Below are 45,860 nucleotides of genomic sequence, written 5' to 3'. Positions count from 1 at the left end.
GAACCCGTGTTACCGCCGTGAAAAGGCGGTGTCTTAACCCCTTGACCAACGGACCAGAGTTGTTATTTTCAACTCTTACTATTATACAGCCTTTTTGTTTTTTGTCAACTACTTTTTTAAACTTTTTCTGTTTTTTTGTATGAGCTAACTTCTCAAAGTAACTTCCACTTGATTAGCCGAAGTGGAAATTAGTCTAAAACGGATTTTTATGGTGAAGAGTTTGCCAGGGTTGATAACATAGAAATGAATGTGCGAGGAGAGAGTAAACTCTTCTTTTGTGACCCTAATCGCTCTGACCAGAAAGGCATAATTGAGAAAAATCACACACTGATTCTCGACATTCTACCTAAAGGAACTTCTTTTGACAACTTAACTCAATAGGATATTAATCTCGTCTGTTCGCATGTCAACAGTGTCAAACGCGCTGCTTTAAATGGAAAGTCAGCCTATGAACTCTTTGCATTTACCTATGGAGAAGAGATTCCTAAGCTTCTCGGCATTTCTAAAATACCTGCAGAAGACGTCTGCCAGTCTTCTAAATTACTTCAACATAAGTTCTAAAAACTAACTTTTAACCGCATTCAAACGTCTCACACTAACTTCCACCATAGCGGAACTTAATCTGAATCTCTTTCAAATTAGGGAATTTTGTGCGCTCTTTTTTCTATTCATTTTGCCTACAAAAGCAATGAAATCAAGCATTAGTAAAACCAGTGAAACTTACCCTGACACGGAATTCCACTGGTTTTTATGATTTTTATCAGACTAACTTCCACTTGGATTAGCGGTGGAACTTAGTTTGGGAATTTACCACTTTTTTAAATTTGATTATTTCAGCCCAATATTAAACTCTTTAAACACAACACGTAAATTCCTTAATACTCTTTGACGTCCTCGAAAACGTTCATTTCTTAAAATGCGTTCTAACTCTTCTTGTTGCTCTTTATTTTGTTTACTTCTATAATCTCTTAGTGTTTCATAAAAGAGATAGTAATCATCCAGCCAGAGACCTCCCTCACTTATACGATGGCTAATCTCACCTACTTCTTCATATGGTTCTTTATCATATCTTCTTTTTTGACTTTCTTGCTTACGGATATAGTCTAGAATTCGATTCCGAAACTTAGTCTTAAAATATTTCCTTAAACGAGGAATATCTTCTACTATTCCTTCTTCTTTACTAATCAATTCATGCAAGCAAATCATACCCTCTTGGTCCCAATCCGATAGCTCCCATAAATGCAAGTAATATTCATTTCTACACTTATACACAATCCCTTGGACTTCTTCATATAATTCTTTAATCATAATATTCCCCTTTCTGTTTACAGTCTAACAGATTCAGAAACACTTTTAGCAAATTTCATCCATTCTGCTCCCTACACCATCTAAACTGCACAAAAAAGAGAGGCCTTGCCTCTCTTAGGGTTATAATTCTGCAATTTGGTTTAGATTTACTTCTGCTACTGTGTCATTACCAAACATAGAGATAATCATCTTCACTTTATTGTTATCAATCTCTGTAATCTTACCAGTATAGTCTGCAAAAGCACCATCAATAATACGTACGGTTTGACCAACCTCAACATCGAAATCAAATTCTTGAACAGTTTGTCCCATAGATACCAAAATGTCACGAATTTCTTGTTCCAATAATGGAGTTGGTTTCGATCTGTTCCCGTGTGATCCGACAAATCCTGTAACGTTCGGAGTGTTTCGAACAACAAACCAAGCTTCATCTGTCATGACCATTTCTACAAGAACATAACCTGGAAAGCGATTTTCTTCTACTTCTTTTCTCTTTCCATTTTTTTCAACTTGCACTGTTTGTGTTGGAATTTCAACGCGTAGAATATTATCCAACATATTGTAGGTTTGTGCACGTTGTAATAGATTTTCTTTTACCTTATTTTCATAACCAGAATAAGTTTGTAAAACAAACCACCCTTTGTCAAAACTATCCATGATATTTCCTTTCATAAATAGAAGATTTTTAGTGTACTTTCACTACTCTTCTAAAAAATGTTAATAAATCGAATCAAACCTGAAACAATCAACTGGTCAAAAATGTAAATAATCACAACAAAGAAAGCAGTGTATTCCATGATAGAACGAAAATCTCTCCAGCTTTCCTTGCGAGTTGGCCATGTTGTGTCTTTAAGAAGTCTAAAAATATCTCCAATAAAACGCATCGCTCTCTCCTATCTCGTTTCTCTGTGTGTAGTGTACTTGCCACAATGCTTACAAAATTTATTTACTTCTAGTCGTGTAGGCTTGGGGTTTCCACTGATCTTGATTGAATAGTTTCTCGAACCACAAACCGCACAAGCTAGGCTTGCTTTTTTTAGTGCCATAACGCCTCCATCTTATCTATTATAACAAGAAAGCTAGGCTTTGACAAGCATCTTAGCGAAATAGATTGACTACCGAATCCCATATTGTTTGAGCCTTTTCCTTAATCTTCGCATCTGAGATAGCCCGACTAGCCTCATCTACTAGACTTTGCGCACGTCCTCGAATATCAGACAAATTATCATCTGTCTGGCTATTATCATTAGTTTGTACTTGTCTTTTTTTGTTAGCTGGTGCAATTCCATTTTGCTTATAGGCATTTTCAACTGTAAAGGTACTTCCTGGCGTATAAGGTAAAATGGTATTTGCAATGTTTCTAAAGACATGGGCTGCACCATTTGAAGTAGAACCTGCTAGATAGTGATTTTCATCAGTGGTCGGGAAACCAAGCCAGTGACTAATCACCACATCCGGAGTATAACCAATTACCCACTGGTCACTTGTGTACTCCGGATTGAAAACTGCTTCAGTTGTTCCAGTTTTCCCTGCCATGACATAGTCTGCAGGAGATGAACTAATACCGGTTCCGTTAGTGAATGTACCCAACATCATACTAGTCATCTTGTCAGCTACAGCTTTATCAATCACCCGTTTTTGTGAATTTTTATGGCTGGCAATAACCTGACCACTAGCATTTTCAATTCTACTAATAAAATGAGCTTCAGGCATTAATCCTTCATTTGCAAAGGCAGCATATGCTTGAGCCATTTGCAGAGGATTGGTTTCAACACCGCTTCCCAAGGCGACACCAAGAACACGGTCTACCTTTTCCATGTTGAGTCCGAATTTTTCGCCCGCCTCAAAAGCCTTATCAACGCCCAAATCATTAACAGTGGCAACAGCGGGCAGATTAAGCGATTCTGCCAAGGCTTGATACATGGGAACTTCTCGACTCATTTTGATTCCTGCATAGTTATCAACCTTATAGCTGTCATACTGCATGGTATGGTTATCCAACTTCTTATTCAAAGCCCAGCCTGCTTCAACTGCTGGCGTATAAACAACTAAAGGCTTAATTGTAGAACCAGGGCTACGTTTTGATTGAGTTGCATAATTGAAATTCCGGAATCCAGTCTTATCATTGTCAGCAATCCGACCGACAACCCCACGAACTCCCCCTGTTTTCGGTTCAAGAGCTACACTTCCTGATTGAGCAAATGTTCCATCCTCTGCCCTCGGAAATAGCGATGTATTTTCATAGACAACCTGCATATTTGCTTGATAATTTTGGTCCAGCTCTGTATAAATGCGGTAGCCATTATTGACAATTTCTTCCTCTGTTAGATTATACTTGGAAACGGCTTCGTTAACCACCGCATCAAAGTAAGAAGGATAGCGGTAATCTGAGATTTTTCCTTCATACTTATCGTGCAATTGCGAAGTCATATCAACTTCTGCTGCTTCGGTTTCTTGATTTTTATCAATATATCCTGCTGCAACCATATTCTGCAAAACAGTATCGCGCCGATTGGTAGAATCTTCTACGGAATTTAAGGGATTATACAGTTCCGGCCCCTTGAGCATCCCTGCCAGAGTCGCAGCTTGATCCAAACTCACTTCTGATGCAGAAACTCCAAAGTATTTCTTACTCGCATCTTCTACACCCCACACACCATTTCCAAAATAAGCATTGTTAAGGTACATGGTTAGAATTTGATCCTTACTATATTTTTTTGTTAATTCTAAGGCAAGGAAGAATTCTTTCGCTTTTCTCTCAACGGTTTGATCCTGTGACAAATAGGCATTTTTAGCTAGCTGCTGGGTAATAGTAGATCCACCACCTGAACGTCCAGCAGTGACAATAGCCAAGAAGAAACGACCATAGTTAATCCCATCATTTTTATAGAAAGAACGGTCTTCTGTCGCAATAACAGCATTCTGCAAATTTTTACTGATATCAGTCAATTCAACGTAGGTTCCCTTTTGACCAGACAAGGCACCAGCCTCTTTTTCTTCACGGTCAAAAATGATAGTCCGAGTTTTCAAGGCGTTTTGCAAATCGTTAACATTGGTTGACTTGGCTACAGCAAACAAATAGGTTCCAACTAGCAAGCCTGCACTCAAACCTAGTATAAGGACAATCTTTGTTAGATGATAGCGACGCCAGAGTTTTCGAATCGGACCCACTTGGGCTAATTTTTTTCTATCACTGCGAGAACGACGTAAGCCAGTAGAATCAGAATTCTCTGATTCACTTGTTTCTTTTTTAAAAAGAGAAAGAAATTTCTCGAATAATTTATCTAATTTCATGCGTTTATTTTATCATCTTCATCATAGGAAGACAAGAATTTAGCTATTTCCTATCCAAATAGGGCTTTTTTTGTTACAATATCTGTATGAAATTCACATTTACATTACCAGACTCTCTACCTCAAATGACGGTAAAGCAATTACTTGAAGAACAACTCCTCATCCCTAGAAAAATCCGTCATTTTTTGAGAATCAAGAAACATATTTTGATAAATCAAGAAGAAGTCCACTGGAACGAAATCGTAAATCCTGGAGATGTTTGCCAGTTAACTTTTGACGAGGAAGATTATCCCGAAAAAGAAATCCCTTGGGGCAACCCAAACCTCATCCAGGAAATTTATCAAGACCAACACTTGATTATTGTCCACAAACCAGAGGGTATGAAAACCCACGGTAACCAACCAAACGAAATCGCCCTTCTTAACCATGTCAGTGCCTATGTTGGCCAAACCTGCTATGTCGTTCATCGTCTGGACATGGAAACCAGCGGTTTAGTCCTTTTTGCTAAAAATCCTTTTATCCTACCTATTCTCAATCGCTTATTGGAGAAAAAAGAGATTTCTAGGGAATACTGGGCACAGGTCGACGGACATATCAACAGCAAAGAACTTGTTTTCAGGGACAAAATCGGACGTGATCGCCATGACCGCAGAAAGCGAATAGTTGATACAAAAAATGGGCAATATGCTGAAACACATATAAGCAGATTAAAGCAATTCTCAAACAAGACTTCCTTGGTTCGTTGCAAGCTAAAGACAGGGCGAACCCATCAGATTCGTGTGCACCTTTCTCATCATAACTTCCCCATCTTGGGTGACCCTCTCTATAATAGTAAATCAAAGACAAGTCGGCTTATGCTTCATGCCTTTCGACTTTCCTTTACCCATCCGCTTACTTTAGAGAAATTAAGCTTCACTACTCTTTCAGATACTTTTGAAAAAGAATTAAAAAAGAATGGATGATCGTGTCATCCATTTTTCCATATAAGAAAAGCAAGACCAAGAGGCCTTGCTTTTTATCGACTCATGAATTATTTAGCAATTTTTGCGAAGTATTCAAGAGTACGAACAAGTTGTGCAGTGTATGACATTTCGTTGTCGTACCATGATACAACTTTAACCAATTGTTTACCGTCAACGTCAAGAACTTTAGTTTGAGTTGCGTCAAACAATGAACCGTAAGCCATACCTACGATATCTGAAGATACGATTGGGTCTTCAGTGTATCCGTATGATTCGTTTGAAGCTGCTTTCATAGCTGCGTTTACTTCATCAACAGTAACGTTCTTTTCAAGAACTGCTACCAATTCAGTAACTGATCCTGTTGGAGTTGGAACACGTTGTGCAGATCCGTCAAGTTTACCGTTCAATTCTGGAATTACAAGACCGATAGCTTTAGCGGCACCAGTTGAGTTAGGAACGATGTTTGCAGCACCAGCGCGAGCACGGCGAAGGTCACCACCACGGTGTGGTCCGTCAAGGATCATTTGGTCACCAGTGTAAGCGTGGATAGTAGTCATCAATCCTTCAACAACACCAAAGTTGTCTTGAAGAGCTTTAGCCATAGGAGCCAAGCAGTTTGTAGTACATGAAGCACCTGAGATAACTGTTTCAGTACCGTCAAGAACGTCATGGTTAGTGTTAAATACAACTGTTTTAACGTCGTTTCCACCAGGAGCAGTGATAACAACTTTTTTAGCTCCACCTTTAAGGTGTTTTTCAGCTGCATCTTTCTTAGCAAAGAAACCAGTAGCTTCAAGAACGATTTCTACACCGTCAGTAGCCCAGTCGATTTGCTCTGGATCACGCTCAGCAGAAACTTTAACGAATTTACCGTTAACTTCAAATCCACCTTCTTTAACTTCAACAGTACCGTCGAAACGACCTTGAGTTGTGTCGTATTTCAACAAGTGTGCAAGCATAACTGGATCTGTAAGGTCGTTGATGCGTGTAACTTCAACACCTTCTACGTTTTGGATACGACGGAAAGCAAGACGACCGATACGTCCGAAACCGTTAATACCAACTTTAACTACCATTAGTGATTTCCTCCTTATGAAAATCATGAAATTTTTATTGTGAAAAGAGTAACTTGAATCACTACAAATCACCTTTCAACAAACCTATTATATAACTATTTGAGTTGAATTGCAAGTACGGGCGTTGTTTTTTGTCTATACCTAGCTTATTTTTCTTTCTTCTTTGAAAGCCTATACTGTTGTCTTTTTTTGTCTACATAGCCATTTCCCGCTTTCATTTTTAGATAGAAAGTGAAAATAGAAAAGCTAAAAATTATTTTCAACACTCCACCTCTACAAGAAAAGAGACAGGGATTCCCTGCCTCTAGGCTGATAAACGATTATTTACGACGTCCTGGACGTTCTGCATAACCATAGTAAGCATCTTCCATGATTTCTTCCATGTCAGCTACCATTGGTAAGCGTGGATTTGCAGGAGAACATTGGTCTTCATAAGCAAGCAAGGCAATTTCATGCAAGCTGTCTTTCCAAGCTTTTTCATCAATTCCTTGGTCTTTGAAGTTCATCTTGATACCTACTGCAACACCCAGCTCATAAACAGCTTTAGCGTATGCTTCAACTGCTTCTTCTGGAGTTGAGTGAGGTAAACCAAGCATTCTAGCAATATCTTGGAATTTCTCATCAGCTTTCCAGTAGTTGTATTTAGGCCAAGTAGTAGTCTTAGATGGACGAGTTCCATTGTAACGGATAACGTATGGAAGCAAGATTGCGTTTGTACGTCCGTGAACAGTATGGTGAACCGCACCGATCTTGTGGGCCATTGAGTGGCTCATACCAAGGAAGGCATTGGCGAAGGCCATACCTGCCATTGTAGAAGCATTATGCATTTTTTCACGTGCTTCTGAATCAGCAGTCTTAACAGATTTTTCCAACCATTCAAAGACAAGTTTGATTGATTGAAGGGCGATACCATCTGTGTAGTCGTTAGCGAAGTTTGAAGTGTAGGCTTCAGTCGCATGAGTCAAGACATCCATACCTGTGTCAGCAGTAATGAAATCTGGAACTGATTCAACCAAAGCAGGGTCAACAATCGCAATAGTTGGTGTCAATGAGTAGTCAGCCAATGGATATTTACGGTTGTTTTTCTTATCAGAGATAACGGCAAATGGTGTTACTTCTGAACCTGTACCAGAAGTTGTTGGGATACCGATATACTTCGCTTTCTTACCAAGTGATGGGAAGCGGAAGGCACGTTTACGGATATCCATGAATTTTTGAACCAAGTCACGGAAGTCGACTTCTGGTTGTTCGTAAAAGAGCCACATAACTTTAGCTGCATCCATTGGTGAACCTCCACCAAGAGCAATAATTGTATCTGGTTCAAATGCTCTCATAACCTCAGTACCACGTTCTACAGTTGTGATATCTGGATCTGGTTCAACATCTGAGAAGACTTGGACAGTTACACGGTTGTTACGAGCGTTCAATTGATCGATAACACGTTGAACAAATCCAAGTTTTTCGATTGATTTATCAGTAACGATCATAACGCGTTCAATATCTTCACATGTTTGAAGGTATTGGATAGAATTGCGTTCGAAGTAAATTTTTGAAGGAACTTTAAACCACTGCATATTATTTCTACGTTTCCCTACTTTCTTGATGTTTAGAAGGTTAATAGCGCTCACGTTATCCCCAACAGAGTTGCGTCCGTATGAACCACATCCAAGTGTCAATGATGGGATGAAGGCATTGTAAACGTCACCGATACCACCGAAAGTAGATGGAGAGTTCCAGATAATACGCATAGCTTTGATTTCTGTACCAAAGCGTTTAGCAAGCTCTTCGTCTTTTGTATGGATAGCTGCTGAGTGACCAAGTCCGTTAAACTCAACCATTTGACGAGCTTTTGTAAGACCATCTTCTGTGTCTTCAGCTTTTAGGACAGCAATAACTGGTGACAATTTTTCACGAGTCAATGGTTCTTTTGGTCCTACTTCCTCACATTCTGCAGCCAAGATGTTTGTTCCTTCTGGAACGTTGAATCCCGCTTGTTCTGCAATCCATTTAGCTGGTTTACCAACAATATTTGCATTTAGTTTAGCACCAGCACAGTTTTTGCTGTTTGCTTTCACGCCGAAGCAGAACTCTTCAAGAAGCGCTTTTTCTTTTTTGTTTACAAAGTAAGTATGGTATGATTTGAATTCTGCTACAAATTCATCATACACTTCTTTATCAATGATAACCGCTTGCTCTGATGCACAGACCATACCATTATCAAAGGATTTAGACATCACAATGTCATGGGCAGCTTGACGAAGGTCAGCTGATTTCTCAATATAAGCTGGAACGTTTCCGGCACCTACCCCAAGAGCTGGCTTCCCACATGAGTAAGCAGCCTTAACCATGGCATTACCACCAGTTGCAAGGATAGTTGCAACACCTTCGTGGTTCATAAGCGCTCCAGTTGCTTCCATAGATGGCTCTGTAATCCATTGAACACAGTTTTCAGGAGCTCCAGCTGCGATTGCCGCATCACGAACGATTTGTGCTGCGTGAGCAGAAGATTCTTGAGCTGATGGGTGGAAGGCAAACACGATTGGATTACGTGTTTTCAAAGCAATCAATGATTTGAAAATTGCTGTTGATGTTGGGTTTGTTGTTGGAGTGACACCACAAACAACACCGACAGGTTCTGCAATTTTAGTCAATCCTGTAACGGTATCATCTTCGATAACTCCGACAGTTTTAACTCCGCGCATGTTATTCACAACATGTTCACAGGCAAAAAGGTTTTTTGTCGCCTTGTCTTCAAATACACCACGACCAGTTTCTTCAATTGCGTGTTGTGCTAGGATACCGTGCGCATCAAGAGCTGCAACTGAAGCTTTCGCTACGATGTAGTCAACTTGTTCTTGGTTCAACTTGCGCATTTCATCAAGCGCAACCAAAGCTTTTTGTACTAGTCCGTCTACATGCTTTTCAGCAGCGAGTTGTTTTTGCTCAGGTGTTACAGTTTTTTTATCAGCCATATTTTCCTCCATAGCCTTAAAGGATTTTATCCTTTGTTAATTTTTTCACAAGTTTATTATAACGCATTATTTCAACTTTGTAAACAGTTTCATAAACATTTCACAAAGAATTTTTAGTTATTTGTGAAAATTTTCCCATTCTCTTTACTCATCAAGTTTTTTCTTTAGAGTTTGTGAAATTTATTTCAAATATTTTTTATTTCACAAACTTGATTGGAAGAGAGACTTGGAAAGAAAAGGTTTTGTAAGTAAGCGCTTACTTTGAAGTTGTAATAATACCTCCTTTGATAAGGAGGTATTATTTTTGTTGAAAAACGCCTTGTTTAAAAGTTCCTTCATAAATGACTTCTTGTTCTGTTGTTAGTTTCCCTTTTCCTTCAGCCTGACCATTTACAAAATCCCCTTCGTAGGTCCAACCTTCTTTAGATTGAAAGGTACCTTGGCCATTAAAGGCTCCATTGTTGAAACCACCTGTATACTGGTCTCCATTTTGGAAGGTAATGGTGCCTTGCCCATTCATTTTACCACGGACAAGACTACCATCGTAAACAATATTTCCATTATCGAGTTTTAAGACACCTTTTCCGGGAATATTTAGAAAAAAGACTAGTACCGCACAAAAAACAATCGTTACTGCGGCTAAAATCTCTAAATGAGAACGACTCAGATAGACATGATATTTCCCATAGAAATTCTTAAAATTCTCCATACTCACTCTCCTCTAAACGTTCTAACCACACTTGACAGCCCTCTTGAACACGCCGATAAGTCTCTTCAAAATCTCCTGTATACCAAGGATCTGGAACACTTTCAGATGCAAATGAGTAAATCTTATCTTGACAGTCTACTGGACACATCTGACGTAAGTCAGAAACATTTGAAGCATCCATTCCGATAATATAATCAAAGTCTTCAAAATCTTCCTTACTAATCTGAAGCGATGTCTTATTCTTGTCATAAGGAATCTCATACTCTTGAAAAATCCCTTGAGTGCCCTTATGAATCGGATTACCATGTTCCCAAGAGGAAGTCGCTCGACTTTGGATTTCGTAGTTATCTGTCATTAATTTCATAACAAACTCAGCCATAGGGCTACGGCAAATATTTCCCAGACAGACAAAGACTAATTTTTTCATCCCATTTCCTTTCTTCTATAGAAAAACGGGAGTTAGTAATCCCGTCTTATTTTTCAATTGCGCCTTCGAGTGAAGCTGTTTCTTTCAGCGGTAATACTGTCTTGATAGCAGCTAGTTCAAAAGTCAAGTAAACTCCATCTACATCAAGAACAATCGTTCTCTTCTCCGTATCTACTTCATCGACTGTTCCGTAAAGTCCACCGATTGTAATAACTTCATAGCCTTTTTGCAGTTTGTTTAAACTTTCCATACGTTTTTGCGCTTGTTTCTTTTGAGAACGTTGCGTAAAGAACATCAAGCCAACCATAGCCACAAGAACGATTAAAAATGTATATTGTGATTCCATTATATTCTCCTTTGTCTTTTACATAGGACTACTATATCAAATTTCAGCTACTTTTACAAGATTGTACCTTGCTTTTCTAGTAAGAAAAATCAGAGCCTGCGCCCTGATTTTTAGGATTATTTCAAGTTTTGAACGACTTTTACAAGATTTTCGACAGTAAAGCCATATTCTGCCAATACTTTTGGTGCTGGGGCAGAGGCTCCGAAGATATCAATACCGAGAACGGCGCCATCAAGACCAACGTATTTGTACCAGTTTTGAGTTGCACCCATTTCAACTGCAACACGACGGCGGACTGCATTTGGAAGAATTTCTTCCTTGTAAGCTTCATCTTGTGCGTCGAAGACATCTGTAGATGGCATGCTAACTACGCGGACTTTTGCGCCTTGACTAGCCAATTCTTTAGCAGCTGAGACAGCAAGATTGACCTCTGAACCTGTTGCAATCAAGATGGTATCAAAGTCTGCTGCATTTTCATAGACAACATAGGCACCTTTTGCAACCTTGTCAAAGTCTGTTCCCTCTTCGACAGTCAAATTTTGGCGTGTCAAGACAAGGGCAGTTGGTGTTTTCTCACTTGTCACTGCAAGGTACCAAGCTGCTTGCGTTTCACGCGCATCTGCTGGACGGAAAACATTTAGATTTGGCATAGCACGAAGACCTGCTAAGTGCTCAACGGGTTCGTGCGTTGGGCCATCTTCCCCTACCGCAATAGAATCGTGGGTAAAGACATAAGTCACAGGAAGACCTTGCAAGGCTGACAAACGGACAGCTGCTTTCACATAGTCAGAGAAGACAAAGAAAGTACCACCGTAGACACGAAGTCCACCGTGAAGGGCCATCCCGTTCAAGATTGTTCCCATTGCAAATTCACGAACACCAAACTGAATATTACGGTTCAAGCGATTAGCGTCGTCTTGAAGTCCATCCGTTTTGATGTAAGTCATGTTTGAGTGAGCAAGGTCAGCTGATCCACCTAGGAATGTTGGTAACTTAGCAGCTACAACGTTCAAGGCATCTTGACTTGAATTACGAGTTGCTTGAGAGAAGCCATTTTCTAAGGCTGGGAAGTCTGCCGGAGTCACTTCAACTGGATCACGTCCGTCAATGATAGCGTCTACTTCTGCAGCCAATTCTGGATGCGCTTCTTTATAGTCAGCAACTAATTTTGTCCAAGCTTGATAAGCTGATGCGCCACGGTCTGCAACATTTTCTTTGAAATCAGCATATACTTGCTCTGGAATATCAAATGGTTCATAGTCCCAACCAAGCGCTTGGCGAGTTGCTGCAGTTTCATCTGCTCCAAGAGGAGCACCGTGTACGGCATTAGTTCCTTGTTTGTTTGGAGAACCGTATCCAATCACAGTCTTCACTTCAATCAAAGATGGTTTGCCTGAAGCTTTAGCTGTTTCGATAGCAGCATGGATTGCTTCCAAGTCTGTTCCATCTTCAACCAAGGCAGTGTGCCAACCATAGGCATTGTAACGGTCACGAACGCTTTCAGTGAAGGAATCCTTTGTCTCACCATCCAAGTTGATGTCATTTGAATCATAAAGAACAACCAACTTGTCTAGTTTTTGCAAGCCTGCGTATGAAGCCGCCTCACTTGAGACACCTTCCATCAAGTCTCCGTCTCCACAAATAACATAAGTATAGTGGTCAAAGATATTGTAGCCTTCGCGGTTATATTTGGCTGCCAAGAAACGTTCTGCCTGGGCAAAACCAGTGGCAGTTGAAATCCCTTGACCTAAAGGACCTGTCGTAGCATCAATCCCTGCTGTATGCCCAAATTCTGGGTGACCTGGTGTTTTAGAACCCCATTGGCGGAAGCTCTTAATCTCATCCATGCTGACATCTTCAAAACCAGAAAGGTGAAGAAGAGCATAAAGAAGCATTGAACCATGGCCTGCTGACAGAATAAAGCGGTCGCGGTTGATCCAGTTTGGTTGTGCTGGATTGATACGAAGTTGTTTTGTAAAGAGGCTGTAAGCCATCGGAGCTGCTCCCATAACCACACCTGGGTGACCTGAGTTGGCTTTGTTGATGGCGTCAATACCTAGGAAACGGATTGCATTAACAGATAGATTTGACATAGAATTTCCTTTCTATTTGAGGTGATTATTGAATCACACATTCTATTTTACTATTATATGAAAATTATCCGTATCATGCAACATACGGATAACCTCCAAGGAATATTTTTATATTATAGCAAAGCTTTAAATTGAATGTTAGAGTCTTGTTCAAAACAATCATCAAAACCACGTGGATGATGGTATTCTACTAAGTGTTGATCTTGAGGATAAGTGTATTTACCGCCAACTTCCCAGATAAATGGATGGAAATCGTATTGCAGACGATCTTTTCTCATTTTCCATAATTCTAAGATTTCATTTGTAGAAGCCATAAAGTTAGACCAGATATCATAGTGAACTGGGATAATGACTTTAGCACGTAGATTTTCTGCCATACGAAGAAGATCGATAGAGGTCATTTTATCTTGGATACCTACTGGATTTTCACCATAGTTATTCAAAGCAACATCAATTTTAAAGTCTTTACCATGTTTTGCAAAGTAGTTTGAGAAGTGAGAATCTGCACCATGATAGATAGTTCCACCTGGTGTTTCAAAGACATAGTTAACAGCCTTTTGAGCCATTTCTTCATCTGTAACAGCTAGTCCGGCAAGTTCACCGCCTGTCTCATCAGCACCGTTCACTGGTAGAGTTACCAAGCAAGTACGGTCAAATGATTCTACTGCATGAATCTTCATATCTTTTAATTCGATAGTGTCACCTGGTTTAACAACGATGATACGTTCTTTTGGAACACCCCATCCTTCCCAGATTCGTCCACAATGGTAGGGACCGATAAACTTAACATGCTCTAACTTAGGATTGTTGAGAATTGCTGCAGCTGTGTATGGGTCGATATGGTCACTATGGAAGTGTGAAACCAAGTAGTAGTCGAGTTCGTTGATAGCAAATGGATCAATAACCATTGGCTGAACACGCAAGTTTGGTTGCAACTTACGAACACCTGCCATATTTGCCATTTGATGCCCACGAACCATATCTTTCACTTTTTTAGTTGATTTTCCACGATTTGACCAAAGATCCATAACAACGTTAGCACCACCTGGTGTCTTAATCCAAGTACCACAGTTGCCTAGCCACCACATGGCAAAGTTACCTTCAGGTACGACTTCTTCTTCGATTTCTTCGTTCAACCAGGTTCCCCACTCTGGAAAAGTAGCTAAAATCCATGACTCTCTTGTAATTTCTTTGACGTTTGGCATATGTTGCCTCCTTTGGATATAATTGTTATCTTTGAGATTAGTATACCACCCTTCAAAACACTAAAAAAGACCAAGAAAAACACAGGTTTGTGTTCATCATTGGACTGTCCTTCAAATATCTTCCAAAAAAGCTTGAACTACTATTTCTTGATTTATAAGTGTTTGAACCTCTTCTTGGAACTTACTAGCCAACTTGCTGTCTACAATATAAGACGAAATAAGACTAGAAAGATTTTCACTGAAACTTTTGCTCTCATTACGAAATATATTGTGTTTAAGATAGTCTAGCATTTTCAAAATATCTTCTGCTTCAAGGATAGGATTAACCCTTAAAACCGGAAATCTGCTATCCAAATCATCATTAGTAGTAATCACTACATCAACTTGTGCAATATCTTCCACACTCTTAAATTGTTCTGTTGTAAATACAGTGCCAATTTGCTCATTTGGAAAATAAAGTTTGCATTGTTTCAGCAAAAGTCTCGAAACCGCAACACCTTCATCACAAACGAGATAAACTTTTTTCATATTTTGTTGAGACGATGGTGTATACTTTAAAAATCCTCCAATATGAATCGTCAAATAGGCAATATCATCGTCTGTTAGCCGAATAAACCACGCTCCTTCTAAAATTTCCGCAGATTTTCTAGTGACTAAAAATAATTCTCCATACTTGGATCGAATTTGTTTTGTTAGAGGATTTTTAGAAAAAATACCGTAAGTCTTTCTAAATAACAAGGCTTTACAGTGGATCATCAAATTTCTTAACAAATCATCCTTGTTCTCAATCTCCATTCGGATTTGTGATTCAAAATACCAGATAAATTCTTCTAAAGCAAGTTTTAATTGCCGAAAATCATCACTTTCTGCATGAACATCCAAATCTTTACGATAGGAGAGGAGAAGAACAGCTACAAGAGAAACTTCAAGTTCTGACAAAGAAATTTCAAACTTTTGAAACAACCGTTCTCCTAATTTCTTAGACACCTGATACTCTATTCTTTTTCTTATCAAAGAAAATTCTTTCTCTATATCCTGATGTCTTTCTTGATACTGTTCAACATTATGACAGCTTAACAGCAAATAAGGTAAAACCTGCAACATAAAAGTTACTTCATGATGGTTTATTTTCTTCCCTAAATCTTGTTCAACTAAAGGAACCTGTTCCTTAAAAAATTGGTTCATTTCAACAGAAAGCAAACACTCATCATCTAACCTCTCTTTCATCTTATCTTCTAAAATAGATACAAAAGTGGCATTCTCTTCCATAAAAATATGATATAGAAGCGATTGAAGATACTGAATTTTATTAAGAGGGTGGGCATGAAGGTGGTATCCCTGTGACTTGCTCACTTGCAAGGTCACCTGATATTGTTCCAAAGTTAGTTGATAACGAATACTATTCAAATCATTGAGAACAGTATTCCTAGATACCTCTGTTAACTCCATCAATTTTTCAATCGTAATACGTTCTTTAGAAATACCTATCCATAGTAACATTATCATCATACGTTCATGCGCACTCATGATATAATCGTACGAATCTACTTCCGATAATAGTTCACAACAAGCATCTCTCTGCTCTTCCGTTAAGTGAATACCAATTCGTGGAATACTAATGATGTGAAGGGCCTCGTCACCCAAAGCAGCATTGATTTTGTCAATGTGATAATAAATTTTCCTTCTTGACTCTTTCAAATCTTTCGAAATCGCCATAATCGTTTTGGACGTTTCTTGATCCATCAAATATTGAAGCAAATCACAACTTGCCTTATCCAGTACCATATTTCATACTCCTCTATCAATCAACTGCCTTGAAAACAACTTTATAATAGTATCACATTCACTAACGCATTTCAATTATCAACAGTAGTCTCTTAATAACGAATACTTACAATTACAAAAGCGAGGCTTGGATCGAAAGGTCCTAGCCTCTTTTCAATTCATTTTCTTATTTCTTTTGACCGTAATAAGCATTTGGTCCATGTTTACGTTGGTAGTGCTTTTCTAGGATGTACTGGGGAGCAGGTTCAACCCTTGGATTGATTTGCTCTGTGAAGCGATTCATCTTAGATACTTCCTCTAGTACAACAGAGTGATAGACAGCATTCTCTGGGTTTTTGCCCCAGGTGAATGGACCGTGATTGCGTACAACAATTCCTGGTACTTCAACCGGGTTAAGTCCGCGACGTTCAAACTCTTCTACGATAACTAGGCCAGTATCTTTTTCATAGGCTACTTCTACTTCGTCCTTGGTCAAACTACGGGCGCAAGGGATTGAACCGTAGAAATAATCCGCATGAGTTGTCCCGTAGAAAGGAATATCACGGCCTGCCTGAGCCCAACCAACGGCTTCAGTCGAATGGGTATGGACCACACTAGCAATCTCTGGCCAAGCCTTATATAATTGCACATGAGTTGGAAGATCAGAAGATGGTCTTAAATCTCCTTCTAGAACCTTACCATCCAGGTCAGTTACCACCATGTTTTCAGGGGTCAATTCGTCATAATCTACGCCTGATGGTTTGATAACAATGACACCGAGTTCGCGATTGACTTCCGATACATTGCCCCAGGTAAATTTAACAAGTCCATGTTTTGGCAATGATTGATTGGCATCACAGACTCGTTTACGCATAGCATTGATTACTTGATTCATCTTACATCAAACCTGCTTTCTTAATTAGTGGGTAGAGAAAATCTTGGGCCTCTTGAATAGCTGCGCGTGTTTCTTCTACAGTTTCACAATTTTCAGACCACATTTCGATTAGGAAAGGACCATTATAATTGGTTTGCTTTAAAATATCGAAAGCTTCTTCCCATTTGACACAACCTTGCCCAAAAGGTACATCTCGGAACTGGCCCTTTGAACTTTCTGTCACTGCATAAGTATCCTTGAGATGGAGAGCTGCGATGGCATGGTGGCCGAGATAAAATTCACTGTAGACATCATTATGCCAGGCAGATACATTACCAATATCTGGATAGACAAAGAGATAGGGAGAGTCAATTTCTTTCTCTATAGCCAAGTATTTTTCGATACTATTGATGAAAGGATCATCCATAATTTCGATGGCAAGTACCACCTGAGCTTCTTCAGCCCAGTCACAGGCTTTTCTCAAATTTTTGATAAAACGTTGGCGTGTCTGAGGTGACTTTTCCTCATAGTAAACGTCGTAACCAGCTAGTTGAATCGTACGAACTCCCAAATCTTGGGCTAATTCGATACATTTTTTCATGAGTTCTAGAGATTTTTCCTCTAGAACTGGATCATTTGATCCCAATGGGTAGCGACGATGGCCTGAAAAACAGATAGAAGGAATACGAACACCAGTTTCATAGATTGCTTTGACAACTTCCAAGCGTTCTTCCTTACTCCAGTCAAGTCTTGCTAAACGCTCATCACGTTCGTCAATAGACATCTCGACAAAATCAAAGCCTAACTCCTTTGCAAAATTTAAACGTTCTAGCCAAGTAAAGTGTATCGGGGTTGCCTTTTCATAAATTCCAATTGGACGTACCATAGTTTACCCCCAAATTCGTTTGATTTCATCCTTGAAGGCACGCGCTGCTCCTGCTGGATCCACAGCCTCTGTAATTCCACGACCTGCGATAAAGGTAAAGACATCAACACCTTCAAAGAGTTTGAGAGTATCTACATCTAGACCACCTGTTACAGATACACGGAAGCCCATGTCAATGAGTTTTTTAACCTTATTAAGGTCTTTTTCACCCCAAGTTTCACCAGCAAGAAGAGCATCACGAGATTGGTGATAAATAGCTTGTGAGATACCTGCATCTAGCCAAAGCTGAGCTTGTTCAAAAGTCCAATCGCCATAAAGCTCGATCTGGATTTCGCCTCGTTCTCCTCGTTCAGTCTTGATAGCCTTTAGAGCTGCTTCCATAGTAGGGATGGTTGCACAACAGATACAAGTCATCCAGTCTGCTCCACGAACCGCATTATTTTTAGCAACTGTTCCACCAGCATCAGCACATTTTGTGTCTGCCACAATAATCTTATCCGGGAAAAGGCTACGCAAGACTTCAACCAGTTCACTTCCAACTTGAAGCAAGCAAACAGTTCCAGCTTCGATAATATCTACTTCCTGACCAACAGAAACAGCTGCTTTAATCGCTCCTTGCAAGTCTGAATGATCTAATGCAACTTGTAAATTAGGTATTCTTTTTGTCATTTCTTTATTCCTCTTTCTAACTTTCCAAATCCAATCCTTCGAGATAAGGGCTATCCTTAGATTCTTCAATCATAGCCAAGACATCTTCTTTAGTCTGGCAAGCCTGTAAACGTGCAATAGAATCTTCTAATTCAAACAGGGCAATGATTTGTGGAATTGCTACACTTGTGTGAATTTTTGAGCTTGTTGCTGCTAGTGCCAACAAAACAGATACCTCTTTCCCATCTGAAAATACAACAGGATTTTGTAAGGTAATCAATGAAAAGGCATCACTTTGCACACCCGCTTCAGGTCTAGCGTGGGGCATAGCCATACCTGGCATCAAGATATAGTAAGGGCCATACTCTTCAGTCGATTCAATGATAGCATCGTAATACTCTGGCAAAATTGCCCCACTTTCAATCAAGGGATCTACTGCTACCTTGACTGCTTCTTTCCAATCGTGAGCCTCTAAACCTAGTCGGATCGAGTCATTGTCAATTAAAGCTTGTTTTAAATTCATATCTGCCTCCTTTATTTAAAGAGGGAGAAGGACAGAAACGATAACTCTCAGTTTCTGTCCAACCCCCTCCAACCTTTTACTGTAGTGCTTGACTGAGTTTTTCAGTGATTTCTTTATCATCCATCAAGTTGTCAAGCCCAATTAACTTCCCATTAGTTCGCCCTTCCAATTCTTGAATCAAATGAAGAGAAGCGATTACGATGTCATATCCTGCTGCTAAACCTTTAGCTTCACCGACACTGCATGAATTGACTGTAAAATCTGTTTGATTAAGCTTACGGAGAGCATTTTCGACCTTCATCTTGATAACCATTGATGAACCCATTCCATTTCCGCACGCTGCTAATACTTTAACCATTTTATTTCTCCTTTTTCTAGATACTAAGCTTCTTCTTGAACTTCACCGTTGTAATATTTCTCTTTATCTTTTGCTTTGGCAAATTGAAGTTGAGGAATAACAAGCAAGAAGAGACACACAAGTACATAACCAACAATACCAAGGTATTTGAAGATATATCCAAATCCAAGCCATGGGAATTCAAAGTCGATATTTCCATGGTAACCACCATAAGATGCTAAATCAAGAAGAGCTACACAGAGAGCTCCTAAAGCAACTTGGAGAACACCTGAGATGAATGATAGGATAACAGCCGCTTTCCATCCGCCGCGTTTATCAGCGTAGACCGCAATGGCTGCATTGTCAAAGAACACTGGTACAAATCCTGTAATAATAAGAATCGGATTTTTAAAGACGATGAGCAAGACAATTGTGATTAATTGACCAATCAAACCAAAGGCAAATCCTGACAAGACAGCGTTTGGAGAACCAAATCCATAAGAAGCTGCAACGTCCACCGCTGGGAATGAACCTGGCAACAATTTGTTTGAAATACCTTGGAAGGCGTTTGTCAACTCAGATACGAACATGCGGACACCTTGCATCAAAACGAACAAGTAAACTGAGAAGGTAAAGGCTGTTTGGATAATGTACATAAAGAAATCTTGTTTAGCAGGATTGAATAGAGTTCCTGAAGTGATGACTTCTTTATTAGACATAATGTCTGGACCCAAGATTAAAAGAATGGCTCCGAAGAATACGAGCATCAAGGTAGCAGATGCAACAACTGTATCGTGGAAGATTGAGAGGAACTTAGGTAATTTAAGATTGTCTAAACTTTCTTCTTTCTTACCAAAGCGTCCTGCTATTTTATCTACAAACCAGATTGCAAATTGTTGTTGATGACCAATCGCAAACCCACCACCACCAGTCAAGCGTTGAGTTGCTTCAACAGTCATATTTGAACTAACTGCCCAGTAAAGTCCACAGATGATACCGATTGCCGCTGTACCATAAGCATTGCGCAATTGTGGAACTAAGAATAGAACCATAAGAGATACGGTTGCAGCTTGTTGTACCATGATGTGCCCAGTAATAAAGAGGGTTCTTACCTTCGTAATCTTGCGAAGAGCTACAAGCAAGATATTTATTCCGAAACCAATCAATAGAGCTGTAGTTGCAGTTCCAACAAAATCTGGAAACTCTGCTGCAATTTTGTTGTTTGCTGCAGCAAGTCCAAAGTAAGGGTCGATAACCGCTGCACCAATTTGGAATTTGTAGTTAAGGGCTGCTAAGATCGGACGGAAGGTTGTAACCAAACCACCCGCACCCACGTTGAGCAACATATACCCTACTGTTGCTTTAACAAACCCTGAGAAAACGTCATGGGCAGGTTTTTTCAAAAGTGCGTATCCTATCAACACCAATAAACCTACAAAAAATGCGGGATTCTGCAAAATATTGCTAGAAAACCAATTTAGAACACTTGAAATGACTTCCATAATTGTTCTCCTTTTGAATTGTTTTTGTAGGTTTATTATATAATTTGAAAGCGTAAACAAAAAGACCAAGAATTACACAGCGGACTGTTCACTCTTGGACTGTATGATTTATGATATTTTAATGATTAGCTTAGTTTCTAGTAGCTAGATAAAATGGAAGAATTTTATCATAAGATTTCAGTATGGCTTCTACGATTTCTTCTTCAGATGAATTCTCTGTTATAGGGACATCTGCTTTAACTAACACTTTACGGACTTCCTGACTTCTCACCTTCTCGCGTAAACTACGACGATTTTCTTCATTAGCGTCCAGCTTATGACTTTCCCCATCTGAGTAGGCTAGATAATAAATTCCTTCTACCACTGGAACTTCTAATACCTTGGCTTGTTGCTCTAAGGTTTGCTCATCTTTCTTGCGCTCTATGAAACTGACTTCCAAAGAAATTCCAAAGTCAGCAGGTGTTCCATACAAACGAAGAGCCATCATAGGTTCTGTCACTTTCCCCTCACTCTGTAGATAAACCCAAAAGTGTGGTCTCAAACGTTGCGCCTGATTCATCCACTGGCTAGTCTGTTGGAGTTGCCATTCTGGATGACTGGTTTGAAATGCTTTAGCCAATTCTGTAAAAGCCTTTCGAGCCTCTTGGCCTTTATGGCGCAATTCCAGCATTTTCTCTCGCTCTTCTCCCGCCTTATCTGGATTACGGTACTGCAAACTTGCAAAGTCTAGATAGTCTCTTATCTTATTCAACATCCATTTAATCTCCTATAACTAGCAAAAAATCAGGATAGACCTGATTTTACTTATTCTGTATCTACAACGACATAGCGATTTGGCTCATCACCCTCAGAGTAACTCGTAACGCCATCCATACGTGAAATAATACGATGGATAATCTTGCGCTCACTATTCGACATTGGATCTGTTTGATGACTACGTCCTTCTTCTAAAACACGAGTCGCCAATTTTTGAGCATAGGTTTGCAAGACTTCTGCACGGTGTTCAACATAATCATTGACATTAATAGTGATATAGAAGGTTCTTGAATAGCGGTTATAAAGATAATTTTGAGCCAATAGTTGCAAGGCCTTCAAAACTTTACCATGGTAACCGATAATACGCCCTGGTTCGTTGGTGTCAATTTGTAGATTGATGCTACGACGGTTATAATCATTTGAAAGTGTGGCTTCAACATCCATGTCATCAATAATTGTTTGAACATAAGTCGTTACTTCCGTAGCTACTTGTTCAATATCAAAGCTCGGTTCAACTTTCAAGCCCAAGTCTTCTAGTTCTTGGCTTTCAGTTTGCTCAGCTTGGCTTTCAATATTAGGAGTTTCTACTACTTCTTCGAGGTCAATTTCTTCAAGTTGTAATTCATTTAAAATCTCAATGTGCCCAGTTTCTTCTAAGATAGTGCTGGCATGTCTTTCATTTTTCAAAATCTCAGCCTTAACTTCATCAGAAATTTCTTGACCTTCTTCTTCAATCTTTTTAATTGCTTCTACAACATATCCCAAATCAACTGTCGCTTCACTGACCGTTTTAACTGGTTCATTTTGTTCATTAATTTCTTTAGGAACTCCCTTTACAGCTTGTTGGTTGGCTTTTACAACTGTCGTTTCACTAATAGCATCGATATCCACTTGGGCTGGTTTTTTACCAAATAAGCCAAGAAAGCCTTTTTTCTCACGAGAAATGACTTTGATATGAGCCTTCATTCTTGGAATATCTAATTCTTTCAATCCTTTCTGGATTGCTTCTTCAACAGTTGAACCTGTAAATACTACCATTACCAGATTCCTCCTTATTATTTCGTTTTCTGAGCCTTTTTCTTGGCTTTTCTTTTTCTATTTTCCAAATCTTTTTGTGCCTGTACTAGAGCCTCGCGCTCTGCGATAATCTTGAATGGATTGTTCAAGAAATAGGTTTGCAAGACTTGATAAGCATTAGACACTGCCCAGTAGAGAGCGACTCCGCTCGGAGCATAAACCCCAAAGATAAAGATCAAGACTGGAATCCCATACATCATCGCAGTCGTAGCTCCGTTACGCTCAGACAAGGCTTTATTTGATAACCAAGTACTTAAAAAGGTGAATACTGCTGCTAAAATCGGAAGCACGAATGTTGTATCCACATCACCAAGATTAATCCATAAGAAATGACCTGTCTTCAAAAAGTCAACTCTTGATAGGGCTTGGAACAAGGCCAAGATAAGTGGCATCTGAATCAAAATCGGCCAAAGAGAATCCGACTGTCTGACACCCATTTCTTTAAAGACTTTACGCATTTCCTGCTCTAGTTTGGTTCTGCTTTCCATATCTCGACCCGGATATTGTTCTCGAAGTGCCTTAATGCGTGGTTGAGCTTCCTGCATTTTTCTAGAAGCCACCATTTGCACTTGAAAGACTGGCAAGAGTACTGTACGAATCAAGATTGTAAAGAGAATAATCCCTACTCCGATACTAATATCAAATGATAAAAAGCGAATGACCTCTGCAAAGAAGTAAACCAATTTACTCCAAAAATCAGTCGAATCTGCCGTAATATCGCTAGTTGTCCCATTAGTTGCACAGGCTGTCATGATCAATAGGGACAGTCCTAGCAAACTAGTCAACTGTAATTTCTTTTTCACTCCCATTTCCTTCCTGGTAAATCTTTGATAATTTTAATACGTGGAGTAGATTTTTCTCCATCTCTGCGTATCCCAAGGTTTCAACCCCTTTTCGAGCAATGACAACAAAGTCGACATCTTCTACCAGACTCCCTTTTGCATTCTGGATAATATGTCGGATTCGTCGCTTGATTTGATTTCTAGTGACGGCATTCCCCAGCTTTTTGCTAACTGATAGACCTACTCGAAAATGTTTTTTCTGGTTTTCTAATTGGTAGACAACAAATTTGCGATTAGCAAAACTTGTTCCTTCCTTGAAAATCGCCTTAAAATCTTTCTCTCTTTTTACACGAAAGTTTTTCTTCAAAACTCAACTCCATCTATTAAATTACTACTATTATACCATATTTTTCAAAAAAGCCAATCATAGCAAGGTTTTAGACAATTTCATCAGAAAAAGAAGCTGGAAAAATCACTTTTCCAACTCCTTGTACGGAATATTTTTACTAGTTTTACTTATTTTTTCAAACGTTCAACATCACGGGCAATAACTAATTCCTCATCTGTTGGAATAACCAAGACACGGATCTTCGCTGCGTCGGTTGAAATATCTCCCGTCACTCCAAAGACATTCTTTTCAGGATCAACGTCACAACCAAACCAAGAGATACCTGAAATAACATCTTCACGTACATCGGTTGCATTTTCTCCTACACCCGCTGTAAAGATAATAGCATCTGCACCATTTAGGACTGCAAGGTACTGCCCAATATGTTTTTGGATACGGTCAATATAGATTTCATATGCTAAGGTAGCATCATGGTCTCCTTCTTTTTTAGCAGCAATCACATCACGCATATCACTAGACTGTCCTGAAACTCCCAGGAGTCCTGACTCACGATTGAGAATATGGCTAATAGCCTCTGGCGTATTAAAGTCCTCTGTATATTGCATTAGGTAAGGAATAATAGCTGGGTCAATATCTCCTGTACGAGTTCCCATCATCACACCACCAAGTGGAGTGAATCCCATTGAAGTATCCACAGATTGACCACCCTTAACAGCTGTAATAGAAGCACCATTACCGATGTGGCAAGTAATCAATTTCAAGTCTTCTAATGGACGTCCCAAGAGTTTTGCAGCTTCTCCTGCTACAAACTGGTGGCTTGTACCATGGGCACCATATTTACGAACCTTGTTTTCTGTGTAATATTTTGTTGGTAATGGATAGCGATAAGCTTTCTCTGGCATAGTTGTGTGGAATGAAGTATCAAAAACAACTACACTGGTAATGTCTGGCAACAATTCCTTGAAGGCACGAACACCTGCTGCATTGGCTGGGTTGTGGAGAGGAGCCAACAAGCTCAACTCTTCAACTTTTTCTAAAACATCTCCCTCAACAACTGTTGATTCTTTGAAATATTCTCCACCTGCAACAACACGGTGGCCAACACCAGTAATCTCATCATAAGCCTTGATAATGTCGAAACGAATCAAGTCATCCAACAAGATTTTAACGGCTTGTGTATGATCTTCAATATCCAAAATTTGTTGTTCAGAACGGCCGTCAAATTTTACAGTTGAAATTGAATCTTTCAAACCGATACGTTCAATCAAGCCTTTGGCTAGCACTGTTTCCTCGGGCATTAAGTATAATTGCCATTTCAAACTTGAACTTCCTGCATTGATTGCAATTGTTTTTGTCATAACAAGACTCCTCTTTTAAGCGTTTTCATCTATTATAACAAAATCTATTTTATATTTCAGTACCTTGAGTCCATTTTTGAAAATTTTCTTTAAATTTCATTAAAACACTTGCATCTTGCAAACTAGCAAGTGGATAAACAAAGGGTTCTACTGCTATTTCACTTTTCTTCTGTAAGATAAAAATCGTCTTGGATTGTTTGGCATTAGCAAAGAGATTTTCAGGCAAACTAATCATGGCAGTCAAACTTGCCTCCTCTTTCAACCAGCCTTTCAACAAGTCACTTTGAGGACTGGTCAACAAATCACTCGGAGCTAGAAAAATAGCGTATCCATCTGACTTGAGGTACTTAAGCCCTTGTTCCATGAGCAAGTGATGGGCGTAAGTATGTTCTTGGCTAGAAGCAACTTGATGACGCGACGCAACGGCATCATCAGGATAATAGCCAACAGGCAAGTCGCTGATGACCACATCACTTTCTTTGAGCATTTGTGGACGAACGGCATCTCCTTGGACAAAGACAGCCTGCAAACCAATTACATCTGCCATACTAGCTGCCAAATCAATCAGCAAATCATCTACTTCCACTCCCAAGTAATCCACTTTCTTAGCAAGAGAGGTTAAGAAAGTAGCGCCCAGAATCCCCATGCCAGAACCCATTTCGAGGATAGTGATTTCCTCCTCTTTAAACAATTCCTCCACAATAAACACCAAAAGTAAAGCAATAGCATCTGGTGTAAACTGGTGATTGGCCTGCAATGGTTCTGTTTGCCCAGCCTTCATCAAGAGAAACTGGTAGGTCTTGAGCCATTCTTCTTTGCGTAGCGCTAAACGCTTAAGGGCTTGATTGTTCTCCTTGACCTGCTCTAACTCAGTCTCACCATCCAGATAGATGCTGTTTTGCTCCACCAAAGCGTCATAAAAATTGGTTGCCAAATCACTTTGGATGACTTGGACATTCTCTAGTAAATAGGTATAAGCTTGTTCAATTTTTTCAAAATCCATATTCCTATCTTATCAAATTTCCCTTCTTTTTTCCATCCTTATAGAAAAATCACTCCCTGACTAGGCGAGTGATTTTTGGGCTACTGTTAAAAAGAGTTCTGAGTAATTTCCTTGAAACAGGTCTTCAGCGCTATAGAGAATCTGACTATGTACAGATGAAAAACCATGCTCAATTAGCTGTTTTTCCAGTTCAGCTAAATCAAATCCATGATGGTTAGCCTCTGTCTTGGTAAAATCAGCAAGTAAAAGTTGTCCGTTTTCTATCAGATGTTGATGAAACAGTGAGAGAGTCGCATCCAAATCAGGCATATGATGAAGAACCCGACAAACAACAATAAGATCAAACTCTTGTTCCAAGGGTTTTGCCAGTAAATTCTGCTCCAAAAACTGGATATTCTTGATGTCTTGCTGCTCCGCTTTCAAACGAGCTTGTTCCAGCATTTTATCCGAAATATCCACCAATGTTACAGACTTGGTCTGCTCGGCTAGGGGCAAGGATAGTAGACCCGTGCCACCACCGAAATCTAAAATTTCTTTGTCTGATAAAACATCAATCTGTTTCTCAACTGCTTGACATACCAAGTTTGCAAGGAAAATGTTTTTAGGGGAATCAAAAGTTTCTGCTTTGTGGTTAAAATCATGTTTCATGCTTTTAGTTTAGCACAAAGTAGCTTGATTAGCTAGGAATTCTCTTTCTTTTCAAGCTTCTTTTCTGATTTTTTCTTCTCCACTTTTTCGCTTGAATCGATCGCTACCTCTTCCTTTTTATCTCTTTTCTCTTCTTTGATTTTGACTGAAGGAAATAGGAACTCATATTGACTCTTTTGTGTACGAACCCTTGTCACCAAGCTTGTTTTCTTATTTTGATAACTCACCTGACCCAGATTAAAGGTCTGTTCCCCACTTTCCTTATCAACCTTATCTTTGGCTCGTTTGGCCATAGCAAAAGCAATCAGCTTTTCTTTATTTAAAGCATAGTCTCGATGGTGGGCGACTTGTCGGTTCAAGTAAAATTGTAACAAAAGACTAAAGATAGCAGCCACGGTGACTGCATAGAGGAGAACACCTGCCTTAACTTTTTTCTTTTTCCACACGATAGATGAACTCCCTTTCTAAGCCTTTTTGGAATTGAAAACGAAAACGAACCAGTTGATTGTCCTCTGTAATTTGAGCTGATTTGAGACCATAAACCATAGGCTGATAGCCTCGTCCACTGGCATCGGTTTTCCGAAAATCGTCCGATTTAGACTTACCTATAGCGATATCCTTGCCATCCTGCTTAATATAGAGGTGATTGCCTTCTACTTTTTCGAACTGCGAACGGTCTAATTCTGCCTCCAGCTGATCCACAAACAAGAGCCACTCCTTTTGCTCGCTCTGTTGCTGGTAGCGAACTTCTGAAATGAGAAGCTGACTCATGGCTTGAAAGAGGAGTAAACTTCCACTGATGACAATCAAGGCAATCAGGGATTCTAATAAGGTAAAAGCCTTGACCTTATGGCTCTTTGATAGCCAACAACTGTTCTGAACCATGGTAGACCTCCAATCCCTTTTCACTAGAAAACACCTGAATCTCAACTCCGTTGATGTTTACCTGATTTTGACCTGTCTGCAGTGCCATCTTGGCTACCCTCAAGACTTCTTCCTTTTGCAAGATTTTTGCTTCTTCTTGCCTATTTTTCTGAATTTGTCCCAAAAGAAGCGTCGCAATGCTGGCAAAGATAGCTAAAGCAACTACTGCTTCCAGTAAAATCACTGCCCTAATTTTTTGTTTCCTTAATGCGTTTAATTTTTCCATTTCCTAGATATAATTGATAGCGAATCGCTCCTTTACTGGTCTGAAATTCAACCTTAGCCAGAGACGAATTGCCCCCAGTGCGGTCAAATGTAATACTTTGGCCCGATGGTGCTTGAATTCCTTTAGGAACTGTCAACTTTTGACTGCCATTGCTAATGATCTGCCCATCTAAGTTCAGACTAGCCTTTTGCTGACTGGCTACACTGCGTTTTTGTGTTTCCCGATAGAGTTCTTCAAACTCCATAAAAAAAATCTGCTCCTCTACCGCTGCAAAAGTGGACTGGACAGTTCCAGACAAGCCCAAGGCAAGGATACTCACAAGTCCCAAAACCAAGAGACTTTCCAGCATGGTAAAGGCCTTAATCATTGACTGTACGATTTTTTCCTCCATTTTTTGTATAGTATTCTTTATAGGCTTTAGCCTGTTCTTCTGTGATTCGCCCATCTGCTTGTAACTTGCTTAGACTAGCATCTTCATTTTTATCCAAGCTATAAAGCTCTGCCTGGCTTTCCACCACCTTAACAACAGCAGCTTTCCCTTTGTCATTGACTGCTTCTTTTTGCTTTGTCAGATTAGGTACAAAGAGCAAGAGAAGTACGCTGATAATCAGCAAGACCACCAACATCTCCACCAATGTAAAAGCTTTAACCTTAGCTTTTTTCAAGAATGTCATCATTTTTTTCATTTTAAAAATTTACCTCCATATTTTGATACATGGGCATGAGCATTGCCGCATAAAGTAAAACGATAATCAGAGCCACAAAGATAAAAACCAGTGGCTGCACCAGATTCATAGTGCGATTGACTCGGGTAAAAAAGGCTTCCCAAGTTTTTTCAGCATAGATTTCCAACTCACTCCCCAGCTTGGACTTGACTTCCCCATACTCGATGATGAGACTCAACTCCTTTTTAAAGAAAGGATAGGTTGCTATGGTTTGAGAAAATTCGCGGCCATTTTGTAGGGCTTGAGCTAAATCTCGACCGATTTCTTTAAAGAGTTGGGAACCTTGTTCCTGCATGATCTGAAAAATCTGCGTCAGCTCCATCCCCTGTGAAATCATATTGCCCCATTCACGCGCGTAATAAGCTGTCAGATAGGTCTGGACAAAGATTCCAAGAAAAGGAAGGCGTGCTAAGATAGAAAAGACGCGCATCTTTGAACTTCTTTTATAAAAAGTTAGTGATAAAAGGACACCTACTGAAACAAACCCTACCATTCCTAGAAAGATTTGTGGCAGATTGCCAATAATTTGGGTGGCGATATTGCTACTATCCAGTTGTGGTAGTAGGTAATTACGCAGTCCCAGCATAATTAAGAGAAGAAAACCAAGCAAAATCAAGGGATAGGTCGCTACTTCAATTAGTTTTTTCTTGACCTTGGCCAGATTGTCTAGATACTCTTCTATCTTTCCCAAACTCAGGTGGAGATTCCCATGGACTTCAGCTAGGGATAACTGAGTGACAATGGCACTTGAAAAGCCCAAACTTTCCATCATTTCTGAGAATGATTTCCCCTGAGACAAGCCCGTGCGCATCTGGGTCACACACTGCTTATCCAACAAAGCGCTCCTATCTAAAAAGGAGATAGTCTCCACCAGATGAAAACCGCTGGAAAAGAGATTGTTAAACAATGTGATAATATTTTTTTGCTTAGCTGTAGCTAATTTTTTCCCTTTCAGCCTGAAGACTTGTGATATGTCCATCTTTAAGAAGCTGGTCAATCTGTTCATTCCAGCTAGTTGGCTGGTGTTCTTGATAGTCTTTGTTTGCAAAGTCAACGATTCCTCCTCCCCCGATTAATCTTTGATAGCAGATTCCTTGTAGAACGACTGTCAATTCCTCCTCACTCACACCCAACTCCAGCAGACGATCATAAACACCTCGGATACTCTTGGCATGAATGGTTGAAAAGACTGTCGCACCTGTCAAACTAGCTCTAACCACTGCACGCGCCGTCTCGCTGTCCCGAATTTCTCCGATAATCAAGAGATCTGGTCGATGACGTAGGGAAAGCTTAATCAGATTTTCATAGGTCAGTCCGATTGCTTCATTTAGCTGCAACTGGAGCATGTCATCCTGCTTGATTTCGACAGGATCTTCTATGGACATAACTTGCTGTCCTTTAAAGAGAGACTTGGCCAATTCATGCATCAGGGTCGTCTTGCCACTACCGACTGGACCAGCAAAGAGATAGAGACCACGTTGCCTGCACTGCTTGCCCAGTTCTTCAATATCCTGAAACCAAAAATGCAACTCCTGCTCCTCATCGTGCAACAAGCGAATAACTAAACTCTCGTGCCCTCGATAATCACCTACAGTAGATAAACGCAAGGATGCCATCTTCTGGTCATAGACATAATCACAGGAACCAAGTTGACTACGTCGCTTTTCTCCCACATTCATACCCGCTACAAACTTAAAGTGACTGATGACAGCCGCAAACTTTTCAAAATCATAACAACCGATTTTACAGCGCTTGTCTCCTACCCTCATATGAAGCTCATAGGCATCTAACTTAGGAACAAAATAAATATCCTGCGCCCCTTTTTTCCGAGCCGAACGAATAATTTCTTGTGCAATTTCTTGAACCATACTTACCTCCTCACCTATACTATTCGCAAAGATTTGGAAAAAATAAAAAGCAACTTCAAAAAAAGTTACTTTTTCTCTATTTTAATTTCACACGGCAAGAACGGTGCCTTTCCTTACCTGTTTGTTTTTCATAGCCTGGACGTAATTTTTCATCTGGAATAACCTGCTCATCCTGCAAAAGAGCCAAAGAATGGTATTGTTGTAAATACTCATCACATTCATCGCACCAGCGTTGGTCTTCTGGATCCCAAAAAATGGTCATCAAGTCACTTCTGCTTTTATAAAGAGGGGATTCTTGTTCCAATCTAAACCAGCAAGTTTTGTAGTATTTGAGAGCATCATAATACTGGTCAAATTTTCTACTTGCTACAATATCTTCTTCCCAACCTTCTAAGAACCACCAAGGCTCACAATCTCCATACATTTCTATAACACGATACATATTCATTCATTCCTTTGTACCGTATATTATAACTAATTCCATTAAACAAGAAAAGAAATATGCTCATTTCTTAATTTCCAGATAAAAAATCCAGCCATCTGATGGATGACTGAATTTGATCTGCTGCCTTACGGACTAATAGTCACATAATAAAAAAGCAGAAGCTAATCTCTAACTTCTGCTTTCTCTCTTATGCTTGATAACGTTTCACACCATCTAGATACGTAGCTACCAATTCCAAATCTTTGTCTAAAACAATAAAATCTGCATCATAACCTTCACGGATTTGGCCACAGACATCATCAATGTGAACAGATTTTGCTGGGTTAAGGCTGGCCATCATGACTGCTTCATGCGGATTCGCAATACCCCACTCGACTACATTTCTCATACCATCTTTAAGTTTGAGGATAGAACCTGCCAAATTACCAGTAGATTTGAGACGTGCAGTTCCATTTGCTACTACAACAGGGAATTCTCCCAACATATAGTCACCGTCTTCAAGCCCACCAGCTGTCATACAGTCCGTAATAAGAGCGATGTTTTCTGTCCCCTTTTGCTTAAGTAAAATCTCACAAGCTTTTGGATCTACGTGATAACCATCACAAATCAATTCTGCGTAAGTATGTGGGAGCTCATACATAGCTCCTACCATACCTAGTTCGCGGTGTGTTAACCCACGCATCCCATTATAGGCATGTACCCATACACTAGCTCCAGCATCAACTGCCTTCTTAGCTTGTTCAAATGTCGCATCTGAGTGTCCAAGTGCAACTGTCACACCTTCACCTGTAATAGTACGTACAAAATCTTCCACCCCATCACGTTCTGGTGCAATAGCGATTTTATTTAGCATCCCTTTTGCAGCATCCTGCCAAGAATGAAACTCCTCAACACCCGGGTCTCTCATATAAGTTGGATTTTGTGCCCCCTTAAAAGTTTCTGTGAAATATGGACCTTCATAATAAATCCCACGAATCTTAGCACCTGTTGCTTCTTTATAATGGTTTCCAAGATTTTCAGTGACTGCAAGCAATTGCTCATAAGTGGCTGTTAAAGTTGTGGGCAAGAAACTGGTAACACCGGTACTAAGAAGTCCTTCACTCATAGTATGCAATGTACCTTCAATGTTGTTGTCCATCACATCTACACCTGCATATCCATGAATATGAGTATCCACAAGACCTGGTGCAATGCTATAACCAGTATAGTCAAGAACCTCTGCTCCTTCAGGAATTTGATCCACATGTTTCCCAAATTTGCCATCAACAAGTTCTAAGTACCCACCGCGACGAATGCCAAATGGATAGAAAAACTGATCCGCTTTAACGTAATTAGGCATAATAATGACCTCCTTAAAAGATTACTTTTGATATTTATTATGTCAATTACATTATAAACCTTTCTGATTCATTTGTAAATGGTATAGACCTATTTTCTAGAGATATTTTAAAAGAGCTGGATTTTTCCAACTCTTCTCTTTTAAATACACGTTATTTTGATTTGACTGGCTTGTCTTGAGCTGTTTGCAAAGCTGTAGCAATGGTCTCTGCATACAATTTTGCTCCTGCTTCAATTTTGCTAGTGTCACTTCCGAAATGGACTTGGTCTGTTCCTGTCCAGATCTCTGGATGTTCCTTAGCAACTTGATTCCAATCAGCAATGGTGATATAAGGAGTCTTCTCTGCCAATTCTCTCATATAGGCAGCAGCCTTCTCAACGATTGCATAGGTCTCTTTTGTCTTATCTCCTTCATAAGGAGTCACCAAAACCATATGATGTCCCTTAGGAAGATTTTTCACGATACTATCCCAATCTTCCTTGTAACTTTCAGGATTATTTACCCCTGTTGCAATGACCACCATCTTAGGTAAAAATTTATTCTGGCTATTATTTAGCATGATTTCATTGGCGGTCTTGGTTGTTCTGCTGACCTGCGCGTTAATCTGTGCTCCAGGAAGGGTTGTCTGTAGGGCTGTATTTGCCCTTAAAGCCACCGAATCACCAATTAACATAGTGCCATCAGCAATTCCTAAACTATCAGCTTCTGCTCGTTCTGTCATCACCTTGGTTTGGCTAATATTTGTTGCAGCTTGCTTCAAACCATTGACAGTTAAGTCTGTCTCAAACGCTCCCACTTGTGGTGCCAACAAAGTCACTAAGAAGACAATGAAGGCCAAAATTCCAGTACTTGCTGCAAGGATTGCGTGAATATAAGGCAGGGGACGAATAGTTTGTAAAACAGGTGTGTTCTTGCCTGCAATCCACGGCTCCAATACATAAAATGATAGGCTGGCGAATCCATAAGAAAAAATCAAAGTTAATAACACAGCAAGAAGATTTGATGTCAACTGTGAAAAAATGATATAGAAAGGCCAATGGAAAAGATAAACCGCATAGCTAGTATCCGCTAAAAAGCTGATAATCTTTGGCTCCTGCACGTTAGGAGTCTTTTCATGTAAGACACGCGCCGCCAGAATCATAGCAAGGGCTGCAAGGCTGGCAAGTAAGAAGCCAATAAGATAGGCAAAGAGATAGGTAAATTTGACAAAGAAGGTCAAAATGAGTAAGAAGCCAAAACCTCCTCCAAAAACCAACAGGGTCTTTCGTAAATCCCAGATTCTATCCAACTGCTTGACGAGGGAAGTCGTCTGACGAACGCCTACGATAGTTGCTAACACACTTCCCAAAAAGAATGGATAGACATGAGTTAAACTGGAGAAGTAAACAGAGGAATAAGAGGTTACTAGAAAACTACCAATAAACATAGAGAAGAAGCTGATCAAGAAGGCAGTAGCAGACAAGAGAAAGACCATTCCCTTCAACTGACCATTTGATTTAGCCTGTTTGGATAAGAACCAAACTGCCAAGCCCCAGAGGATATAGTAGTGAGCCTCAACAGCCAAGCTCCAATTATGAACAAACAAATGTGGAATGAACTGAGATTCATAACTCCCACCTGTTAGAAGTTCATAGAAGTTGGTCATAAAGCCTAAAACACCCGCAATCTGACCCCCAATTCCAGCCACATAATCTTGGCGAACTAGGAAGGTAAAGGGCATGGTCACCAAGACCATCAAAACCACAGGTGGCACAATACGATAAAAGCGTCTCCTAAAAAATCCAACCAAATCAATTTCATGATTTTTAGAAAATTCTTCGATGAGTAGAGCTGTAATCAGAAAGCCTGAAAATGTGAAAAAGACATCTACCCCGAAAAAACCTCCAGGAAAGATGGTCTGAAAGAAGTGATACAAGAGTACCAAAAGTAAACCTGTAATCCTAATCAAGGAAAACCATTTAATGCGCATACGAGTTTATTCTTCCTTTCATTGTACACTTTATTCTATCAAAAAAAGAAGAAAAATCCCAAGAGAAAACTTAGGATTTTTAGCTTATATCTATTCCGTTTTAGAAATTACGGCCTGACTTATTATAGCCATATTTTTCCACAAAATACTCACGGAATTCCAAGAGATTGTCATCCATAATGGCTTGTCGCACTTGCTTCATCAGATTAAGCAAGAAGTAAAGATTGTGATAGCTAGTCAAGCGGATACCAAAGGTTTCATCAGCCTTGAGCAGGTGACGAAGGTAGGCGCGTGTGTAGTTCTTACATGTGTAGCAATCACACTCAGGATCCAGTGGTGTAAAGTCCTCAGCAAACTGGGCATTTTTGACAACCAAACGACCTTGACTGGTCATACAAGTCCCATTACGAGCGATTCGAGTCGGCAAGACACAGTCAAACATATCCACCCCACGAATCACTCCATCAATCAAGCTATCTGGCGCTCCCACACCCATCAAATAGCGAGGTTTATTTTCAGGAAGCAGTTGAGTTGTGAAGTCCAAGACAGCATTCATCTCTTCATGGGTTTCTCCCACTGCCAAACCACCGATAGAGTAACCTGGAAAGTCCATGCTGACAAGATCATGAGCTGATTGGCGACGAAGGTCTTCAAATCCTGCCCCTTGCACAATTCCAAATAACCCTTGGTCATGCGGACGACGGTGAGCCTTCAAACCACGCTCAGCCCAACGACTGGTACGCTCGATTGATTTCTTAACGTAGTCGTATGGTTGATAAAACTGAGGACATTCGTCAAAGGACATCATGATGTCTGAACCTAGATTGTTCTGAATAGAGATGGCTTTTTCTGGTGATAGGAACATCTTCGAACCATTGAGATGGTTTTTAAAGGTTACCCCTTCTTCTGTGATATTGCGGCTATCTGCTAAGGAATAAACCTGAAAACCACCACTATCTGTCAAAATAGGCTGGTCCCAATTCATGAACTTGTGGAGACCACCTGCACGTGCAATGAGTTCATCTCCAGGGCGAAGCCAGAGATGATAGGTGTTTGATAGGATAATTCCCGAACCCATCTCCTTCAATTCTTCAGGTGACTGAGTTTTGACAGTGGCTTGAGTTCCAACTGGCATAAACATAGGCGTCGGGAAGGTACCGTGGGGAGTGATGATTTCTCCCAGACGAGCTCCCGTGTGTTTTTCTTTCTTAATCAAACGATATTTGATTGGTGAATCTGACATTTTTTACCTCCGAAGCTGGGAAAAACAGTCCCAGTTCATACTTTGTGCCCAAGGGCATACTGTATGATTTTATCAAAAAAAGCCGGAACTGTCACGAACTATGGTATAATGAGAGAATGAAATACCCAAAAATTGATTTAAAAACCGTTCGTCTGCAAGCCAGACAATTTCAGGCTGAAAATCCCCGCCTCTTTCTCGTCTATCTCTTACCTAGCATGCTGGTCATTTTGTCTGGCTTCCTCAATCCCTTAGAGCGCATAAACGAGAGTGTTTTAGAACAACCCTTTTTAAGCGTGTTTGGCCATATATCCCAAGCCTACCTTTTCCCACTATTAGTCTCCTTTATCGGAGCTATTCTTCTAACCAGTTCCGTCTATACAACGCTAAAACTTATAAAGAACCCAGATACAGAACTATCCATCAAAAATAATCTCACTCTCTTTAACGAAGAGCACTTTTCACAAACCTTTTTGACCCTTCTTCTCAAACGTTTCTATCTCTTCTTATGGAGCATTCCTAGTTTACTCGGAATTTACTTTCTTTTTTACAGTAGCTTTCTAGCAAAGAAATTCGTTGTCCTTCACCCTGAATTTCCTAATCTGGATCTCACGTCAATTGAAACCGAGCGCTTCCTCATGACCTTTGGTCTCTACTTTCTAGCAAGCATCCTCTTGATGATTGTCGGAAATAGTCTCTATATCCCACAATACTATGCCTATTCACAGGTAGAATTTCTCCTCTGTGACACCCTAGACTTGGGCCAAGCTAAACCAGGGCAAATCCTTAAAACCAGCCGTTTCCTGATGAAAGGCTACAAATTTCAGCGCTTTATTCTAGACCTACAACTCCTTCCTTGGTACTTCCTCAATTGGATTACCTTTGGAATTGCTAGTTTCTCACTCCTACCCTACATTCAAATCAATAAAATAATTTTCTACCGAGCAGTACTGGCTCGAAAACGTCCAAAAGCTTGAAGGTAACCCCTCAAGCTTTTTTCTATCAATGAGTTTCTCCGCCTACCAACTTGAGGTCCTCATCTCCATGTTCGATAATAGCCCCGATTGCCGCTTCTATCCCTCGCCTAATATCTACTAAACTCATAGCTGGGGTAGTCGGTCGATTCACCACCTGTTCCATCATATAAGGAATATGCATAAAACCTGCCTTAACATGTGGAAATTTCTTTTCTATCAAATAGAGGGCCTGATACATCAAATGATTGCAGACAAAAGTCCCTGCCGTATTAGAAACAGAGGCCGGCAATCCCTCTTTTTTTATAGCTTGAACCATCGCTTTAATCGGCAAACTACTAAAGTAGGCCGGAGCACCATCTGGACGAATAGGAAGGTCAATCGGTTGATTTCCTTCATTATCAGGAATGCGTGCATCGTCTTGATTTATAGCCACTCGTTCAGGCGTCAAACTAGATCTTCCACCAGCTTGACCGATACAAAGGACAAAGTCAGGTTGATAACGACTCATCTCTTCTTCCAATACTTGGGCCGATTTGTGAAAGACTGTTGGTACTTCTAACCAGCTGACCTCAGCGCCATGGATTTCATATGGCAAACCTTTAATGGCCTCCAAAGCTGGATTGACCTTTTCCCCTCCAAAGGGCTCAAAACCTGTCACTAATACTTTCATTTCTAACTCCTCAAAACTAATTCAATGAGACTTTTTTCTTAAAAACAAGTATAACATATTTCTCTTCTTCTGGAGTGAAAAGGACTAGCGAGACTAGGATTGACCTTCAAGTTTATTTTAAGAGTAAAATACTAATCAAGGCTAAAATAGCTGGTCCACCTTGCTTCAAAATAATTTTCTTATCTGCTGTTAGAGAGCCGTAAGCCGCCGCCCCAATCACAAATAAAACAAAAATAGTCACAATTTCTAAATTCTGTGAAAAATAAATGCCATACAGAAGAAAGAATCCTAGCAGAGCATTATAAATTCCTTGATTTTTAAACAATGATCTTACTGACGGATGAGCCAGTTCTTCCTTGTCCATGTTAAAGACACGACTAGTCGCATCTGATTGCGTTGCAATACTTTCCAAATAAAAAATGAAAAAATGCTCCAAAGCAACAATCGTTGCTGAAATGGTTGTCATAATTGACATCTATTTCTCCTTAAATTTCTATATTTCCAATACCCAAAACCAATTTATTTACTAAACGGCTGAGTTCTGTTCTTTCAGACTCTGTTAAGATACTTTCCATCTCTTCCTTAACCTTTATATGTTGCAGAGGGGGATTCACCACTAACTGCTCCTTGGCATATTTCGTAGCCTCTACCAAGACTTCTCGCTGATTTTCAGGATTACGATGACGCTCCACCAAACCTTCCTTTTCCAGAATTTTGAAATGTCGGGTCAAAGCAGCCTGATCAATCTTCAAACGCTCCTGAACCGCTATTTGATTACAGGGAGAATGCTTCAGCAAAAATAATAAAATCTGATACCGTGTCAAACTAATCCCAAGTCTTTTTTCAAACAATTGCGTACTCGCTTGCTCAGACAAGCGGAGTTGATACAGTAAATCTTGAATCTCTAGCATTTCTTTCTCCTTTAAATTAATCTATCAATAGTTGACTAATCAGGTATAATATAAGATAAAATAGATTACAAGAATGTTGCTTGAGTCATTACTAGATGCTAACTTTCCATTTCCCATTCAAATTGATACTCAATGAAAATAAAAGAGCAAACTAGGAAGCTAACCACAGGTTGCTCAAAGCACAGCTTTGAGGTTGCAGATAAAACTGACGTGGTTTGAAGAGATTTTCGAAGAGTATGACAGAGAAAAAAACGAACGAGACTCGCTTCCTATCATGAAAGCTAAATCTCATTCGTCAACATTATATTATAAAATCTGGTTTATCCATTCATTGAAACGTGAACGTGGTCATAGTGGTTTTCTGTCACGCTACCACGATCTGGCATTGGGTTCCAAGTATTAGCTGGTCCATATTTACTATCGAATGGAGCATAGAAACGTTGTTTCCAGATGATGTAACTAATTCCTCGGCTGGCCATGTTTTGAATAGCGTATTCCGCAATCTTATCCCCTAGTTCTGAGCTTTCTGGTACCATAAAGTCGATAGCCAAACCTTTTCCGTGATCTCCACTGTCTCCTGGACGGTAACCACTAAAGGATGTGATGCCAAACAAGTTGGCGATTTCTTCTTTAAAGGTAGCCGTCTGTGGTTGAAGGCCTGCATTTTCAGATTTTGCTACCGCAAGTCCAGCATAATCGGGCGCTGCTGGAGCTGCGTAAGTTGCTGAAGTTGTTTTCGTCTCTTCTGGTTGATAAGTAGAAACTGCTGTTGTAGCTTCATTTGATGAGGCTTCTTTTGCTTCTTCTGAACTTGTTGCAGTTGTTTCAGGCGCTTTTTCTTCTACTGGTGTTGTAGTTGGTGCCACTGTTGAAGCAGCTTGAGGACTGGCCTGTGTTTCATCTTTATCAACTGGAGTCGTTTCCTGAGGAGCTGCTTCTGTGACTGCGCTACTTGTTTCGGCTGTTTGCTCCTCTGGGACAGAAGTTCCTGTAGATGGTGTCACTTCTTCTAAAGCAGTCACCGTCTCTGCAACTTCTGAACTTGTTGCCACTTCTTTTGTTCTTGTAGTTTCTACCGCTTTTGGAGCTTCTGCAATCGGTTGAGAAAGGTCTGCAACCTGAACAGTTTGATCATCAACCGTCACTTGATTGGTTGTCAAATCTGCTGTCGCAGTTGTCACTTCTTCACTAGAGTCTGCTTGAGGAGTTTGGATTTCAACTTCCGTTACCTCTTCTGCTTCATTGACAGTCGTTGTCAAAACAGTTTCTGGGAAAATCAAGTCCATATTAGTGATTTTATTCAAATTCGCAAGAACTGTGACATCTACACCCAAAGCTTCTGCAATGGTGCTTAAGGTATCACCATACTGAACGGTATAACTTGTTTTGTTGTCCGTTTTAGTCAAATCGTTTTGGATTTGCTCAACACTACGTGCAGTCCAAATAACTTCTTCTGCTTGAGTTGCCAATACTGGGGCAAAGGACAAGGCTACTGTTGAGGCTAATAATATTCTTTTCTTCATTCTTTCAAATTCCTTTCAAATGAGTACCTGTCTATCATAACACAAAAAATGCAGAAAAAAAGCCCTCTCGGGCCTATTTAACAGAACTGTCTATTCCTTGTAACAAACTCGATTACTTGAAATAGTTTGTTAGGTCTCTGTCACAAAATTGACACAATCTTTTTATCACTCAGCCTCAAAAAAATGGGAAATATCTGCTAACGCTTGAATCCTGTGATTACCTTCATAAGTCGACTCTAAAAAGTTGATACTTTGAATACCACTATTCTGGGCAAATTCCACATCCAGAGTCCGATCCCCTATATAATAGATTTTCTCAGGATCCAACTGATACTTGTCTAACAGATAGGTAGCCGCTTCCGGATTAGGCTTGCGAGCAAAGCCACTCTGACTGGTTAGAATCTCTGTAAAATAAGATTCCAAACCCAAGTCTCTGAGAATGGTAAGAGCATTGTCTCCCTTATGAGTGTAAACAAACTGCTGAATTCCTGCTTGGTCTGCCCAAGCTAGCATCTCACGCGCACCTGGCATCAAAACTACCTGAGCATTCTTCTCAGCCAGACTCTGTGCACGCACCTGATTTAGCACTTCCACATCCAGCTTTCTCTCTTCTGCCACCTGCACAAGTAAATCCTGCACAGAAAACTTGAGGATAAACTCTCTCACCTGCTCCTTATCATAAGGAATAGAAAACTGAGCAAAAGTTTCCTCAATCCCTGACAAAATTGCTTCGTAAGAGTCCAATAAAGTCCCGTCTAAATCCCAAATAAAAGCTGTTTTTTGCATTTCCTATCCTTTCAAGCTCATATAACGCTGGTAACGGTAACGTAGAAATAACCAACGAAAACCATTATCCAAAAGGGTTCCGGCCCAAATACCAGGCAAGCCCCAACCAAGCACAATCCCCATCAGATATCCTGTTCCAATGCGGATACACCACATTCCTATACTTGTCGCATAAAAGGGAAGCCGAGCATTGCCCAAACCCTGCCAGACTGCTGTATAGATGACTGTTCCTATCGTCATAGGAGTACCAAGTAGTGAAAACAGTGTCACTAGAACACTAGCCTCCACCGCTAGAGGATTAGTCGTATAGAGATGAGTTAATGGTACACCCAAAGCGTAGATACTGAAGGTCAAGGGTAACATGAGGACCAGAGAAAGCCAAAAGGTTTGCTTGCTCAAACTAGCTACTCTTTCCCAATTATCCTCTCCAACTGCTCGAGCTACCAGCATGACCGTTGCCGTAGCGACGCCAAAGGCAGGCATGTAGTTAAACTGGGTCAAGACTTCTCCGACTGCATTCCCAGCAACTGCCTCCGTTCCAAAAGAAACGACCAAGGCAATGATAACGACATCACCAGCCCGCATCATAAGCCGCTCTCCAGCTGCTGGCAAAGCTAAGGTCAATAGTTCCTTATCTAAACCAAAAGTCGGTTTCTCAAAAGGCAACTTTAATTGCGACCATAAAATCACAAGACCTACCAAGCGAGACAGAATAGTTCCCCAAGCAACACCAGCTATCCCCATATCCAGAACAAAAATAGCTAGACTGGAAAAGAGAATATTCAAAGCATTTGATAAGAGACTAACATAGAGAGGCAGACGTGGATTATGCGTTGCACGAATCAAGGCACCCAGACTGGTCATCAAGCCCAAAAGAACAATCGATCCGCCTACCAAAGATAGATACAGTCCACCACTCTCAGCTACAGCCCTCTCCGTTCCCAATAGTCCTATCATCTCTTTTCCAGCGAAGATGGACAAAGATCCTAAAAGGAAACTTACTAGTAGGGTAATCTTCAAGGCTTCAGTCACATGATAGGCTAGCTTAGACTGATCCTTCTGCCCTAAACTTTTTGAAATAACACTGGAAATAGCAGCTCCCAGAGCGATGAAAATCGCCTGGTAAATGGTGATGATATTACCAGCGACTGATACACCCGAAATGGCTATCAAGCCCAAATGGGCTACCAAGTAACTGTCCACCATTCCCATGAGCATCTGCAAAAAGTTTTCGCCCATAGCTGGCAAAGCAATATTAAGAATGTCTTTATTTTTCTTAAACAATCCTTCCTCCTGATGAAAAGAAACTCAGTTGGTTTCCCAACCGAGTTTACTCCTTCCGTCTTAAAGTCCTAAATAAGCCTCAACCGCTGCTTGCATATCCGCAGCCGCCACAGTTGTCTTGTGACGAACTGGCGCTGTTTCAAGGCCATCAACTGCTGATGGCACAGCCACTCCTGAGATTTCATGCAATTGAGCCAAAGCTTCAAAGTCAGTTAAGCCTGCTTTTCCTGTTACTGCTTCAACTGCAACCACCGGGAACTTGTAAGGACTAGCTGTTGAAGCAATCACTGTCTTAGTAACATCGTCAGTAGCCACTTGGTATTTCTTATAAACTGCCGAGGCAACCGCCGTATGTGGATCCTCGATATAAGAATCTGACTCATAAACACGCTTGATTTCTGCCGCTGTTTCTTCCTCAGTCGCATATTCAGCTGCAAAGAGGTTAAGAATCTCTGCATCAAAGTCTGTCAACTCATATTGTCCTTGCTTGTTCAAGGCATTCATGAGTTCAGCTGTTTTAACCGCATCATTACCCAAAAGATGGAAAATCAAACGCTCCAAGTTTGAAGATACCAAGATATCCATAGATGGACTAGTTGTTACCTTAAACTCACGCTTCTTGTCGTAAACACGTGTCTTGAAGAAGTCTGTCAAAACATTGTTGTCATTTGAAGCACAGATCAATTTACCAACTGGTAGACCAATTTGCTTGGCATAAAAGGCAGCCAAGATATTTCCAAAGTTTCCTGTTGGTACTGTGAAGTTGACCTTTTCACCAGCCACAATCTCTCCAGTCTTAACCAACTGAGCATAGGCATAAACATAATAAACAATCTGTGGCACCAAACGACCGATATTCATAGAGTTAGCAGATGAAAATTGCAACTTGTTGGCCGCTAATCTTTCACGAAGAGCCACATCGTTAAACATATGTTTCACATTTGTTTGCGCATCGTCAAAGTTACCATCAATAGCGATAACATGAGTATTGTCACCAGTCTGCGTGGTCATTTGCAACTCTTGCACCTTGCTGACACCATCTTTTGGATAAAAGACGATAATCTCAGTACCAGGGACATCTGCAAATCCTGCCATAGCAGCTTTCCCCGTGTCGCCAGATGTCGCTGTCAAGATAACAATCTTATTCTCCAAACCATGTTTCTTAGCAGCAGTCGTCATAAAGTATGGCAAGATAGACAAGGCCATATCCTTAAAGGCAATCGTTGAACCATGGAAAAGTTCCAAATTGTATTGCCCATCTAATTTCACTAATGGTGCAATAGCTGGAGTATCAAATTTGCTATCGTAGGCATTGTTGATACAGTAGTCCAACTCTTCAGCTGTAAAGTCATCTAAAAATGCTGACAAAACTAACTTAGCAACTTCCTGATAGGAAGCATCTTTCAATTTTGCAAAATCCAAATCTACCTTTGGATAAATAAGTGGTGTAAACAAACCACCGTCCGTTGCCAAACCTTGCAAAATAGCTTGGCTAGCAGTTACTGTATTGTTGGCATCACGCGTTGATTGATAAACTAATGTCATTACTCTCTATCCTTTATCTATAGTCTCATCCATTATATCATGATTTTTCAGAAAATTCTCCTTTTATAAGAGAAATTATAGGCTCAATTCTTTCTTCAAAGGCTCTAAATAAATCATTTCTTGCTTATTTCTCATCACTAGCCCTTCCTCAGCTAGTAGGAGTAAGTCTTTGGAAAATTCAATAATCGCAGTTTCTTCCTGATCTGTAAGCTTTTTCTTAGAAAATTGTCGTCTTAAAAACTTATAATCACAACCAAATTTCTTAAAGAAAGGTGCTGTTTCTAAGTAAGCTACTAACTTATCTAAATTAACCAACAATCCCAAGTGAAAGGCGGCAGAAGCGAAAGTTCTCTCTAGAGGCTGAGTACACACACTACGAAACTCAACTGTTCCGCGAGTCGTTAAGTCTTGGTACTGATAACTACGATGTGTTTCAAAATCCTTCTCTTGAGGGTAAATAAGAATCACATCCCCATTAAGAGCATATGCTTGGATTTCAGGTGTAGTCAGGTACTTGCTTGCCTGAATAGGATAAAAATAATAGGTTTGTCCATCACGTTCCGCAGTAAAAATTGCAGAATGATCGAGATAGTCAAAAAAATCATCCTCATCTTTAAAGAGCCTAGAATTGACACCGACATTTTCTGGATAGATACCATGCATAGACTCTTCCCAGAAAATATCCCTTGCAATTTTCGTATCCCAATCCTCACCTGAAAACTCAGAATTGGCAAATAAATACGCCTTAGGCCCTTCAATTTGAGTAAAAGCATTAATCACCCGTAAGTAGTTAGATTTTGAAACATCAAGCTGAACCTGACTCCCACAGATAAAAGCACCATATTCAGGGAAATGATGCAACTCTGATTTAGTCACATTTCTACTCAAATTCAAATAGTCCATCAACATGCGATACCGTGGGTAAGCAACTGGACAATTCTCATTTTTATCCCAGTTAGGATGAATGCCACAGCCAACAATAGCATGATTTGATTCACTTAATTTTCTCTGAATTACATTCATATAATTATTAAAACGATTCTCTACCTCTTGAATCTCTTTAACCTTACCAAACGCAAATTCAATCGTAGTATAGGAAACTTCAAATAAAATAGCATCCTGACTTATCGGATCTACTAACTGGATAGGATTGCCAAAATCATCTACCTTTTCAACATCGAAATCCAAAGCAGAAACTAAATATCGGAATAATTCCTTGATAACTTCAACATCTGCAGTATTCCCTTCCAAGTTTACAACAGGATATTCCAGCTCAATCCCGACAAACAATTCAGGATTTTCTTTGATATTTTTCAAATACCGATGCTTTAATAAATCGATAGAACGAGACATACTTCCCTACACTTTCATAATAAATTTTAAATAACTATTATTATACCAAAAATAATACAAAAAGGAACGAAGATTTATCAACGTTCCTTAACTCTATACTATACCGGCGGCCGGGGTCGAACCGGCACGTCCTTGCGGACACTGGATTTTGAGTCCAGCGCGTCTGCCAATTCCGCCACGCCGGCAAATAGTAACTGGGGTAGCTGGATTCGAACCAACGCATGAGGGAGTCAAAGTCCCTTGCCTTACCGCTTGGCTATACCCCAATAATATAAAATAGGCGAGTGATGGGGATCGAACCCACGCATGCCAGAGCCACAATCTGGTGTGTTAACCACTTCACCACACCCGCCATAATTCTATTAACACGGGCAGTAGGAATTGAACCCACACTGAAGGTTTTGGAGACCTTAGTTCTACCTTTAAACTATGCCCGTAAAATGGAAGGGGAGGGATTCGAACCCCCGAACCCGAAGGAGCGGATTTACAGTCCGCCGCGTTTAGCCTCTTCGCTACCCTTCCAAAATATATAAATGGCGCGAGACGGAATCGAACCGCCGACACATGGAGCTTCAATCCATTGCTCTACCAACTGAGCTACCGAGCCTTATTGCGGGAGCAGGATTTGAACCTACGACCTTCGGGTTATGAGCCCGACGAGCTACCGAGCTGCTCCATCCCGCGTTAATAAAAAAGGAGGATGTGGGATTCGAACCCACGCACGCTTTTACACGCCTGACGGTTTTCAAGACCGTTCCCTTCAGCCGGACTTGGGTAATCCTCCAAAATAGTTTATACGGGAACAAGCCCGTGTCCTCTTAGTGAAAAGATAATATTTCAATCGCTAAGTAGTGGACTAAACACTATGGGCACGAGTGGACTCGAACCACCGACCTCACGCTTATCAGGCGTGCGCTCTAACCACCTGAGCTACGCGCCCAAGTTAAAAACTTGGTACAAAGAACAAAGTTCAAAGCGGGTGACGAGAATCGAACTCGCGACAACAGCTTGGAAGGCTGTAGTTTTACCACTAAACTACACCCGCTAAAATGGGAGTTAACGGGATCGAACCGCTGACCCTCTGCTTGTAAGGCAGATGCTCTCCCAGCTGAGCTAAACTCCCTAGAGCTAAGCGACTTCCATATCTCACAGGGGGCAACCCCCAACTACTTCCGG

Annotated in this window: 47 protein-coding genes, 11 tRNA genes and 1 pseudogene; 3 read left to right on the top strand and 56 right to left on the bottom strand. The window is 40.3% G+C overall.

All coding sequences use genetic code 11. The features are described from left to right. Window positions 1–210: 210 nt before the first annotated feature. Window positions 211–561: pseudogene (locus FJR77_RS09355) on the top strand (IS30 family transposase); the annotation flags it as partial. 267 nt (window positions 562–828) lie between these two features. Here FJR77_RS09355 and FJR77_RS09350 read toward each other — a convergent pair. From FJR77_RS09350 to pbp2a, 5 genes are all read right to left on the bottom strand, one after another. Beyond that, window positions 829–1,308, bottom strand: coding sequence for a sigma-70 RNA polymerase sigma factor region 4 domain-containing protein (locus tag FJR77_RS09350; protein ID WP_140834564.1), 480 nt, complete (start codon window positions 1,306–1,308; stop codon window positions 829–831). Window positions 1,309–1,428: 120 nt separating this feature from the next. Then, entirely contained in the window at window positions 1,429–1,965 is a 537-nt protein-coding gene (nusG, locus tag FJR77_RS09345) for a transcription termination/antitermination protein NusG (RefSeq protein WP_000376739.1), read from the bottom strand. A gap of 50 nt (window positions 1,966–2,015) precedes the next feature. Further along, window positions 2,016–2,192, bottom strand: coding sequence for a preprotein translocase subunit SecE (gene secE, locus FJR77_RS09340; RefSeq protein ID WP_001210991.1), 177 nt, complete (start codon window positions 2,190–2,192; stop codon window positions 2,016–2,018). Window positions 2,193–2,201: 9 nt separating this feature from the next. After that, window positions 2,202–2,354 carry a 50S ribosomal protein L33 gene (rpmG, locus tag FJR77_RS09335; protein WP_001809375.1) on the bottom strand — a complete coding sequence of 51 codons (153 nt, stop codon included), beginning with the start codon at window positions 2,352–2,354 and terminating at the stop codon, window positions 2,202–2,204. A gap of 52 nt (window positions 2,355–2,406) precedes the next feature. Continuing rightward, on the bottom strand, window positions 2,407–4,602 hold the full coding sequence (gene pbp2a, locus FJR77_RS09330; RefSeq protein WP_140834565.1) for a penicillin-binding protein PBP2A: 2,196 nt from the start codon (window positions 4,600–4,602) through the stop codon (window positions 2,407–2,409). Window positions 4,603–4,688: 86 nt separating this feature from the next. On the opposite strand from pbp2a, the gene FJR77_RS09325 reads away from it, so the two are divergent. Beyond that, window positions 4,689–5,564 (top strand): RluA family pseudouridine synthase, encoded by an 876-nt coding sequence (locus FJR77_RS09325; RefSeq protein ID WP_140834567.1) that lies wholly within the window; start codon window positions 4,689–4,691, stop codon window positions 5,562–5,564. Window positions 5,565–5,632: 68 nt separating this feature from the next. On the opposite strand, the gene gap is transcribed toward FJR77_RS09325, so the two are convergent. The 32 genes from gap to tgt form a co-directional block, all read right to left on the bottom strand. Next, complete coding sequence (gene gap, locus FJR77_RS09320; protein WP_140834568.1) at window positions 5,633–6,640, bottom strand: type I glyceraldehyde-3-phosphate dehydrogenase; 1,008 nt, start codon at window positions 6,638–6,640, stop codon at window positions 5,633–5,635. A gap of 320 nt (window positions 6,641–6,960) precedes the next feature. Beyond that, window positions 6,961–9,612: a bifunctional acetaldehyde-CoA/alcohol dehydrogenase gene (adhE, locus tag FJR77_RS09315; RefSeq protein WP_140860129.1), complete on the bottom strand. Its 2,652-nt coding sequence runs from the start codon at window positions 9,610–9,612 to the stop codon at window positions 6,961–6,963. Between the two features lie 298 nt (window positions 9,613–9,910). Then, complete coding sequence (locus FJR77_RS09310) at window positions 9,911–10,321, bottom strand: MORN repeat-containing protein (protein WP_140834570.1); 411 nt, start codon at window positions 10,319–10,321, stop codon at window positions 9,911–9,913. Continuing rightward, window positions 10,308–10,748, bottom strand: coding sequence for a low molecular weight protein-tyrosine-phosphatase (locus tag FJR77_RS09305; protein ID WP_140834572.1), 441 nt, complete (start codon window positions 10,746–10,748; stop codon window positions 10,308–10,310). The genes FJR77_RS09310 and FJR77_RS09305 overlap by 14 nt, the downstream gene beginning before the upstream one ends. Before the next feature lie 46 nt (window positions 10,749–10,794). Further along, the gene (gene yajC, locus FJR77_RS09300) at window positions 10,795–11,094 is read right to left on the bottom strand and encodes a preprotein translocase subunit YajC (protein WP_140834573.1); all 300 of its coding nucleotides are present in this window, start codon (window positions 11,092–11,094) and stop codon (window positions 10,795–10,797) included. Window positions 11,095–11,210: 116 nt separating this feature from the next. Next, window positions 11,211–13,187 carry a transketolase gene (gene tkt / locus FJR77_RS09295; protein WP_140834574.1) on the bottom strand — a complete coding sequence of 659 codons (1,977 nt, stop codon included), beginning with the start codon at window positions 13,185–13,187 and terminating at the stop codon, window positions 11,211–11,213. A gap of 113 nt (window positions 13,188–13,300) precedes the next feature. Next, a complete protein-coding gene (gene ulaG, locus FJR77_RS09290) occupies window positions 13,301–14,392 on the bottom strand; it encodes an L-ascorbate 6-phosphate lactonase (protein WP_140834575.1) in 1,092 nt (363 codons plus the stop codon). 111 nt (window positions 14,393–14,503) lie between these two features. Then, the gene (locus FJR77_RS09285; protein WP_140834577.1) at window positions 14,504–16,177 is read right to left on the bottom strand and encodes a BglG family transcription antiterminator; all 1,674 of its coding nucleotides are present in this window, start codon (window positions 16,175–16,177) and stop codon (window positions 14,504–14,506) included. A 166-nt stretch (window positions 16,178–16,343) separates the two neighbouring features. After that, window positions 16,344–17,051 (bottom strand): L-ribulose-5-phosphate 4-epimerase, encoded by a 708-nt coding sequence (locus FJR77_RS09280; protein ID WP_006153388.1) that lies wholly within the window; start codon window positions 17,049–17,051, stop codon window positions 16,344–16,346. A 1-nt stretch (window position 17,052) separates the two neighbouring features. Continuing rightward, window positions 17,053–17,916 (bottom strand): L-ribulose-5-phosphate 3-epimerase, encoded by an 864-nt coding sequence (locus FJR77_RS09275; RefSeq protein ID WP_140834578.1) that lies wholly within the window; start codon window positions 17,914–17,916, stop codon window positions 17,053–17,055. Between the two features lie 3 nt (window positions 17,917–17,919). Further along, the gene (locus tag FJR77_RS09270) at window positions 17,920–18,585 is read right to left on the bottom strand and encodes a 3-keto-L-gulonate-6-phosphate decarboxylase UlaD (RefSeq protein WP_000166738.1); all 666 of its coding nucleotides are present in this window, start codon (window positions 18,583–18,585) and stop codon (window positions 17,920–17,922) included. 16 nt (window positions 18,586–18,601) lie between these two features. Next, window positions 18,602–19,087 (bottom strand): PTS sugar transporter subunit IIA, encoded by a 486-nt coding sequence (locus tag FJR77_RS09265; protein WP_001049924.1) that lies wholly within the window; start codon window positions 19,085–19,087, stop codon window positions 18,602–18,604. A gap of 76 nt (window positions 19,088–19,163) precedes the next feature. Further along, complete coding sequence (locus tag FJR77_RS09260) at window positions 19,164–19,445, bottom strand: PTS sugar transporter subunit IIB (protein WP_000241466.1); 282 nt, start codon at window positions 19,443–19,445, stop codon at window positions 19,164–19,166. A gap of 23 nt (window positions 19,446–19,468) precedes the next feature. Then, window positions 19,469–20,926, bottom strand: a complete 1,458-nt coding sequence (locus FJR77_RS09255; protein ID WP_000452073.1) for a PTS ascorbate transporter subunit IIC — start codon at window positions 20,924–20,926, stop codon at window positions 19,469–19,471. A 130-nt stretch (window positions 20,927–21,056) separates the two neighbouring features. Next, the gene (locus tag FJR77_RS09250; RefSeq protein WP_140834579.1) at window positions 21,057–21,680 is read right to left on the bottom strand and encodes a ribonuclease P; all 624 of its coding nucleotides are present in this window, start codon (window positions 21,678–21,680) and stop codon (window positions 21,057–21,059) included. A gap of 50 nt (window positions 21,681–21,730) precedes the next feature. Next, complete coding sequence (gene jag, locus FJR77_RS09245; protein WP_020901075.1) at window positions 21,731–22,720, bottom strand: RNA-binding cell elongation regulator Jag/EloR; 990 nt, start codon at window positions 22,718–22,720, stop codon at window positions 21,731–21,733. Between the two features lie 17 nt (window positions 22,721–22,737). Continuing rightward, a complete protein-coding gene (locus FJR77_RS09240) occupies window positions 22,738–23,562 on the bottom strand; it encodes a membrane protein insertase YidC (protein WP_216629103.1) in 825 nt (274 codons plus the stop codon). After that, a complete protein-coding gene (gene rnpA, locus FJR77_RS09235) occupies window positions 23,537–23,908 on the bottom strand; it encodes a ribonuclease P protein component (protein WP_140834582.1) in 372 nt (123 codons plus the stop codon). The genes FJR77_RS09240 and rnpA overlap by 26 nt, the downstream gene beginning before the upstream one ends. Window positions 23,909–24,057: 149 nt before the next feature. Continuing rightward, window positions 24,058–25,248 carry an acetate kinase gene (locus FJR77_RS09230; RefSeq protein WP_140834584.1) on the bottom strand — a complete coding sequence of 397 codons (1,191 nt, stop codon included), beginning with the start codon at window positions 25,246–25,248 and terminating at the stop codon, window positions 24,058–24,060. Between the two features lie 49 nt (window positions 25,249–25,297). Continuing rightward, the gene (locus FJR77_RS09225) at window positions 25,298–26,251 is read right to left on the bottom strand and encodes a class I SAM-dependent methyltransferase (RefSeq protein WP_140834586.1); all 954 of its coding nucleotides are present in this window, start codon (window positions 26,249–26,251) and stop codon (window positions 25,298–25,300) included. Between the two features lie 60 nt (window positions 26,252–26,311). After that, window positions 26,312–26,899: a class I SAM-dependent methyltransferase gene (locus FJR77_RS09220; RefSeq protein ID WP_140834588.1), complete on the bottom strand. Its 588-nt coding sequence runs from the start codon at window positions 26,897–26,899 to the stop codon at window positions 26,312–26,314. Window positions 26,900–26,931: 32 nt separating this feature from the next. After that, a complete protein-coding gene (gene comGG, locus FJR77_RS09215; RefSeq protein WP_140834589.1) occupies window positions 26,932–27,345 on the bottom strand; it encodes a competence type IV pilus minor pilin ComGG in 414 nt (137 codons plus the stop codon). Further along, entirely contained in the window at window positions 27,323–27,784 is a 462-nt protein-coding gene (comGF, locus tag FJR77_RS09210; protein WP_140834591.1) for a competence type IV pilus minor pilin ComGF, read from the bottom strand. Before comGF ends, comGG begins: the two co-directional genes overlap by 23 nt. Then, the gene (comGE, locus tag FJR77_RS09205; protein ID WP_000413380.1) at window positions 27,747–28,049 is read right to left on the bottom strand and encodes a competence type IV pilus minor pilin ComGE; all 303 of its coding nucleotides are present in this window, start codon (window positions 28,047–28,049) and stop codon (window positions 27,747–27,749) included. Before comGE ends, comGF begins: the two co-directional genes overlap by 38 nt. Beyond that, window positions 28,012–28,416, bottom strand: a complete 405-nt coding sequence (gene comGD, locus FJR77_RS09200; protein ID WP_258190707.1) for a competence type IV pilus minor pilin ComGD — start codon at window positions 28,414–28,416, stop codon at window positions 28,012–28,014. Before comGD ends, comGE begins: the two co-directional genes overlap by 38 nt. After that, the gene (gene comGC, locus FJR77_RS09195) at window positions 28,409–28,735 is read right to left on the bottom strand and encodes a competence type IV pilus major pilin ComGC (RefSeq protein WP_000738642.1); all 327 of its coding nucleotides are present in this window, start codon (window positions 28,733–28,735) and stop codon (window positions 28,409–28,411) included. The genes comGD and comGC overlap by 8 nt, the downstream gene beginning before the upstream one ends. A gap of 1 nt (window position 28,736) precedes the next feature. Further along, window positions 28,737–29,753, bottom strand: a complete 1,017-nt coding sequence (comGB, locus tag FJR77_RS09190) for a competence type IV pilus assembly protein ComGB (protein WP_140860127.1) — start codon at window positions 29,751–29,753, stop codon at window positions 28,737–28,739. Then, entirely contained in the window at window positions 29,701–30,642 is a 942-nt protein-coding gene (comGA, locus tag FJR77_RS09185; protein ID WP_140834598.1) for a competence type IV pilus ATPase ComGA, read from the bottom strand. The genes comGB and comGA overlap by 53 nt, the downstream gene beginning before the upstream one ends. 76 nt (window positions 30,643–30,718) lie before the next feature. Beyond that, the gene (locus tag FJR77_RS09180) at window positions 30,719–31,084 is read right to left on the bottom strand and encodes a DUF1033 family protein (RefSeq protein ID WP_140834610.1); all 366 of its coding nucleotides are present in this window, start codon (window positions 31,082–31,084) and stop codon (window positions 30,719–30,721) included. Between the two features lie 190 nt (window positions 31,085–31,274). Then, window positions 31,275–32,426 carry an N-acetylglucosamine-6-phosphate deacetylase gene (gene nagA, locus FJR77_RS09175; protein ID WP_001134549.1) on the bottom strand — a complete coding sequence of 384 codons (1,152 nt, stop codon included), beginning with the start codon at window positions 32,424–32,426 and terminating at the stop codon, window positions 31,275–31,277. 151 nt (window positions 32,427–32,577) lie between these two features. Then, window positions 32,578–34,395, bottom strand: a complete 1,818-nt coding sequence (locus tag FJR77_RS09170) for an acyltransferase family protein (RefSeq protein WP_140834599.1) — start codon at window positions 34,393–34,395, stop codon at window positions 32,578–32,580. A 100-nt stretch (window positions 34,396–34,495) separates the two neighbouring features. Continuing rightward, the gene (gene tgt, locus FJR77_RS09165; protein WP_001285237.1) at window positions 34,496–35,638 is read right to left on the bottom strand and encodes a tRNA guanosine(34) transglycosylase Tgt; all 1,143 of its coding nucleotides are present in this window, start codon (window positions 35,636–35,638) and stop codon (window positions 34,496–34,498) included. Between the two features lie 116 nt (window positions 35,639–35,754). Here tgt and FJR77_RS09160 point away from each other — a divergent pair, with 116 nt between their 5' ends. Then, window positions 35,755–36,612, top strand: coding sequence for a DUF975 family protein (locus FJR77_RS09160; RefSeq protein WP_140834601.1), 858 nt, complete (start codon window positions 35,755–35,757; stop codon window positions 36,610–36,612). Window positions 36,613–36,637: 25 nt separating this feature from the next. Here FJR77_RS09160 and pcp read toward each other — a convergent pair whose 3' ends face one another. The 19 genes from pcp to FJR77_RS09065 form a co-directional block, all read right to left on the bottom strand. Continuing rightward, on the bottom strand, window positions 36,638–37,282 hold the full coding sequence (gene pcp, locus FJR77_RS09155) for a pyroglutamyl-peptidase I (RefSeq protein WP_140834602.1): 645 nt from the start codon (window positions 37,280–37,282) through the stop codon (window positions 36,638–36,640). A 112-nt stretch (window positions 37,283–37,394) separates the two neighbouring features. Then, on the bottom strand, window positions 37,395–37,757 hold the full coding sequence (locus tag FJR77_RS09150) for a DUF1304 domain-containing protein (protein ID WP_140834603.1): 363 nt from the start codon (window positions 37,755–37,757) through the stop codon (window positions 37,395–37,397). Between the two features lie 10 nt (window positions 37,758–37,767). Next, complete coding sequence (locus FJR77_RS09145) at window positions 37,768–38,193, bottom strand: MarR family winged helix-turn-helix transcriptional regulator (protein ID WP_181146635.1); 426 nt, start codon at window positions 38,191–38,193, stop codon at window positions 37,768–37,770. A 320-nt stretch (window positions 38,194–38,513) separates the two neighbouring features. Next, on the bottom strand, window positions 38,514–39,716 hold the full coding sequence (locus FJR77_RS09140) for a LysM peptidoglycan-binding domain-containing protein (protein ID WP_140834604.1): 1,203 nt from the start codon (window positions 39,714–39,716) through the stop codon (window positions 38,514–38,516). Between the two features lie 165 nt (window positions 39,717–39,881). Beyond that, a complete protein-coding gene (locus FJR77_RS09135) occupies window positions 39,882–40,502 on the bottom strand; it encodes an HAD family hydrolase (RefSeq protein WP_140834605.1) in 621 nt (206 codons plus the stop codon). A 3-nt stretch (window positions 40,503–40,505) separates the two neighbouring features. Beyond that, complete coding sequence (locus FJR77_RS09130) at window positions 40,506–41,786, bottom strand: MATE family efflux transporter (RefSeq protein WP_140834607.1); 1,281 nt, start codon at window positions 41,784–41,786, stop codon at window positions 40,506–40,508. Between the two features lie 60 nt (window positions 41,787–41,846). After that, on the bottom strand, window positions 41,847–43,331 hold the full coding sequence (thrC, locus tag FJR77_RS09125; RefSeq protein WP_140834608.1) for a threonine synthase: 1,485 nt from the start codon (window positions 43,329–43,331) through the stop codon (window positions 41,847–41,849). 75 nt (window positions 43,332–43,406) lie between these two features. Then, on the bottom strand, window positions 43,407–44,684 hold the full coding sequence (locus tag FJR77_RS09120; RefSeq protein ID WP_140834609.1) for a gamma-glutamylcysteine synthetase: 1,278 nt from the start codon (window positions 44,682–44,684) through the stop codon (window positions 43,407–43,409). Window positions 44,685–44,785: 101 nt separating this feature from the next. Next, window positions 44,786–44,869, bottom strand: a tRNA-Leu gene (locus FJR77_RS09115). 9 nt (window positions 44,870–44,878) lie between these two features. Next, a tRNA-Gln gene (locus tag FJR77_RS09110) sits at window positions 44,879–44,950 on the bottom strand. A 13-nt stretch (window positions 44,951–44,963) separates the two neighbouring features. Beyond that, window positions 44,964–45,036, bottom strand: a tRNA-His gene (locus tag FJR77_RS09105). A gap of 14 nt (window positions 45,037–45,050) precedes the next feature. Next, window positions 45,051–45,121 (bottom strand) — tRNA-Trp (locus tag FJR77_RS09100). Window positions 45,122–45,125: 4 nt separating this feature from the next. After that, window positions 45,126–45,206: transfer RNA gene (locus FJR77_RS09095), tRNA-Tyr, on the bottom strand. A gap of 12 nt (window positions 45,207–45,218) precedes the next feature. Next, a tRNA-Phe gene (locus FJR77_RS09090) sits at window positions 45,219–45,291 on the bottom strand. A 3-nt stretch (window positions 45,292–45,294) separates the two neighbouring features. After that, window positions 45,295–45,368 (bottom strand) — tRNA-Met (locus tag FJR77_RS09085). A 10-nt stretch (window positions 45,369–45,378) separates the two neighbouring features. Next, window positions 45,379–45,468: transfer RNA gene (locus FJR77_RS09080), tRNA-Ser, on the bottom strand. Window positions 45,469–45,550: 82 nt separating this feature from the next. Next, window positions 45,551–45,624 (bottom strand) — tRNA-Ile (locus FJR77_RS09075). Between the two features lie 34 nt (window positions 45,625–45,658). Next, window positions 45,659–45,729: transfer RNA gene (locus tag FJR77_RS09070), tRNA-Gly, on the bottom strand. A gap of 5 nt (window positions 45,730–45,734) precedes the next feature. Then, window positions 45,735–45,807: transfer RNA gene (locus FJR77_RS09065), tRNA-Val, on the bottom strand. Window positions 45,808–45,860 lie beyond the last annotated feature (53 nt).

This window comes from Streptococcus shenyangsis (assembly GCF_006385785.1).
GTDB classification, from domain to species: domain Bacteria; phylum Bacillota; class Bacilli; order Lactobacillales; family Streptococcaceae; genus Streptococcus; species Streptococcus shenyangsis.
This window is presented reverse-complemented; position numbering and strand designations above follow the sequence as displayed.

Bases quoted from the DNA above. Each gene is read 5' to 3' on its own strand.
- FJR77_RS09350 (WP_140834564.1), bottom strand. From the start codon at position 1,308: ATGATTAAAGAATTATATGAAGAAGTCCAAGGGATTGTGTATAAGTGT.
- FJR77_RS09170 (WP_140834599.1), bottom strand. From the start codon at position 34,395: ATGCGCATTAAATGGTTTTCCTTGATTAGGATTACAGGTTTACTTTTG.
- FJR77_RS09180 (WP_140834610.1), bottom strand. From the start codon at position 31,084: ATGTATCGTGTTATAGAAATGTATGGAGATTGTGAGCCTTGGTGGTTC.
- pbp2a (WP_140834565.1), bottom strand. From the start codon at position 4,602: ATGAAATTAGATAAATTATTCGAGAAATTTCTTTCTCTTTTTAAAAAA.
- FJR77_RS09275 (WP_140834578.1), bottom strand. From the start codon at position 17,916: ATGGTACGTCCAATTGGAATTTATGAAAAGGCAACCCCGATACACTTT.
- tkt (WP_140834574.1), bottom strand. From the start codon at position 13,187: ATGTCAAATCTATCTGTTAATGCAATCCGTTTCCTAGGTATTGACGCC.
- yajC (WP_140834573.1), bottom strand. From the start codon at position 11,094: ATGGAATCACAATATACATTTTTAATCGTTCTTGTGGCTATGGTTGGC.
- FJR77_RS09305 (WP_140834572.1), bottom strand. From the start codon at position 10,748: ATGAAAAAATTAGTCTTTGTCTGTCTGGGAAATATTTGCCGTAGCCCT.
- nusG (WP_000376739.1), bottom strand. From the start codon at position 1,965: ATGGATAGTTTTGACAAAGGGTGGTTTGTTTTACAAACTTATTCTGGT.
- FJR77_RS09225 (WP_140834586.1), bottom strand. From the start codon at position 26,251: ATGGATTTTGAAAAAATTGAACAAGCTTATACCTATTTACTAGAGAAT.
- comGE (WP_000413380.1), bottom strand. From the start codon at position 28,049: ATGGAAAAATTAAACGCATTAAGGAAACAAAAAATTAGGGCAGTGATT.
- FJR77_RS09260 (WP_000241466.1), bottom strand. From the start codon at position 19,445: ATGGTTAAAGTATTAGCAGCGTGCGGAAATGGAATGGGTTCATCAATG.
- FJR77_RS09280 (WP_006153388.1), bottom strand. From the start codon at position 17,051: ATGAATCAAGTAATCAATGCTATGCGTAAACGAGTCTGTGATGCCAAT.
- comGD (WP_258190707.1), bottom strand. From the start codon at position 28,416: ATGATTAAGGCCTTTACCATGCTGGAAAGTCTCTTGGTTTTGGGACTT.
- FJR77_RS09140 (WP_140834604.1), bottom strand. From the start codon at position 39,716: ATGAAGAAAAGAATATTATTAGCCTCAACAGTAGCCTTGTCCTTTGCC.
- gap (WP_140834568.1), bottom strand. From the start codon at position 6,640: ATGGTAGTTAAAGTTGGTATTAACGGTTTCGGACGTATCGGTCGTCTT.
- pcp (WP_140834602.1), bottom strand. From the start codon at position 37,282: ATGAAAGTATTAGTGACAGGTTTTGAGCCCTTTGGAGGGGAAAAGGTC.
- jag (WP_020901075.1), bottom strand. From the start codon at position 22,720: ATGGTAGTATTTACAGGTTCAACTGTTGAAGAAGCAATCCAGAAAGGA.
- thrC (WP_140834608.1), bottom strand. From the start codon at position 43,331: ATGACATTAGTTTATCAATCAACGCGTGATGCCAACAATACAGTAACT.
- adhE (WP_140860129.1), bottom strand. From the start codon at position 9,612: ATGGCTGATAAAAAAACTGTAACACCTGAGCAAAAACAACTCGCTGCT.
- FJR77_RS09270 (WP_000166738.1), bottom strand. From the start codon at position 18,585: ATGACAAAAAGAATACCTAATTTACAAGTTGCATTAGATCATTCAGAC.
- ulaG (WP_140834575.1), bottom strand. From the start codon at position 14,392: ATGCCAAACGTCAAAGAAATTACAAGAGAGTCATGGATTTTAGCTACT.
- nagA (WP_001134549.1), bottom strand. From the start codon at position 32,426: ATGCCTAATTACGTTAAAGCGGATCAGTTTTTCTATCCATTTGGCATT.
- FJR77_RS09310 (WP_140834570.1), bottom strand. From the start codon at position 10,321: ATGGAGAATTTTAAGAATTTCTATGGGAAATATCATGTCTATCTGAGT.
- FJR77_RS09220 (WP_140834588.1), bottom strand. From the start codon at position 26,899: ATGAAACATGATTTTAACCACAAAGCAGAAACTTTTGATTCCCCTAAA.
- FJR77_RS09160 (WP_140834601.1), top strand. From the start codon at position 35,755: ATGAAATACCCAAAAATTGATTTAAAAACCGTTCGTCTGCAAGCCAGA.
- comGC (WP_000738642.1), bottom strand. From the start codon at position 28,735: ATGAAAAAAATGATGACATTCTTGAAAAAAGCTAAGGTTAAAGCTTTT.
- secE (WP_001210991.1), bottom strand. From the start codon at position 2,192: ATGCGTTTTATTGGAGATATTTTTAGACTTCTTAAAGACACAACATGG.
- comGB (WP_140860127.1), bottom strand. From the start codon at position 29,753: ATGGACATATCACAAGTCTTCAGGCTGAAAGGGAAAAAATTAGCTACA.
- tgt (WP_001285237.1), bottom strand. From the start codon at position 35,638: ATGTCAGATTCACCAATCAAATATCGTTTGATTAAGAAAGAAAAACAC.
- FJR77_RS09230 (WP_140834584.1), bottom strand. From the start codon at position 25,248: ATGACAAAAACAATTGCAATCAATGCAGGAAGTTCAAGTTTGAAATGG.
- FJR77_RS09265 (WP_001049924.1), bottom strand. From the start codon at position 19,087: ATGAATTTAAAACAAGCTTTAATTGACAATGACTCGATCCGACTAGGT.
- comGA (WP_140834598.1), bottom strand. From the start codon at position 30,642: ATGGTTCAAGAAATTGCACAAGAAATTATTCGTTCGGCTCGGAAAAAA.
- rpmG (WP_001809375.1), bottom strand. From the start codon at position 2,354: ATGGCACTAAAAAAAGCAAGCCTAGCTTGTGCGGTTTGTGGTTCGAGA.
- FJR77_RS09145 (WP_181146635.1), bottom strand. From the start codon at position 38,193: ATGCTAGAGATTCAAGATTTACTGTATCAACTCCGCTTGTCTGAGCAA.
- comGF (WP_140834591.1), bottom strand. From the start codon at position 27,784: ATGGTTCAGAACAGTTGTTGGCTATCAAAGAGCCATAAGGTCAAGGCT.
- FJR77_RS09325 (WP_140834567.1), top strand. From the start codon at position 4,689: ATGAAATTCACATTTACATTACCAGACTCTCTACCTCAAATGACGGTA.
- FJR77_RS09120 (WP_140834609.1), bottom strand. From the start codon at position 44,684: ATGTCTCGTTCTATCGATTTATTAAAGCATCGGTATTTGAAAAATATC.
- FJR77_RS09150 (WP_140834603.1), bottom strand. From the start codon at position 37,757: ATGTCAATTATGACAACCATTTCAGCAACGATTGTTGCTTTGGAGCAT.
- FJR77_RS09285 (WP_140834577.1), bottom strand. From the start codon at position 16,177: ATGGTACTGGATAAGGCAAGTTGTGATTTGCTTCAATATTTGATGGAT.
- FJR77_RS09250 (WP_140834579.1), bottom strand. From the start codon at position 21,680: ATGTTGAATAAGATAAGAGACTATCTAGACTTTGCAAGTTTGCAGTAC.
- FJR77_RS09255 (WP_000452073.1), bottom strand. From the start codon at position 20,926: ATGGAAGTCATTTCAAGTGTTCTAAATTGGTTTTCTAGCAATATTTTG.
- FJR77_RS09135 (WP_140834605.1), bottom strand. From the start codon at position 40,502: ATGCAAAAAACAGCTTTTATTTGGGATTTAGACGGGACTTTATTGGAC.